The organism is Streptomyces sp. NPDC002104 (assembly GCF_053593795.1).
The window spans coordinates 1-56363 of sequence record NZ_JBSFDF010000031.1; the positions used below are offsets into that span (position 1 = coordinate 1).

A 56363-nucleotide genomic window follows, 5' to 3' on the forward strand; every position below is an offset into this window, starting at 1 on the left:
GCCCCATCAGCGCCGCCGCCTGGATGTTGTGGCCCTGGACGTCGCCGATGATGCAGGCGACCCCGCCGTCCGGCAGGGCGATCACGTCGTACCAGTCACCGCCCACCTCCAGGCCCTCGTTGGCCGGCAGGTAGCGGGCAGCGATCTCGAAGCCCTTGATGGCGGGCAGCTCGGCGGGGAGCATGTCCCGCTGGAGCGCCCCGGCCAGCTCCAGGCGGGCCGTGCTCAGACGGATCCGCTCCCACGCCTGGCCCGCCAGCTCGGCGATCACCCCCAGGAGGGTGCTCTCCTGCTCCGTGGTGCGGTGGGGTGCGTCGTACGTGATGACCCAGCCGCCCAGGGGCCTGCCGCGTTCGGCGGCGAACGGCACCATCAGGAAGGACTGCGCGGTCGTCGCGTCCAGCAGACCGTGGGCCTTCGGCCAGGCGGCGCGGTAGGCCTCCCTGGAGGCGATGACCTCGGTCCGGCCGGTACGGATGGCATGGGCCAGGGGTTTCGGGGAGTCCAGGGTCATGCCGTGCAGGGAACGGGCCATGGCGGGGTCGATGCCCTCGCCGAACGTGACCCGGAGCCGCTCGTTCTCGACGAAGGCGAGCAGGGTGCCGGTTCCGGCGAAGGCGGGCGCCACCTTGTGCAGGATGGCGTCGGTGAGCTCTTCCTCCGTCTTGGCCCCCACGAACGCCGCGGCGAGTTCGCGCACCAGCCGGCTCTGCCGGGTGTGCTCACGGGCCACGGCCCGTTCGTGCTCGTCGGCGTCCGTACGGTCGGCGGTGGAACCGACGATCCGGCGCGTCCCGTCGAAGCCGATGCGCATGATGCGCGAGACCGAGTGCAGCGCGCGGTAGCCGCCTTCCCCGTCGGGATGGCGGAAGCAGATGTTCACCACCTCGCGCTCGCCGCGGCGCAGCGCCCAGAAGGCGTCCGCGACATGAGCCGCGTCATCGGGGTGCAGCTGGTCGAGGACGTCCTGCAGCGGAAGTTCCCCGGCACCGTGGTGCCCGTTGTACCGCAGCGAGTTCTCCACCCACCAGAACCGGTCGTGTTCCTCGTCGTAGGCCCAGACGGACTCGCCCCGGAGCGCGGCCATCGCGTGCAGCATCGCCCAGCTGTCGGAGTCGGCGCAGGAGGACCGCTCCAGCTCGACCACGGCGGCCGGGCGGCCGTCGGGACGCTCGGCCGGCCAGGCGGACACCAGGCACAGCACGGCCTCGTCCCCGCTGCGCAGCAGCATCGGGCTCCGGGTCACCGGAGGCGGACCCTGCGGGTCCGCCTCCGGTGACCGGGCGACGTCGAGCAGGAGCCGGGACACCGACCCCGCATGGCCGGAGGGGGCGAGCGCGGTGAGGGGGAGACCGACCAGCTCGGAAGGGTCCATGGCGAGAAGGGCGGTGGCCCGGGGATCGGCGTCGAGGATCAGCCCGGTCTCCCGGGAGCCGCTTTCGAGGGCCACCAGAAGGCGGCCGGATCCGTTGGCGGCCGGCCGCGCGGGGGTGGGAGGAGCAGGAGGAGCAGGTACTGCGGGCCGCAGGTTCATCTCGGGCGGTCCCCTCCAAGTAGATGGCACGACTTTCCAGCCAAGCGGAAGGGAGGGGACACGGCCACGGGCCGGACGTCCGCTCCGCGCGGGCCGAAGGGCCCGTGCAGCACGGTCCACGGACCCGTGTACGGGAGCCGGCCCGGGGCCCTACCTGGCCCGTACCCGGCCCGTACCCGGCTTTTACCCGGCCGCGACGGGTCGTGACCTGCTGAGCGCGGGGTCGCCGCGCCCGGCGGGGTCGGCCGACACCACGATCACCTCGTCCTCGGCGCTCCAACGGTGGACGGCGGCCTTGTGCGGGTTCAGCCGGAGGCCGTGATCCGGAGCCAGGGCGCGCCGCTCGTGCAGCCGGTACCCGATGGCGCATTCCCCCCGTGCGCGGGCCGCGGCGACGACGGTGGCGAAGCTCGCCTCGCTGCCCGGGCGTACGTACGTCCCCGCGGGGCACAGCCGCACCGTGCTGCCGTCGGCGGAGAACAGCTCGTCGAACACGGGGGCGAGGTGCCGGTTCTGGGCGATCTGCGCCATGAGCAGTCCGGAGAGGTTGCCGCTGACGATGACGTCGGAGCCGGGATCGACGGGCGCCAGGGGCCGGTTGCGGTCGTCCGTGAGCTCGGTGACCACGCGCAGCTTCCGGTCGGTGCTCTCTTCCAGGAGGCGCAGTCCCAGCAGCGTGACGAGCGTCCAGTCGTCGGGACGGTCGGGGCCCTCGCCCGGATCGGGGCCGAGGACGACCAGCCCGTCGTACCGGGAGAGGTCGAGACCCAGCAGGGTCTCCGGGCGGGACAGGGACGCGGACCGGACGTGCACGGTGAGCGGGGGCGGAGCCGGCGCATCCCCCGCCGGATCGTGGTGCGGCGCCGGCCCCGGCCCCGGATCCGTGGCCGGGATCGGCTCCGGCGCCCGGGGGCCGGGCACGGCGAGGTCCGTGATCACGTCCAGCACGGAACCGGGCCGGGCCATCCGGCGGAGCTGTCCGACCACGAGGGGCGCACGCCGGTTCCACCCGAGCAGGAGCAGCCGCGAGGCCTCCTCGGGCGGGGCCGGGGCCGTGCTGACCGCCGACGGATCCACGAGGTGCTCGCAGGGCTCCGGGCGCGCGGAGACCTCGTCGAGGGCGAGCACGATCAAGCGACTGCCCGGTTCCACGAGGGTGTCGGCCGGTGGGCTCAGCAGCGTACGGGCGTCCGCGGTGAGCAGCCCGACCACGCAGGAGTCCGGGTAGCCCAGCAGTGCGGCACCGAAGGGACCGCCGTGGAAGGGGGTCGCGTCGACGACGTGGAACTCGGATCCGGCGAAGTCGAGCAGGTCCCGCAGGACGAGGGAGAGGCCGGGACGGCCCACGCACTGAGCGATCAGCCGGGCCGTGACGGTGTCGGTCCTCAGGACCGTTCCGTGCGGGCCGGCGGCGAGCCGCGCCGGTGCGAGGTACCGGTCCTCCCGTACGGAGGCCAGCACCGGCGGCCCGTCCGCGGCCGTACCGAGGACCGCTCGCAGCGCCAGCAGGATCCGCAGGACCTCCGCGTCGGCGCCCGGTTCGTCCGAGGACAGGACCAGGACCGTGCTCGCCGTCTGAGGTCTGACCAGGCCGAGCACACCGGGGTCACTCGCGGGCCCGCTCCGGCAGATCACCCGCGGCCGTCCGCGGCCCGGGCCCATGCGCGCGGCGAGCGCCCGCTCCATCTCGGCCTTGTCCCGGTCGGCGAGCAGCACGATGGCCCTCGGCCGTCCCGGGGCCTGAGCGGCGGCCAGCTCGCTCACCACCGTGCCCGCCTGGTCCGACCAGCCGAGCACCACGATGTGGTCCTCTTCCAGAACGGTCGACCGCCCCCGGCTCAGCTCGGCCATCCGGTCGGCCAGCCCCGTGGTGATCACACCGACCAGCGTGGACACGCACAGCAGGGCCACCAGCCCGAGCAGCGCCGCGAGCAGCATCCGCAGCGGTGTTCCGGTCACGGCGCCCAGACGCAGCGTCTCGGCGCTGGTCCGCCAGGCAGCGGTCAGCCGGCCCGAGAGCGAGCGCGGGGACCCGGGGTCCGTCCACACGAGCAGGGTGCTCACGGGGACGACGACGGCCAGGCAGGTGATGACCAGCCAGCCCATCAGGGTCCCGGTGCTGCGGGCCAGCGTCCGGTCGAACCGGTAGCCGGCCCGTTCCCGTAACGAAGCCCGCCGCCGCCCCTCAGTTCGTCCCACGTCCATCCGGCGCCCCCGTTTCCGGCCCCGACCGCATCTCCCCGCGCGGTCTCCCTCTCCCTGAACAGTGGGGTGCGCGGTGCCGGTCCACGCACAATTCCGGGGCCAATCCACCCTTTCGGGCGGCCCGGGCTCACGGGCCGGGCGGCCGGCGCGGCCCGGGCCGCCCGAAAGGGGTCGTGGCGGACGGGGCCTACGGAGCGTCCAACTGCGCCTTGCTGTGGGCGTAGAGAACGCGCTCGCACACGAGGCCCAGGCACGGCGCCGACTTGCCGTCGTCGAGGGCGTCGGCGTTCACCGCCGGACCGTAGTGCTCGGAGACCGACCACAGGCGCTGCGCGCCGCGTTCGTAGTAGAGGTCCTCGGCGCCCGTAGCGGTCTTGATGGCGCTGCCGTTGGAGACGAGTACGCCGTTGCTCCACTTGTACCGCCACAGGTTGCCGGGGTCGTTGTGGCCGGCGCTCTGGTTGACGTACAGGTTGTCGCCGATCGCCAGGGCGCCCTGGGCGCCGCCGTTGGCCATCGGCAGGTAGTTGGCCCAGCCCTGGGCCGGTACCTCGCCGGAACGCTTCTCCAGGTCCTTGACGGGGAACGAGGCGATGCGGCCGGGCGAAGGGTAGCCGCTCTCAGGACGGCAGTACTCGCCCATGATCAGCCGGTCCGGGGTCCTGCTGCGGTCGAGCGACACGTAGGACGCCTTCGGAGCGCCGGTGCTGACGCACTTGAAGGAGCCCGCGGGATTGGACTGGTCGGCCTTGAACTTCCAGGCCGCCACCTGCGGCATGACGTAGCGGTAGCCGAAGCTGTACCAGACGTTGTTCTGGCGTCCGATCTTCGTCTTGTCCTGGACGTTGGACGTGGTCTTCACCCCGTCGGTGTCCGCGCCCATTTCGTCGCCGGCCTTGCCGTCCCCGTTGGGATCGAGGTCCATGATCTTCTCCAGGTCGAAGATCCGGATGCCGTTGCGGGTGTCGGCGACGTAGAGGTAGTGGCCGTACCAGACCATGCCGCCGGCGTGCAGGCCGTTCTGCATGCCGACGTTCGGGTCCGGCTTCGTCGAGCCCTCGGCGGAATGCACCCCGTCGAAGGAGATGTGGTGGGAGTTGTTCTCGTACGCCCAACCCAGCAGCACATGGCGGTACTTCACCGTGCCGTCGGCCCGGCGCTGCACGAAGGAGACGCGCACACCCTTCTGGTTGCAGGCGTCGTTGGCCTCCAGCTCGTCGGGGTTGCAGTCGCCGACCTCGTTCCCGTTGCTGTCGCGGCCCGGGTCCCAGTTGTCATAGGACGCGTAGAGCTGGATGTTCGTGTCGTTGCCGGCGCCGTACTGCTCGCTGTCCGCGGCGTCGGAGACGCCGGTCATGGCCTGTGGGATCCACTCGCGCGAGGTCGAGTCGTCGTTCTCCAGGCACCACTTGAGGGCCGGAGCGGGTGCGGTTCCGAACGGGTCGCGGCTGCACGAGGTGGTGTTGACGGTGCGGTTGGCATCGGCGAGCAGCTTCGAGACGCCCGACTTGGGCAGTACGCCGTCGAGGCGTGCGACCCGGTCGGCGGTCGTCCCGTTCATCGAGCCGGCCTGCAGCGTGAAGTCCGCGGGGTCGGCCTTGCCGCCGGGGCTGGTCCATGCCCGGGTCCCAACAGGGGCTGCGATGGCGTCCGTTGTCTGCGGATCCTGGTGCCACGATTCGGGGAGCGGAGGAGGTGTGTCCTCTGCCTGGGCCGGGACCGACAGGCCGGTCAGGGCCAGCGCGACCGCGGCGGTGGCCGTCAGCCACGTCCGGCGTATTCGGGTGGGGGAGTTGCGCCGGGACATGCGTGGGGACATGCGTATTGCCTCCGTTGTTACTGCTGTTGCGACAGCTGGCTCCAACGAAGGCTTGCAGGGCACGCGGAGGGAAATCAAGAGCGATCGGTGGGTCAACCACGTATGTCCGCACGAGATATGCACCGTTGTCCCGGAACCTCCGGTTCCGGGACGACGCTCCAGGTCACGCGGGTCGTGTCGCGTAGCAGAAGAAGTGCTCCTCGGGCCCCGCGAGGGGATCCGCGGGGACGAAGGACGAGGTGTGGTGGTGCAGCACTTCGAGGCCGGCCGCCGCCAGCCGCCGCAGGTGCTGGTCGGCGGACAGGCTGCTGACGGTCACCGGATGGCCCATCCACTCGATGTCCAGCCCCCGGATGTCACCCGGGACGGTGGCCAGCACGAGGTAGCCGCCCGGCGCGATCCAGGACGCCATCCGGTCGAGGGCGGCCGCGATGTCCGCCTGGTCCATGACCAGGAGCGGGAAGAAGGAGCACACGGCGTCGAATCCGGCCACCTGCGGGACGTACGTGCGTACGTCGGCCTGCTCGAAACGCGCCCCCGGAACCCGGGCACGGGCCGCCTCGACCATGGCCGCCGACACGTCGATCCCGGTCACGGCGTGCCCGGCCCGGGCGAGCACCTCCGCGGTGGGCCTGCCGGTGCCACTGCCCACGTCCAGCACCCGGGCTCCGGCGGGCAGCCGTCCCACGAGCCAGTCCAGGGCCTCCACCTGCTCGGGTACGGACCCGAACAGGTCCTCGTACCGCTCGCCCAGTGCGTCGAACACCTCGGCCGCGCTCTTGCGTCGGGTCATGTCCCCTCCTCGTATCGGCTGTTGCCACGCTACCGGCCCTTTCGTCCCGGCACCCCGGCTCTTCCCTTGACGTTCCTCACCGTGCGGTTCGCCGTCCGGTTCACGCGGCGGTCCGCGGTGTGAAGCGTGCCTGGACGATTTCGGCGGCCAGCTCGCGCAGCCAGCTGTGGGCGCGGTCGTTGTCGTAGCGCTGATGCCACTGCAGATACAGGGGTACGTCGGGCAGGGGGAGCGGTGGCTGCAGCGTGGCCAGGCCGAGTTGGTCCCGGGCCGCGCGGGTGACCGCTTCGGGGAGGGTGACGACCAGGTCGGATTCGAGGGCGAGTTGCAGCGCGAAGGCGGCCGTGGGCCCCGCGGCGACGACGTTCCGTTGCAGTCCGTGCCCGGTCAGGGCGTCGTCGATCGGATCGCGCAGGCTTCCGCGCCGCGAAACGGTGACGTGCTCGGCCGCCGCGTAGCGTTCGAGGTCCAGCCGGCCGGTGGTGAGCGGGTGGCCCTGCCGGACGGCGACGACCAACTGGTCGCTGCCGACGAGGCGGTGGCGGACATCGGGGAACGCCGGGAGGCCGGAGCTCGATGCGAGGTCGACCTCACCCCGGCGCAACTCGGCGTCGTCCGTGCCGGGTTCGGCGGACAGGCGCAGCCGGACGCCCGGGGCCCGATCGCGTACGGCGGTGATCAGGGCGGTGCCGCACGCGGCGGTCAGGGCGTCGTGCCAGCGCACGGTGAACACCCGGTCCAGAGCCGCCAGATCGAGTTCCCGCTGCGCGGAAAGGAGCTGGTGCGCCTGCTGCACGAGGGCGTGCACCTCGGCGCGCATGGCCAGCGCGCGAGTGGTGGGGACCATGCTGCGGCCGGTGCGGACCAGGATCTGGTCCCCGGTGACTTTGCGGATGCGTCCCAGGGAGCGGCTCATCGCCGGTGAAGTGACGTGGAGACGTGCTGCCGCACCGGCGACGCTCCCCTCTTCCAGCAGGGCGTCCAAGGCCGTGAGCAGGTTCAAATCCAATTGCATGGCAGTAACTCTACAAGTGAAAAGCATGCACTTGTTGTTAATGCCCGAGCGTCCTACCTTCGAAGTGCGGGGCGGGACACGCACCCCGACTTCCACCGATTCCCCAGGGAGCCCATCATGAGCACAGCCATGCCGTTCGCCGCCGGTACGACGCTCCTGTCGGACGTGACCTCAGCGGTACGGGCCGCGGGCGTCGTACTGCGCGACCGCCACACCCCGTACGCCCGGGGCGTGAGTCTGGACGCGATCGTGGGCGAGATCCACGCCAACGACGACGCGGTGCTGGACGTCCTGCGGGAACCGCTGCTGGCGGCCCGGCCGGGGTCGCGGTGGGCGGAGGACGAGCTGGCCGGCGGCGCGCTCCCGCCCGGCGAGTGGTGGGTCGTCGACCCCGCCGAGGGCAACATCAACCATGTCCACGGCATGGACGAGTGGGCCGTCACGGCCACTCTGGTCCGCGACAACCAGCCGGTACTCACCGTCGTCCACCTGCCGCTGACCGGCGACACCTACACCGCCGTCGCCGGCGGCGGAGCCCACCTCAACGGCCTTCCCCTGACCGTGTCGGCCAAGACCGACCTGGGCGCCGCACTCATCGGCACCGGTCAGGCCAAGCCCGGCGAGGACGAGCGCACGTTCCGCCGGATCGGTGACTCCGTCACCGCGATGCTCATCAACGGTCTGGTCGTACGGGTGTCCGTGCCCGCCACGATGCAGCTCATTCACGTCGCCGCCGGACGCATGGACGGGTTCTGGCAGTTCTCCGACGTCCGTTCCGGCCTGGTCGCCGGCGCCCTGCTGGTCTCCGAAGCCGGAGGCACCGTCACCGACCTGGCGGGCGAACCCTGGAACACCACCAGCCGCGACTTCCTGGCCACCGCCCCCGGCATCCACGGCGCCACCCTCAAGATCCTCTCGCCGATCGCCTGAGGGGGCAGCACCCCTCCTCCCCACCCCCGACACCGCACGCAAGGAGCATCACCCCATGACCACCATCGGCATCCTGGGCACCGGCCGCGTCGGCACCACCCTCGCCGGCAAACTCTCCGCGGCCGGGCACCACGTCATCCTCGGCGGCAGGAACCCCGAAAACCCCGAAGAGACAGCCGCCCGCACCGGCGGGCCGGCCTCGCCGGTCACCGTCACCGACCAGCGCACCACGGCCCGCACCGCGGACGTCGTGATCAACGCGACGCCCGGCGACAGCTCCCTGGACCGCCTCGCCGGCCTGCGCGCCGAACTCGCCGGCAAAATCCTCATCGACGTCTCCAACGCCACCCGCGACGACGACGACGGCCTGCCCGGCGCCCTGTGCTACCCCGGCAGCAGCCTCGCCGAGAAGCTCCAGGCCGCGCTCCCCGGCACCCGCGTGGTCAAGACCCTCAACACCATGCTCTTCACGGTCATGACCGCCCCCGAATCCCTGGCCACCCCGCCGACCGCGTACCTCTCGGGCGACGACGAACAGGCGAAGCGGACCGTCACCGGCCTCCTCGGCGACCTGGGCTGGCAACCCGAACGGATCGAGGATCTCGGCGGCATCACCACAGCCCGTGCCACCGAGGCCATGATCCTGGTCGTACCCCACATCCTGCGCCGCCACGGCTTCAAGCCCTTCGCCGTCTCCCTCGCCCGCTGACCCGCCGAGCCCGGCGCTGCGCACTTCGCGCCGGGCCGGTCGGCCCGGCGGTGTGGCCGGCCCGATGGGGCACGACGGGAAGCGCTCCCTCGACCCCGGCCGGGTGGTGCCCCTGCGGCTCTTCCGGTCGCTGCGCGACTGCGGCAGGATGCGTTCCATGATCTTGGAAAGCGCCCTGCTGGACGTCCTCCCCGGCCAGGAGGACGCCTTTCTCGCGGCGTTCGCCCGGGCCAAGCCGCTGATCGCGGTGCAGAAGGGGTTCAGGTCGCTGGAACTACGGCGCTGCGTGGACCCGGGACGGGAGTCGCGGTTCCTGCTCCAGGTCGAGTGGGAGACGCTGGCGGACCACACCGAGGGCTTCCGCGGCTCGGCCGAGTACGAGGAGTGGCGGTCCCTGCTGCACCGCTTCTACTCGCCCTTCCCCGAGGTCGAGCACTACGGGCGGGCCCTGCACAGCGCGTGAGGCCTCGCCGTGCTCTGCACGTCTGCCGGCTCTCGTGGACGGCCGTCGTGCGTTCGGACGCTGCCCGCCGAGGCCGAGGCCGAGGCCGAGGTCGAGGCCGGGCGAGGTCGAGGCCGAGTCGCTGAGGTCAGCGACGCACCCGATAGCGCACGTGCAGCACCCGGTTGCCCTGAATCACCACGTCAGGATCCTCCAGCAGGTGCTGCGCGTGGACCGACCCGAAGTAGCGCTTGCCGGATCCGAACACGACGGGTACGACGTCCATGCGGACCTCGTCGATCAGGCCCGCGGCGAGCACCTGGCCGCCGACGTCGCCGGCGGCGACCTCGACCACGCGGTCACCCGCGAGCTCCTGCGCCTTGGCCATGGCCGCGTCGATGCCGTCGATGAAGTGAAACGGGGCCTCGGGATCCCAGCCCTCGGGCGCCGGCCGGTGCGTCACGACGACCACGTGGTCGATCCCGCCCGGAGGCTTCCCGTCCCAGCCGTCCGTCATGTCGAAGACGTGGCGGCCGACGAGTGTCACCCCGATCCGGTCCCAGTACGGCCGGGTGTAGTCGTAGGACGTCTGCGACACCTTCAGCACGCCGCTCTCGTCCAGCGGGACGTCACCGCTGGACAACCAGTCGAACAGCGGTCCGGGCTGGTCGTTCTCGTCCGCGACGAAGCCGTCCACCGACACCGAGCCGTACATGACGACCTTGCCCACGATGCTCTCCCCGTGATCCCAAGTGACTGACGAAGCTCGCGCCGAGGCGTCCGCGCGGCGCCGGGTGTGGTGGGAGCTACCGGGTGCAGCCCGTGACACCGGGGTTCGAGAGGGTGCAGTTGCCGGGGTTGTTGTTGGCGACGCTGGTGTGGTTCAGGGTGACGCTTCCGCCCTGATTGTGGAGGCCGGCGGGGGCGTACGCCGCGGTATTGCGCGTGATGCGCGAGTCGTTGAGCGTCGCGTCGCCCTGGTTGTGCAGGCCGGCGCCGGTCCCCTGGGCGACCGCGTTGCCGTCGATGGTGGTGTTGCGGGTATTGAGCGTTCCGAAGTTGTAGATGCCACCGCCGGAGAAGCTCGCGGTGTTGCCGCGGATGGCGGTTTGGACGTTGATGGTGAGCGCGCCGAAGTTGGCGATGCCCCCGCCCGTCCTGGCGTTGTTGCTCTGGAGCTGGCTGCCGGCGATGGTCGCGGAGGAGCTGCTGTTGAACACGGCGCCGCCCAGGCCTTGCGCGTCGTTGCCGGTGAGGATGCTCCCGGTCAGGGCGAAGGGTGACGAGATGCTGCTGTGCGAGATGGCTCCGCCGTTGCCGCCGGTGACGGGGCCGGTGGAGTTGCTGGTGAAGACACTGAGGTCCACGCGCGTGGTGCCGGTGCTCAGGATGGCGCCGCCGTGGCCGGATTCGGTGCTGTTGCCGTTGAAGTAGGAACTCACCACGCGGAGGGTTCCGTTGTTGTTGTTCACGGCGCCGCCGCCATTTCCGGAGGTGTTGCCGGTGAGGCGGGTGTTGGAAAGGGAAACGACGGTGCCGAACCCCAGCTGGATGGCCCCTCCCTGGGCGCTTCCTCCGGCTTTCGCATCGGTGAGGGAAAGGTCCCGGAGCGCCAGGTTCCCGCCGGTGGTGGGAGGCAGGGTGAAGAAGCGGAATTCCTTGTCGGTGTCGTCGTCGCGGGTGAGGGTGGCATTGCGCCCGTTGATGGTGATCGGGCTGGTGATCTGGGGGAGCGCGGCCTGGCCGGGACCGGCGAACTGCTCGGTGTACGTGTAGGTGCAGTCGCGCGCGAGGTTCAGGGTGTCGGCGGTGCCGGGGGTGCTGTTGGCGGTGGTGATGGCCTTGACGAGGGCGGCGGGGGAGCAGATGACGTCCGTGGTGGCGGCATGAGCGGGGGTGGCCACCAGGCCGGCGAAAGTGAGTGCGAATGCCGGCGTGACGAGCAAGGTGGCGGCCTGGCGGGGGCGGCGCGGTGGCCTCATTGTCTGATCTCCTTTTGTGGGGAGTCGCCGGGGCGATTCGATCATTGTTTACATCAGATCAACATCTATTCATTTCGGGACACGCCGGGCGTATGGCTCTCTCGGCTTCGTGACGGTGGTGTGGAAGACCCAGGCGCTCGCGCGGCCGCGGGGCCGGTATTCGTGCAGGTGGCGTACCGACGCGAAACCGAGGGATCGCACCCGTCATCCCCCGGGGCCCAATCATGGGGAGCGCTCGACTTTCCCGTCCGGAGGAAGGGACCGGCCTGATCACAGCCTCGCTGGGTGGTGTCAGACCCTTGCTGCATGATCTGACCATGCTGATTGCGACCAACGAGCGCGGCCTCGTGGTGAAACGCCCTTCCAAGCCCGCCATCGGGACGATGCTGGCCAATCTGCGGCGGGGGAGTGCTCACCTGATCCTGGAGCGGATTGACGATGAGCGGCCCGGCAGTTGGTACATCCAGGTCCTGCTGCGTGAGAACAGCACCTACCAGCTTGAGTACCGGGACGGCGTGGCCGAGCTGCACTATCAGACCCAGACGATCTCCCAGGAGAAGGTACTCGCGGCGCTGCTCGGCTGGGCCAGCATGAAGCCGGGCTGGCGGGACGGCTTCATGTGGAACAACATCGCGGAGGAGTTCAGCCACAGTGACCGCGGAGGAGTTCAGCCACAGTGACCGCGGCGCCCTTGCACAGGCCTCGAGGCCGAACCCGCCCGGGGCGCCGCGCGCGGCCTTTTCGGCTGAGCGCGACGTGTTGTCGTTCCCGCTTGCCGGGCGCCCGTGACGGCTGATCGGTGGGTTGGGGCGCCGCGCGCGGTCCTTTCGGCCGTGCGCGGCGTGGGGTGGGGGTGTCAGCCCTGGCAGAGGCCGCGGGTGTGGTCGTACGTCGCGGTGGCCTGGGAGTAGCGCCACTGGGGGTCCAGCAGGTCGCTCTTCAGCTGGGCGGCCGCGGCCGGGCTCTCGATGACGTAGCCGAAGTCCTGCAGCCAGGAGGGGTAGAGGTTCTTGGAGCCGATGTAGAAGGCCGCGCCGTCGACCGAGACGAGCTTGTGGTGCTGGGCGTACGGCTTGCCGTCGGCCCAGGTCGGAGCGTCGGAGGCCCGGAACGTGGCCAGCTGGAGGTTCTCGCACAGGGCTGTCCGGGTCCGGGCGCCGTCACCGGTCAGGGCGGTGACCCGGCCGCGCAGGACGTCGCTCACCTCGGAGAGCGACTTGATCTGCGAGTAGCCGCCGCTGCCGATCGTGCCGCGGTTGGCCGGATCGCTCACGACGATGCGGACCTTCACCCCGGAGACGAGCTTCGCGGCGAGCGTGTCGTAGAGGCGTACGTCGTAACGGGGCAGCGGCGGGCAGGTGGCGTGCATGTCCTGCTGGGAGATCTCGATGTGCGAGGTCGCGCTGGAGACGAGGGCGCGCAGGGCGCTCTCCTCCGGGTTGACCGTGTCGTAGTCCCGGTCGGCGTTGGTGTAGTCGTGCAGGCCGATTCCGCACGTGGTGTCGCCGGCCGTCGGCAGGACCGGGCGGAACGAGGAGGCGGGGTCGCTCCGGCGGATGCCCACCCCCAGTCCGCCGACGGCGAGCGCGGGCACGTCGCCGCCGCCCTGCGGCGAGGCGGGACGGGGCAGGGCGGGCATGCAGTCCGCGCCGGGTGAGGCGGCGAACCAGACCGCGCTCCAACTGCTCTTGTTCCGGCAGGTCCAGTCCCACAGGGTGTCGAGGTAGCGGCCGGCCGAGCCCGCCGCGGGCCCGGAGAGCGCGAGGTCGACGTCGTTCACCGGGTGGGTGGTGTCCAGGTAGTCGTCCTTCCAGCTGTTGATGCCGCCCGTGATGACCGAACTGCCGTCCACCACCACGAGCTTGGAGTGGTTCCAGGAGAAAGCGGTCTTCGACGTGGTCATCGAGGCCACGTTGAGCGTGATGCTGCCCGCGGCGGCCGGGCCGAGCCGCGTGAGCAGCTCGTCCCGGTAGGACGACGGGATCACCGTGGAGTGGTAGAGGGGTGCGGCGCCCACCAGGATGCGCACCTTCAGCCGGTTGCCCTTACGGGTCGCCTCCCGGAGGCCGGCGACGATCGCCTCCTGGTAGCCGCCGTTGGGGAACGGCGCCAGCGTCGAGATGTCCACCGACTGGCGTGCCTCGGCTATGTCCTGGCGCATCTTCTCCAGAAGCCGGCGCGATCCGGGCCGGTCGGCGCACGCGCCGTCGCCCCAGCAGCCGGGCGTCTGGAGCAGCCAGTCGGCGCCCCCGGGCTCGGACGAGCCGAGCCGGTTGCCGGACGTGCGTTCCCACACCGAGCCCTCCAGGCCCGGCGAGACCTGACGCAGGGTCTGCTCGACCGCGTCCAGGCGCGGTGTGGGCGCGTCCGCGGCGGACGCGGGGGCGGCGGCGCCGAGGAGGGAGGCGGCGAGGGAGAGCGCGAGGGCGGACGTGGAGACGAGGGAGGTCGTCCGGGCGGTGCGTGCCAATGTGGTTCCTTGACAGAGGGGTGGGGCGGCGTGGCCGGGAGCATGGCCGGCCGGGACCGCGGTCATGATCAACTCGGGCAAGTTACCAGTTGGTACGGACCCGGTCGGCGGCCTCGGTCGAGTTCCGGCCATCCGCCATCCGCCATCCGCCATCCGCCATCCGCCGACCGTCAGCCGGCGTCGACCACGAGGTCGGCGCGGTGGCGGCCGCGTGCGACGAGGAGGGCGTTGGGGGCGTCCGAGCGGGCGACCCAGGCGCGGGCCGACTCGGGGTCCTTGCCGTGGCGGACGTGACGGTCGACGAGGCGGCTCACGCGCAGGCTCTCGTCGGGTGCCACGTACCAGGCCTGGTCCAGGAGCGTCCTTACGGGCGCCCAGTCCGGTGCATCGTGGAGCAGGTAGTTCCCCTCGGTGATCACCAGGGGCACGCCCGGGTCGACGGCGATGCTGCCCGCGATCGGCTCTTCGAGGGAGCGGTCGAAGGCCGGTGCGTAGACCGTGCGGTCGCCGGGTGCGCGCAGCCTGCGGAGCAGGCAGAGGTATCCGGCGCTGTCGAACGTGTCCGGGGCGCCCTTGCGGTCGGCCCGCCCGAGTCTGTCCAGCTCGCGCTGCGCGAGATGGAACCCGTCCATGGGCACCACCACCGCACGCTCCGGCCCGAGCGCGTCCGCGACGAGCGCCGCCAGGGTCGACTTCCCCGCACCGGGAGGCCCCGCGATGCCAAGGATCCTCCGGCCGCCCTGATCGGCCAGTGCGGCCGCCCGCGCGATCACATCCGATGTCTGCACCCGGCCATCCTGCCCGAATCCTGGCGGGCATCCCCCGTTGGCCCGGCCCTCGCCGGCCCGGGTGGGTTCGGGGCAGCCGGCGCGACGAACCCGGAGGTGAGGGCCGCCGGGTTCGTCGCGCCGTACGAGGACGGGTCAGTCGGTCAGGTACGCGCGCAGGACCGTGACCTCGGACTTGTTGCCCGCGGTGTCGACCACCGTGCCGCGCAGGGAGGCGTGGCCGCCCGGCGGCGGGGTCTGCGTGGTGACCGCCCCGTCCTGGACCGGCAGGGTCTGCCAGGTGTAACCGTCGTCGTAGGAGGCCGACACGGTCAGGGACTTGAGCCCCTTGCCGGCTGCCGGGCCCTGCACGGTGACGGGGACGCGGAGCGGGTGGCCCCCGTTGACGGTTCCGTCCAGACGGGTCGGAGGGGCGAACCGGACGACGGAGGCGGGCAGCCCGGCCGGAGTCCCGGTCGCTGTGGTGCCGGAGCGGAACCACCAGGTCGCGGTCACCTTGGACGAGGTGCGGCTGACGGCCTCCGACTGGGTGGAGGAGGCCACCAACTTGTAGGAGGCCTCACCGGCCGCGACGGCGAACGGCTTGGCGTCGCGGAGTTCGGCCGCCTGGTTGCCGGCGACGACCCCGTTGCGGTAGAGCACGGTCCTGCCCGTGGCGTGGAAGCCGGTGCCGTCGTGCCCGGCGCCGTCCGCGAGCAGCGGCAGCGTGCCCCAGATCCGGTCGCCCTCGCGGTAGAGGCCGAGTCCCGCCGCGGTGTCGACCCGGGGCCCGGCGGCCGCGGTGTTGAAGCGTTCCCGGTACGTACGACCGCCCGTGTAGCCGCGTTCGGTGGCGTACGAGGTTTCCGTGACCTGATAGCCGTTCCCGTCCACGCCGAACTGGGAGGCGGACAGGCCCCACTTGACGCCGTCGAGCGAGGAGAGGTGCAGGGTCACCGTGTTGGTCAGGGGCCTCGGCTGCCACATGGAGCTGGGGCCGTCGTTGCCCGGAAGCCGGCCGACCGCTCGTACGACGCCTTCCTTGCCGGGGACGGAGGCGCCGTGATCGACGGTGACGGTGGCGAGGTCGGAGGCCTTCAGGTGGCGGGTGTAACCGGTGGCCAGTGTGCGTACCGGACCGCCGAGCGTGGCGTGGTACTCCTCGGTCTCGGACACCGCGTGCTTGTCCCACCGCTGGGTCAGACTCGTTCCGGCGGCCGGCGCGGGCCCCTGGCCGTGGGTGCGCAGGGGGATTCCGGAGAACAGCCACCATCCGAAGGTGTAGCCGACCGCGCCGATGCGCAGCTCGTAGCTGGGGGTGAGGAACGATTCGGCCGGCGTGCCCGAGGGCAGGGTGATGTCCACCGGCTTGGCGGTGCGGGCGTCGACCGTGACCGTGGTGGCGCGGGTGACGTCGAGGCGGGGCTGGGAGATCCAGTCGAGGCCCTCCTCGCTGTTCTGCGGGTCGGCCCACAGGTGCGAGTCGAGCATGTAACTGCCCCTGGGGACACGGACGGTCTGGGAGTCGGAGCCCTCGTGGTTGCTGAAGTGCTGGCCGGTGGCCGGGCCGCTCACGCCCTGGAGGTCGCTGGCATAGGCGGCCGGCCGCTTGCCGTCGCGGCCGATGTGGCGGATGGTCAGCGCGTACGACTCGACCTCGCGGTCGGCGACGATCGCCGTACGGACGCTCTGCCCGGCCGCGGTCGCCACCGCGTGCCCGGTGTACCGGCCGTTGACGGAGCCGCCGAGCCGGGTGTTCAGGGTGAGGTCCACCGACGCGGTCCTGCCGGCGGGGACGGTGACGCTCGGCCGGGCGAAGGCCAGGAAGCCGGCCGGGGCGGGCTTGCCGTCGGGGCCGGTGGCGGTGACGGACAGGTTCAGGGTGACCGGCGCGGTGCCCAGGTTGCGGTAGGTGACCTTGCGGGTGACGGGCGCGTCGTCCTCGTGCGGCCATTGCTGTTCGGCGAAGGCCAGCGCGAGGGGTTCGGCGATCACCGACTGGCCGAGCGCCTGGTCGACCGCGATGCGGCCGCTGCCCTGCTGGAAGGCGTCGTAGGGGCCGGGCTTGGCGGAACCGGTGAGGACGCCCTTGATCTGCGCACCGGTCCACGTCGGGTGCTGCTGCTTGAGCAGGGCGGCGGCGCCCGCCGCGTGCGGCGCGGCCATGGAGGTGCCGGAGAGGGTGAGGTAGCCCGCCGGGTTCTGGCCGACCTGCCGCTCGATGGCGCTGCCCACGGCCGCGGCCGCGGTGATGCTCACGCCCGGGGCCGTGACGTCGGGTTTGACGGCGCCGTCGCCGGTGCGGGGGCCGGTGCCGGAGAAGTCGGCGAGCACGTCGGACTTGTCGACGGCGCCCACGGTGAGGGCGGCGTCGGCGCTGCCGGGGGAGTCGATCGTGCCCGGCCCGGTCCTCCCTCCGTTGCCCGCGGCGATGGCGAAGAGGACGCCCTTGTCATCGGAGAGCTGGTTCACCGCGGCTTCGACCGGATCGATCTCGGGCCCGTCGGGCCCGCCGAGGCTGAGGTTGACGACCTGGGCGCCCTGGGCGACGGCCCACTCGATGCCGGCCAGGATCCCGGAGTCGCTGCCGTGGCCGTCGTCGCCGAGCACCTTGCCGTTGAGCAGCTTGGCTCCCGGCGCGACGCCCTTGTACTTCCCGCCCGACTTGGCTCCCGTACCGGCGGCGATGGAGGCGACGTGGGTGCCGTGGCCGAAGTGGTCCGCGGTGCTGCCGGATTCGGAGAAGTCCGCCGCGGCGACGACCCGGCCGGCGAGGTCGGGGTGGCCCGTGTCGATGCCGGTGTCGAGGACGGCGATCTTCACGCCCGTGCCGTCGTAGCCGGCGGCCCAGGCCTTGTCGGCGCCGATCTGGCGCGTGCTCTTGTCCAGGCTCGCGGTGCGGATGCCGTCGAGCCAGACGGAGGCGATGCCGGAAGGGGCGGCCGGCCGGGCGCCGCCGCCCTGCCGGCCGGTGAGCCCGTTCCAGAGCGCGGCGGCACTCGCCGGAGTGGCGGTCACGGCCTCGGCGTTGAGCAGGCCGTACGTACGGTCCACGCGCGGGCCGCCCGCGGAACGCAGGGCGGACCTGGCGGCCGCTGCGGCACCGTCGTAGCGGACGATCAGCTTGAGCCGGTCGCCGCGGGCCTTGCGGTACTCGGGGCGGGAGAGCTCGGTGAGGTTGAAGAGGCGGGGATCGATCCGTCCGGACTCGATCAGCTTCCGGGCGTCGAGCGGGACGAGACTGCTGCCGCTCGCGTCCCGGCGGACCGACACCGGTATCTTCTCCCGGCCCCTGGCCGGGGCGAAGCCGACCGGACGGCCTTCGGAGTCCACGGTGACCTGGTCCCCCGTGACCAGGGTCAGCTGGGTGAACCCCTCTCCGGCGGGCTGCCGGCCCGCTCCGGCGTCGGAGCTGCTGGTCATGGGCGCGGCGGCGACGGGTGTGGTGAGACCCGCCGCGAGCGCGATGGCGACGACGGCTGCCGAGGCGGCCGCCCCCGATCTCCGCATACGAGGTGTGCGCACGTCAATTCCCCCTGAAAGACAAGCGATCACCGACGGGAGGACGGCACCGTGGTGTCCTCGCAGTATTGCCCGCGGGCCGATGGCCGATCCATGACCGTTTCGCAACGGTTGGCGGAGGCCGGCAGTCCGTCAGGGCGGGCTCCGGTGGGGCCACTTGGTGGCGCCGTTCCGTGCGATCTTCAGCTCGCCGCCGGAATGCCTTGACAGGTCAAGTAGTTAGCCGCCATATTATCTGCATGGCGAGCGACAGCATCGACGGTGAGGCGCCCACGCTGGACCAGGCCAGGAGGCAGGTCGAGCACTACGGCCTGGAGGTCGATCCGCAGGCGGTCCTGGTCGCGGTGCGACTGATCTCGGCGGGTGCGCGGGTCGGCAGGATGGCCGAGGCGCACTTCGCCCGGTTCGGCCTGTCGACGGGGCGCTACCGCGTGCTGGCCGACCTCGAAGATCATGGCGGGGAGAAGTCCCCCTCGCGCCTTGCCGCCGACCTGGATGTCTCCCGGGCCACGGTCACCGGCCTGCTGGACGGCCTGGAGCGTGAAGGTCTGATCGCGCGCCGGCCCTCCCTGGAGGACGGCCGGGGCACGGTGGCCATCCTGACCGCGCGTGGCGCGCAGCTCCTGCGCGACATGGCGCCCGAGCACTTCGGGCGGCTCGAGACGATGGTGGGCGGGCTTTCCGTCGAGGAGCGCGCTGTCTTCCTGGACCTGCTCGCCCGAGTCGTCCGGGGGAGTGCGGCTCTGGTCGCCGACTGACCGCGCTCGCCGCTGTTTTCTGGTCCCGTCCTTGGGGCGGGCCCTTTTTCCGCCCATGTAGTTAGCCGCCTAATTATTTAGAGGGCGGGGTGGGCCTGATGCCCCGCCCCACCCCGCCGCCGCGACCCTTCGCTTCCCTCGCACGTACGAGAAAGAGGCCACCATGCCCGCAACGAAGGACAGACCCAGCCGCAACCGAGCAGCCGGCCGGCCGCCCGGGCCGCCCCGGTCATCCCGCCCATCCCGCCCATCCCGGCCGTTCACCCTGTGGCGCGAGGTGCTGACCGCCTACGCCGCCCCCGCGCTGATGGCCGGTACCGCCGGACTCGTCAACGGGCAGCGGGACCTCGCCGTGGCCGCCTGCACCTCCATCGCCGGCACCTCCGCCGTCGTGGCGTTCCTGGTCGGTGTCTGGCTGCGGCGCGGCGGGCGCCCCCGACGCTGGACCCTCGCCGTCCCGCGCCCCGTCCTGACCGCCGCGCTCGTCCTCACCGCCACCGGTGCGGCGGCCCTGCTGGGGTGGTTCACGGCCCAGTGGATACCCGCCCACACCCCGGTCCCCGCCACCCCCTGGCTGCGGCGCCTGCGCATCGACCTGCCCGTCTCCGCGGCCCTCGCCACCACCATCGTGACCCTCCGCTGGCGGGCCACCGCCCCGGCACTGCAGGGCACCCCGGCCTGACCCGCCCCACCAAGGAACGAGCAAAGGAATGAGCAAAGGAATGAGTACGCGATGATCGTCGTCATGGGAGCCACCGGAGCCACCGGGAACGCCCTGCTCCACAGTCTCCTCGCCCTCGGCGCGCCCGTCCGCGCGCTGACCCGCACTCCGCACGTCCCGATCCCCGGCGCAACCGGCGCCCACCAAGGGTCCGCCCAGGTCCAGTACGCCGACGCCGCCGACCCCGGGTCCCTGCGCACGGCGTTCGAAGGTGCCGACCAGCTCTTCCTCGCCATGGCCAACGGCCCCGGACAGGTCGCGCTCGAAACCCGCGCCATCGACATCGCCGCCCGAGCCGGCATCGGACACATCGTCAAGATCTCCGCACCCGCCGCCGAACCCGACTCCCCGGTCGCCGTCTCGCGCGGACACCACGCCGTCGAGGAACACCTGCGCTCCAGCGGCCCCACCCACACCGTCCTGCGCCCCTACGCGTTCATGCAGAACCTCCTGCGCCTGGCTCCCGCCGTCGCCCAGGGCGTCATCCTCGGCACGATGGGCGAAGCGCCCTGCAACTACGTCGACTGCCGCGACATAGGCGACGTCGCGGCGGCCGCGCTCACCACGCCCTCGATCGCCGGCGGCACCTACACCCTGACCGGCCCCGAAGCCGTCTCGTACCCCGAACTCGCCGCACGACTGACCACGCTGACGGGCCGTACGGTCCGCTACGTCGACCTCGCTCCGGACGAACTGCGCGACAGCCTCATCCGCAACGCCCACATGCCCGACTGGCTCGCCGACCACGTGACCGAGATCCAGCGCCTCGCCGTCACCCGGCCCGAGCGTCCGACCACCACGGTCGCCGACCTCCTCGGCCGCCCGCCCCGTACCCTCGACGCCTTCCTGCGGGAACACCACGCGCACTTCCAGCCCGCCGAGCCTTCCGCGGAGCGGCAGCCTCGGCCTTCCTCGGGCGTCCTCCCCGGATGAGTGCACACGAGCGCAGGAGCATCCGGGCGTAGGAGCGCGCGAGCGCACGAGGCACGGCCCGGCCGCGGGGGAGGGGCCGGCCCGCGGACGGCATCCCGCGGGCCGGCCCCCTCGACCCACGTCAGCCGGCGGGAGGGCCGGGCAGCCGGCGGAGTTCGAGCAGGGCCACCGAGATCTTCACCGCGGTCGAGATGGTCAGCGCCTGGAGGAACGGCATGCCCATCAGCCACAGGGCCACCATCATGACCGTGAGCACCAGGAAGGCCGGGAGCAGATTGGTCCTCCTGAGTACGGTCCGCAGATGTCCGGCGGCCCCTCCCGGGCGCGGGTCCACCGTGCCGATGGGGCGGGCGGCGACGTCTTCCTCCTCGGCTCGCGGCATGGGCTGCTGTCCTTCCTCGCGCTCGTCGTCTCTGGCGACGAGTCTCGGGTGAGACCCGCCCGGCTGCCACCGCTGCCGCCGGCCCCTGCGTCCATCCGGGCGAAAACCACCGCAGAGGCTGCTCCCCGGGCCCGAAGGCACGCCATGGTCTCTCCGAGACGTCGGGCTCCGAGAAGAGGACGGAACATTGCACCTGAGGCGTACCGGAACGATCCTGGGCGCGGCCGCGATGGCCCTGCTGACGCTGCCGGCCCACGCGCACGCCGCGGCCGTCGCGTGCGGGGGAGGAGTGTCGACCGGCCGGGTGGCGGTCAACGGCTGCATCAGCGCCGAGCGGGGGTCCGCCGGCAGGTTCCCCACGCGGGACATCACGGCGTACATCAAGGCACGCAACACGGGAAAGAAGGGCCTGAACCTCACCTACGAGGCGTTCTTCCGCGTGGTCGACGGCGGCCACTGGGAGAAGGTGGGCAGCGGCCGCACCTACCTCGCCCCGGGCGCTGCCATCGACCCCACCGCCGTGGGAAGCACGACCCGGGTGTGCGGCCCGGTGAGGGTGGAGATCCGCGTCCACGCCCGGGCCGACGGCGCCGCCTGGAGCGGCTGGTCCCCGGCGGCCACGAAGCAGTGCCAGACCTGACCCACCGGAAGCGGCCGGACCGGACCTGAGGCCGACCACCGGCGGAACGGGAGCGGGCACAAGGGCCGACCGCACCGGACGGTGCGGATCAGCTCCACCGGGCACCGCCGCGGGACCGTCGGCGGCGCTGCGCGGACCGGGCCCTCCGGACCGGGCCCTCCGGACCGGGCCCTCCGGACCGGGCCCTCCGGACCGGGCCCTCCGGGCCGGGTGCGCCGGGTACGGGGCCCTGCCCCGTTCGGAGTCACGCGCGGCGATCGGCGGCCCGACCTGCCGGGCGCACGTCCGGACGATGCCTAGAGTGCCCGATATGTCCACTACCCCCACCGCACGCACGACCGCCGAGCGCTACCCCGAGCGGGTCACCTACGACCGCGACGCCGTCTACGCCATCCTCGATGAAGCCCTTGCCGTCCATGTCGGCTTCGCCACCGAGGAAGGGCCGGTCGTCATCCCGACCCTGCACATGCGCGAGGGGGACCAGCTCCTCCTGCACGGCTCCGCGTTCGGCCGCTTCATCACCACCGCCGCCGCCGGTGCGCCGCTGTGCGTCACGGCGACCCTGATCGACGGCGTCATCCTGGGCCGGGCCTCCTCCCACCACTCGGCCGCCTACCGCTCCGTCATGATCTTCGGCAAGGCCACCCCCATCGAGGACCCCGCCGAACGCGCCGACGCCCTGGCCCGGGTCGTCGAAAGCGTCGTCCCCGGCCGCCTGGACGGGCCCTACGCCGCCCGCCGCCCCAGCGTCGAGGAAGCCCACTACACCGCGTGCCTCACCCTGCCCATCGAGGAGTTCTCGATGAAGGTCCGCGCCGGCTTCGCCCGCGACGAACCCAAGGACGACGCCGTCGAGGCCTGGGCCGGATGGATCCCCCTGACCACCACCCCCGGCACCCCCGTCCCGGACGGCATCACCGGCACCCGCTTCCCCGCCCCCGCCTACGACCCCGCCGTCCACCGCTTCCGCCAGGACCGCTGACCCACCGGGGCAGCCCCGCGCACCGCCGGTCAGACGCGGAAGACCGATCCCACGAACTCCGCCAGGAGGCGTTCCTTCAGGGGCCCCGGCAGCGCGTCCAGCAGCATGAGGACGGGAGCCGTCCGGGAGGGCAGCTTCCCGTCGCCGCCGAGGCCCGCGAAGGCCAGGAAACCGGCGATCTCGTCGGGCCCGAGGGTCTCGGGGTCGAGCCCGACGGCCAGTTCCACGAGACCCGGGTCCACGGTCACCGCAGGGAGCGCGCGGGCCGCGGCCAGGGCGGCGCCTAGGTCCGTGACCAGGGCGTCCACCTGGCCGACGGTGGCCGGGGTCAGGGTGAGGTGGAGGTTGGGCGGCAGGCCGTCGAAGGAGAGCTGGGGCTGCAGGTACCAGCCGCGCTCGCGCATCTCGTCGGCGAGGTGCAGCAGGAGACTCAGGTCGGGTGCCACCTCGGACTCGAGCCGGCCGGCCTGAGCACCGACGGCCTGCGCACCGACGCCCTGCGCGCCACCGCCCTGCACACCGCCGCCCCCGCCGCCGGGAGCTCCGGCCGTGAACGCCACCAGCCCCGCCGCCGGTTCACCCAGGACGCGCAGGCCGTCGATCCCGCGCAGCCCCGCGAGCAGCCGGTCCGACGCCTCGGCCACCCGGGCGGCCAGCGCGGTGTAGCCGTCCTCGCCGACGTACTGCAGCACCGCCCACGCCTGGGCCAGCAGGCCGCCGGACTTCGTGCCCTGGACCGTCGGGTTGACCACCGGGTAGCCGGGCCAGCCCGCGTGGGCGAAGTACTGGTACCGGCGCAACTCGGCATCCCGGTACAGGACGACGGAGGCACCCTTGTCCGCGTACCCGTACTTGTGCAGGTCCACGGAGAGCGAGGTGACCCCGGGCACGGACAGGTCGAACGGCGGGACCTCGCGTCCGGCCCGCCGCAGGTGGGGCAGCAGCCAGCCGCCGATGCAGGCGTCGACATGGCAGAGCACACCGCGCGGGGCGGCGGCCGCGGCGATCCCGGGCACCGGGTCGATCACCCCGTGGGCGTACGAGGGCGTCGAGGCGACCACGAGCGCCGTACGGTCCGTGAGCGCGGCGGCCATGGCGTCGGCGTCGGCGCGGAAGGTGACCGGATCGACGGGGACGACGACGGTTTCCAGGCCCAGGTAGTGGGCGGCCTTGTGGAAGGCGGCGTGGGCGGTGGACGGGAGCACGAGCTGCGGCGCGGTGATCCCCCGCACGGCCCGCGCGTGGTCCCGTGCGGTCTTCACCGCCAGCAGGATGCTCTCCGTCCCGCCGCTGGTGAAGGTCCCCTGCGCGCCGGGCGCGCCGAGGACCGCCGCGACGGCGCCCACCAGATCGTTCTCCAGCCGGGCCACGCTCGGGAAGACGGTCGGGTCGAGCCCGTTGACGGTGGCGTACGCGCTGTACGCGGCGGCGGCCAGCTCGTCGAGGCCGTCGAGGCCGGCGTCGTAGACGTAGGCGAAGGTCCGGCCGCCCCGGGTGGGCGCGTCGCACTCCCGCAGGGAGCGCAGTTCGGCGAGCACGTCGTCCGGGGTACGGCCGCCCGGCAGGGCGCGGGTGGGTTCAGTCGACACGGGTGTGGTTCTCTTCCTGCCGGGGCGGTTCGGACGGCGGTACGGGTACGGGTACGGGCTCGTGCGCGGTGGCCCCGGCGGGGTCCTCGCGGTAACGGTGCAGCAGCCACAGGCTGGCCGCGGTGAGGACGGCGGGGAGCACGCTCATGCCCACCGTGATGCCGGTGAGGGCCGCCTCGGGCTGGGCCACCCGGTGGTCCGCGTCGGAGGAGCGGAACCCGGTCACCGCGAGGACCAGGGCGAAGACGCCCGCGCCGAGCGCGAACGCCAGGGTTTCGGCGGCCGTCCACAGCCCGGTGAACGTCGCGGCGCGGCGCTTGCCGGTGCGGGCCGCGTCCGCGGCGAGGGTGTCCGCCAGCATGGTCAGCGGGAGCAACTGCAGGCCGGCGTAGGCCACTCCGACGACCGCGACCGCCGCGTAGCCGAGACCGGCGCCGGCCGCCGGGGTGAGGGCGAGCAGCAGGGCTCCGGCGAGGAACAGCAGTGAGGCGGTCCACTGCGCGTTCTTCACGCCCCACCGCCGGGACAGCCCGCTCCACAGCGGCATGACGAGGACGAGGGGGCCGATCAGGCAGGCGAAGAGCGGGGTGACGGCGGTGGGCGAGCCGAGGGTGTACGTGGCGAAGTACTGCACACCGGCGAGCATCACGCCGACGGCGAGGGCCTGGAGCGTCCACATGCCGGCCAGGTACAGGAACGGCCGGTGGGACCGGGCGGTCGCCAACTGGGCGCGCAGCGAAGGCTCGGACTCGCTGCGGACGGCCCGCGGCGCCCACCGCGTCGTGAACCAGGCGCCGAACATGCCGAGGGCCAGCAGCACGGCGACGGCGGCCCCCATCAGCCGGTAGCTCGCCGGGCTGCCGCCGCCGGCCTGCGCGAGGGCCGGGGCGAGCGCTCCGGACAGCAGGATCGCGACACCCAGGAAGCCCACCCGCCAGCCGAGGATGCGGCCGCGTTCGGCGGGGTCCTCGGTCATCTCCGCGGGCATCGTCACGTACGGCACCTGGAAGACGGCGTACGCGGTCGCGGCGAGCAGGAAGACCACGGCCACGTATCCCGCGGCGGCCGCACCGCGCAGCGGCGGCGCCGCGAACAGCAGGACGAACAGCGGGGGGAGGGTGCAGGCACCGGCGAGCAGGAAGGGCCGCCGGGGGCCGCCGCGCAGCCGGCTGCGGTCGGACACCACGCCGACCAGCGGGTTGATCAGTACGTCCCACGCCTTCGGCAGGAAGACCGCCGCCCCGGCGACGGCCGCCGGGACCGCGAGGATGTTGGTCAGGTAGTAGAGCAGGATCAGCCCCGGCACGGTGGCGAACGTACCGGTGCACAGGGAGCCGAGCCCGTACCCGATCCGCACGCGACGCGGCAGGGGCGGAGCCGGCGCGCGGTGGGCACGGAGGTCTGCTGGCATGCGCAGATCATCAGCGAGCGGGGGAGGGGGTGACAAGGGGTGAGTATGACGGCGGCATGAACTCCACGCCGCCCACCTCGACTGCACTCCGGCCCGCTACATCCGCCGGACCCGGGACCACTAGGGGGCGACCAGCGCCGCGACCGAGGACGTCACCAGGGCGCGCCGTTCGGGTTCGGGAACCAGGCCTGCCACGTCCTCCCCGGGCAGGTGCCACATGTTCGCCAAGGTCAGCACCAGGGCGAGGATCTGGGCGGCGGGCCGCTGCGCCGTCACCGTGCCACGCCGCTGCGCCTCGGTGATCGCCGCGACCTTCTCGGACATCGAGGCGGCCACGACGGCGCGTTGCGGGGACTCGCCGACTTCGAGGTAGTACCACCTGAGAAACCGCATGATCTCGGGGTGCGCCCTGCCGGCGTCGTGCAGATCGCCCGCGTACTCCGGCAGGTGGTCGGCGTCGATCGGTACGGACGCCAGGATCATGTCGACGATCTGGTCGAAGACCGCGTCGAACAGTTCGGCCTTGCCCTCGTGGAAGGAGTACACCAGCCCCGGGCTGATGCCCGCACGTTTGGCCATCCGGTCGATCCGCGCTCCCGCGCGGCCGAACTCGGCGAACTCCGCCAGTGCGGCCTCGTAGAGCAGCTGCTTCTTGGCTTCGGGATCCCGGGTGCGCATCCGCCCAGATTACTTAGTGAACGTTCATTTGACAAAGCTTCCGCCGGTCCGCAGCATTGCTAATGAAGGTTCATTCAATAAGGGACGTGGTAACGATGGGTGACTGGACGCCGGATTCGATCCCCGACCAGGCAGGACGTACGGCCCTGATCACGGGCGGCAGCAGCGGCATCGGGCTGCAGACCGCACGCGTGCTCGCGGCGCGCGGCGCACGGATCATCCTGGCCGGCCGCAACCGGGCCAACCTCGACGCGGCGGTGCGCCAGGTGCTCGCCGTCGCGCCGAAGGCCGAGACCGGCACGCTGGTGGTGGACCTCGCGGACCTCGCCTCCGTCCGGGAGGCGGCCTCGCGCATCGCCGAGGCCGAGACGATCGACCTGCTGTTCAACAACGCCGGGGTGATGAACCTGCCCACCCGGCAGAGCACCCGCGACGGCTTCGAGACCACCTTCGGAACCAACCACCTCGGCCACTTCGCCTTCGACGCGCAGCTGTGGCCGGCCGTTCTGCGCTCCCCGGCCCCACGCGTGGTCACCGTCAGCGCGATCGCCGCGCGCTGGCCCATGGGCCGGCTCGAGGACCTGATGAGCGAGAAGCGCTATCGGGGCATGGGCGCCTACGCCAAGTCCAAGCGCGCCAACGTCGTCTACACCCTCGAACTCGCCCGGCGCACCGCCGGCACGCCCCTCAAAGCGCTGGTGGTCCACCCGGGGGCCGCGATGACCAACCTCCAGCAGCACGGCGACGGAGCCCTGGTCAGGATGTTCACCCCGATCGCCGAGCGCCTGCTCATGGGCTCCGCCGAGGGTGCGGCCTGGCCGTCGCTGTACGCCGCCACCGCCACGGCCAGCGACGTGGTGAGCGGGCAGTTCATCGGCCCGGCAGGACGCGACCAGACCTCCGGCACGCCGAAGCGGGCCAAGCTCCCTCGCGGCGCGGCCGACCCGCGGCAGGGCGCACGCCTGTGGGCGGAGAGCGAACGGCTGACCGGAGTCACCTTCCAGCCCTGAAGCACGACCGGGTGCGCACTTCGTACCCGAACCCGAACCCGGAAGCTTCGCGTTCCACCCGAGCGCATCTCGTCCTGGTCCAACGCCCGTCTCTCCGCCTGACCCCTCCCCACGTACCTACGCGCCCACCCACCCAGCCACTGCAAGGAGCACCACCATGAGCACGCAGGACAACATCGCCGTCGTCCAGGGATTCATCGACAACGTCCTGAACGCGGGGGACCTCTCCGCCCTGGAGCGGTACTGGACCGAGGACATGGTCTGGCGCGGGGGCAGCCTCGGCGAGTACCACGGCCTGGCGGACTTCCGGAAGTTCGCCGAGGCCAACGCCGCCGGAGCGTTCACCGGCATGCACCTGGAACCCCAACGGTTCCTGGCCGACGGCGACACCGTCGTCGCGCTGTTCACCAACAGCGGTACGAACACCGGTCCGTTCATGGGCATGCCCGCCACCGACAAGGCGGCCACGTGGAACGGCGTGGGGGTCTACCGCATCCACGAAGGCAAGATCGCCGAGGCGACCTTCGTCGAGGACATCCTCGCCATGCTCCTGCAACTCGGCATCACCAGCCTGCCGGCCTCTGCCTGACCCGGCCTGATCGGCAAGACACCACCGGACGCCGCGGGCTCGGCCGACACGATCCGAAAAAGACGGCCTAGTGCTGTGACCGGAAAGGTTCACCGGGTCACGCCGCCCGGCACGGCACCTCGCCGCGTTGTCGGACCACGCTAGTACGTCCAGTACGAGGCGTGGTCCTCCGCCTTGCGATGCGCCGCACCGGACGACGCGACCCGGCAAACCTTTCCGGCCACAGCACTAGATGACCGGCGGCCGGCCCAGCCTGGTCAGTCGCCAGACCGTGCGCCAGCGCATCGGCTGCCGGGGGCCGCCGGACCTCCGGACGCCCTCGGCGAACCCGGCGAACCAGGCGCGCAGCCCCTCCACGGACCGGGTGCGGGCCACGGTCAGCGCCATCCACACGCCGAGGTAGACCGGTACCAGAAGGGCGGGCAGGTGCCGTCTGGCCAGCCAGACGCGGTTGCGGGCCGTCATCCGGTAGTAGACCGCGTGCCGTGCCGGGGACGTCTTCGGATGCTGGAGCACCAGCTGCGGTTCGTAGAGGATGTCCCAGCCGCGGTCGACCGCCCGCCAGGCCAGGTCGGTCTCCTCGTGGGTGAAGAAGAAGGCGTCCGGCCAGGGACCGGTCTCCTCCAGCATCGGCATCGACAGGGCGTGCCCACCGCCGAGAAAGGTCGTCGTCAGACCCCGCCTCATCGGGTCACCGGCCCGCAGCCGGGGTACGTGCCGCCGCTGCGTGGCCCCGGTCTCGTCCGCGATCCGGAAGGAGACGATGCCCAGCCGCCGGTCCGCCTCGTACAGGTCGGCGATCCGCCGGAAGACGTCCGTCTGGATCAACAGGCCGTCGTCGTCCAGGTCCACCAGGACGTCGACGTCCCCGGACTCCCGCAGGTGGCGCCAGGCGACGTTCCGCCCGCCGGCCACCCCGAGGTTCTCCTCCAGCTCCACCACGGTCACACCTTCGGGCAGCCCCTCCAGAGCCGCCCCGTTCCCGACCACCACGACCCGGGCCGCCGGTTCGTCCTGCGTGGCCACCGAGGCGAGCAGGGCCAGCAGGTCGGGCATCCTGTCGCCCATCGTCAGCACGGCGACACCTATACGCGGCCGGGTCACGAGCACCACCACTTCCTTCCGGGGACGGATGAACGGCGAGCGTACCTCCGCCGAACTCCGGTTCCTGACGGTCACCCGTCACCCGCCGCGCACGGGTACGACCGGACCGGGGCGCCCTCGGCAACGGTGGCGCGCGCCGGACAGCCCGCACGTCAGCCGGGTCCGGCGCCCATGGAGTCGAAGGTCTCCCGCATCATCCGGTCGATGGCTCCGGGCTGTTCGATCAGGGCGTCGAAGAGGTCGGCGAGCAGCCACAGGACGAAGCCGTGCACCAGCGCCTCCTGCGGCGGGATCGGCCCGAACCGGTCGCGCCACGCCACGGTGTCCATGCCCATCGCGGCGGCCATGAGGACACCGGTGGCCATCGGCACCTGTGCCGGGTCGGCCATCTCGAAGGTGGGGAGCCGGCGGATCACCGCGGGGATCAGATCGCCGAGCGGATCGAGCCGATTCTCGCCACCGGACTGTTCGGCGATCAGGTAGCCGGTCAGCACGCCCACCAGGAAGACCGTGCCCCGGGACACCTCCTCACGCCCGTGGGCGTCGACCGCGGCTCCGATCCGCTGCTGCGCCTCTTGGCGCTCCTTGGTGGAAGTCCGCTTCTCCAGGACCCGGTAGGAGTCCCACGCCGCCCGGATCGCCTCGTCCACGACTACGCCGTCACTGGTCATGGACCGACCGTAGGCGACACGACGCGCCGGACGGGAATCCCCCGAGGAAACGGCGGGCCTCGCAGGTGCTGCCGCGTCGACGCGCTCGCTCCACCCGGCCCACCGGGTGTCCTACCGCCCCGGGGGCGAAGGTTGCGCAGGCGGCTGGGCGGCGCCGGCTTCCGGGTCGCCGGCCGGGCCGATACGGATCTCGAAGTCGCCGCCGTACTCCTCGTGGCCGGCGGCGACGGCGACGGCCATGGCCTCCTCGCCCTGTTCGCCCTGGATGATGGGCGGGTCCTGGCGCAGGTCCCGTACGAGCGCCACGCACATGCCGATCATGACCAGGGTGAACGGGGCCGCCACGAGGATCGTCAGGTTCTGCGGTCCGGCGAGCGCGTCGCCCTTGCCGTTGCCGATGAGCAGCATGACGGCCGCGACGGCGCCGGACACGAGCCGATCTGGAGGGCCCCGAGGCCCAGCGAGGCCGCGGAGCCGAAGAGGGTGGCGAAGACGGCCACGATGTCGATGACACGGCCGATGCCCCCGTGCGCGTGCCGGGCGCCGATCAGCGGCTCGAACACCGCACTGATCGTCTGGCGGCGGTCGCGGCGGAACGTGCTGTAGGCGATCGCCAGCCCGACGACCGCGTAGATCGCCCAGATCGCCCACGGGTGGAGCGTCTAGTGGAACAGCGTGGTGGCCATCGAGGTCTGCATCTGCTCGGCGGAGTCGACGGGGTGCGTTCCGGGCGGCGGATTCTCGTAGTGCGCCAGAGGCTCGCTCACGCCGTAGAACATGAGCCCGATGCCCATGGCGGCGCTGAACATCATGGCGACCCAGGAACCGGTGCGGAACTCCGGCGGCTCGTCCTCGCGACCCAGGCGGATCCGGCCGTAGCGGCTGATCGCCAGCCAGAGGGCGAACGCGACGAAGGCGCTGGCGGCGAGCATGAACGCCCAGCCGCCGTGGTGTCGCATTCAATCCCACATCGGCTCATGAGGCCCGCTGGACGCCCCGCGGCGGCCTCCTGAGGTCAGGAGGCGCGCTTCACGTGGCGGACCAGCCACACCAGCAGGGGGTCCAGGTCGGCTGCGGCCGCCAGGACCCGGTCGACCGCCTCGGGGGTGCGCAGCCACGCCTCGCAGCCGAGGGGACGTGAGGCGATCAGGGAACGGTGGCGCAGCAATTCCGTGCGGGGGTGGGTCGTCGGATAGCCGCGCGGGGGACGCTTCATCACGTCCCCGGAGATGTCGTAGCCCTTCTTCCGCACCTCCTCGACGATGGAGGACAGTGCGCGGCCGCTCCCCTCGGCGGCCACGGCCTTGCGGAACCCCTCCACCTGTCCGGGATCGGGATACCACCAGGCTCCCTGGATGCGCAGGCCGTCCAGGGAGAACCGGAGACCGATCTCGACCTTGCGATCGAGCCGGATCACCGCGCTCTGGTTCTGCCACCACCAGGAGTTGGTGCGGTAGTGCCAGACGGAGAAGTCCTCGTACCGGGGGTCGGCGTCCGCGACATCGTTGAGCAGGGCGATCATCGGCTGCCGGACCAGCCGCTCGCGGTCCGCGCGACAGCGCTCGCGCGTCGCGTGGGCCGGTTCGCCCTGAAGCTGCCCCAGGACGTCCATCGCCTGCTCGGACCAGCCGGTGAACTGTCCACACATACGGGCAGATTAACTCACCTTCCGCGGACCCCCGTAACCCGTGTGATCGAGGGTAGAGGCCTTGCATGATTGCTACCGATTTCCTCGCGGCCGAGGCCGCCGGCTCACTGCTCCTGATCGTCGTCGGAGTGGTCGTGGCCCTCCTCCTGATCGGCGCCTTCTGGTACGGCAGTCGACGCAGCGCGCGCCGCCGGGCTCCTGCGCAACCGGCTCAGCAGAACGCCGAGGCCCGCGCCCGGCAGGATTCCTGGCAGACCCCCGACGACGAAGGGCCCGGTCAGCCGCCCCGCACGTGACGGAGCTGTCCTCCGCCCTCCCCAGCTGATTCGTCCTTCGACCGTGCGGCTGCTGCGGTCCGCAGTTCAGCCGGCCATCGCTTCCGCGGCGGTCCGGAAGGTCGACTCGACCGTCTCGGCGTCGTACGGGGCGAATCCGGAGAACAGCGCAGAGTCCTTCTTCTCCGGTCGGTAACTCAGCAGGAATTCCAGAAGGGCCGAGCGCAGCCGGGGCGGAGCTTCTCTGCTGACGATGAACAGGGGCGTAGGGAGGTGATCCCGCCGGGCGATCACGCGAGTCCTTTCGGCGTTGGTCGGATTCTTCAGCCACACGTCCTCCTGAATGAAGGTCGCGTCCGCCGAGCCGGCTACCACCGCCTCCACCTGCCCCTCGTAGGGTGGCGTGACGACGAGTTCACCGAAGAATTCATCGATGCGGCCCCCCAGGTCATGAACCAGCAGCATCGGTGCGAGGAAGCTCGTCGTGCAGAAGCGATGCGCTATGGCGAGCCTCTTGCCGCGGAGGTGGCCGGCCGTGGTGACCTCGCTGCCCGCGGCGACGACGAGCACGCTCGGGATGCCGGTGGTGCCGTCCGCCGCGTAGACGGCACTGGCGATCGGCACGTACGCGGGGTCTTTGCGGAGGAAGAAATAGTTGAGCACGGGAAGGTACGAGAACGTCGCCACGTGTCTTTCGAGCTGCTTGGTCAGCGGAGCCATGTCGCCGTGATATCCGGTGACGCGAATGCTCTGTGCCCCGATGAATGCGGACCATTCCGGCGAGTCGACTTCGAGCCGGAGGTTCGCGTCGTGCAGGAAAATTGCATTCATCGGTCCTCCCGTGAAGTGCGAGTGAGAGACGCACCCTCCAGTCTTGCCCCTGGGGAGAAGGCGTGCACGTATGCGGCCGGGGGCGTTCCGCAGGGCAGGCGCGTCAGGTCGCTCATGGCGCACGGCGCGGCGAGCGCGACGTCGGTAATCCGCTGGCGTGCTCGCGGTCGCCAGGGTGAGAATCCGCGCATGATCGCTGAAGCGCAGGGAATCCGTATCCGGCACCGCGGGCACGAACCGCAGGTCCATCCCACCGCCTACATAGCCCCGACGGCCACGCTCGTCGGCGATGTCCGCGTGGGGCCGAGGGCGCGGGTGATGTACGGCGCGGTGCTCGATGCCGAGGGATCCCGGATCGAGGTCGGGGAGGCGACGGTGATCTGCGAGAACGCGGTGTTGCGCGGGTCTGCGGTCGCCGGCGATCAGCCCGTGCTCGTGGCCGATCACGTCTTCGTGGGGCCGCATGCCACGCTCCTGGGCTGCGAGGTCGGCAGGTGCGTGTATGTGGCGACCTCGGCGACGGTCCTGCAGCGCGCACGGTTGGGGGCCGGATCGGTCGTCGCTGTCGGCGGGCTCGTCCACGCGCGCACCGTTGTGCCGGACGAGTACTTCGTGCCGCCGCACACCGTGGCGCTCGACGCGCCGGTGCGGCTGCTGGCCCCCGGCGATCCGGGCCTGGCCGAGGCGGTCCGACAGGTGGGATTCGCGCAGGTGGCGTTCGGCGTCGACGCGGAGTGGACCGACCGGATCAGCCGGTACGAGCACATCGCGGAGGTGCGCGTCGCCGAGTTCGGCACGCACGCGGACGACGAGGTTCTGAACCCCGGCTAGGCGCCGTCCCGATGCGATTTCGCGATACCGGCCCTGCCGGCGGCCCGGCTGCGGGATCGTCGTGTGCGGGCGGCCCCGGAACGAGGGCCGTCCGGAGCGCGGTGTGGGGAGGGCGTTGTGAGTAGGCGCGAGACGTGGACGACGGAGGAGTTCGGCACATCCCACGAGGGCGCGGTCGAGGTGCTCCTCGCCGACGGTACGGTCCCGGGCCCGGTGTACTTCGACAGTTCCTCGGGTGGGGGAGGGGAGGCCGTTTCGCAGTGGCACGTCTACGACGGCCGATGGTCCCGCGTTCCGCGCGCGGCCGCACTGCGTGCGGTGTGCTCCTGCAGTTGGGCGGGCCCGGCCCACACGCTCGACTGGGAGGCGATCGGCGCCCAGGACCTCGTGGACGGCGGGGACGAGCAGGCGGACGCCAGCGAGCGGGATTGGTGCGGGCACACCGCCCAGGTCGAGGCGACCACGATTCCGCTGCCGGAGACGGTCACCACGCTCCTGGAACGGCTGGAGGAGGAGATCGAGCGCCTGACGAAGACTTCCCCGGTCGCGGCGGTGCGGGCGGCCCGCCGTCTGGAGGTGGTCGCCGGGCGAGTCGGCTACTGGGCCGCCCGCGGCACCGCCGCCGACCTCGACACCGCGCAGGCCGCCGCCCACCTCGGCCTCAACGAGGACGCGGCACGCAAGCTGATGGCCCGCTTCGGAGGCTGGAGCCCGTACCGCTGACCGGACGATCCCGGCGCGTGCGCGGCCGCCTCGGCCGATGTGCGGAGGGGACCCGGGCGAGCGCCCACCAGCCCTCCTGACAGGGCGAGTTGGCGGTGCCCCTGATCGCTCGCTCAGGGCAGTCGCCGCTACGGTGTGATGTCCAGGGATCGAACGAGTTGCGCGAGTTCTTCGTGAAAGAGCTTCTCGGGGCTGAGCGCCTGGGCCTGCAGGTGGCCGTAGACCTCCAGTGACACCAGGCCGTGCAGGTGGCTCCAGATGCGCAGGGCGAGGGCCACGCCGGCCGGGGGCAGCTCGGGGAAGGCCGGGCGGACCTTCGCCAGCAGGCCCGGGTCGAAGTCGGACCACTCGAAGTCGCTGTCGCGGTAACGGGCTTCGGCGTGCGGCCAGGCTGCGGCCGCGAGCGCGGTGATGCCGGTGCAGACGCGGTGGGCGGCCTCCGGGGCGGCGCCGCCCTCGGGGGGCCGGTAGCCGGGGACGGGGTCGCCGTACACGAGGCGGAAGCCCTCGGGGTTGGCCAGCGCCCAGTTCCTGAAGGCGCGGGCCCATGCCTGGATCCGCGCGGCCGGGTCCTGGGCGGGGGCGGCGTCCCAGGCGGCGTCCACGGTGTCGGCCAGCGCGGTGTAGACGGTGTTGATCAGCGTGGTGACGAGGTCGTCGCGGGTGGCGAAGTAGCCGTAGATGGCGTTGGCCGTCATGCCCATCTCGCGCGCGATGGCCCGCAGGGTGATCGCGTCGGGCCCGCCCGCTGCCATCAACTCCAGCGCGACCTTCTTGATCTCGGCGGTCGTCTCGGCCCTCAGCCGCTCGCGGCGCCCCTTGGTGTTTCCCACGCTTCCCATGGCGGCTCACTCTACAGCGTCACAATACCGTGGCCCGTATCAATACTGCACGGCGTATAGTCTCTGCGAGCCGTGAAGTCCGACGGCGATGCGTACACCTACCCAGGGAGAGCCATGCACATCGGAGTCATCGGTGCCACGGGCGGCATCGGCAGTCGGGTCGTCACCGAAGCCCTCGGCCGCGGGCATCACGTCACGGCCTTCAGCCGCGACGCCACACGGATCGACGAGGACCGTAAGAACGTCGTCTGGAAGAGCGTCGACGTCCTCGACGCGGACGGCATCGCCGCCGCGATACCGGGCCTCGACGTATTGATCAGCGGATTCCAGCCCGGAAACGCCGCCAAGGACATCGCCGACACCGTGGCCCGCTCGATCGCCGATCCCACGGTGTACGCCACCGCCGCGCGAGCGCTCCTGAAGGCGCTGGAGAGCCATCCCAGGACACGGCTCATCGTCGTCGGCGGCGCGGGCAGTCTGGAGATCGAGCCCGGAGTCGTGCGGGCCGACTCCGATGAACTCCTGTACCAGGCCCTAGACGAGATCGGCCTGCCGAGGGAGTACGCCGCCGCGGTGCGCGGGCACCGCGACGCCCTGAACGTCCTGCGCACCTCCAACCGGTTGTGGACCTACTTCAGCCCGGCGGAGGACATCGCACCCGGTGAACGTACGGGCCGGTTCCGGATCGGCGGCGACCAGCCGGTCCTCGACGCGGACGGGCGCAGCCGCATCTCCATGGAGGACGCCGCGGTCGCCCTCGTCGACGAGGCGGAACTGCCGCACTTCGTCCAACGCCGCTTCACCATCGGCTACTGACCGAAACCACCTGCGCGGCGCCGCCTGGCGGACTCGACAGCAGCTCAAGGACTTCGAGCCCGGACCCGAGCCCGCCCAGCGACACCCCGGCGCCGGTCTCGATGTGCAAGGCCCCGGGGTCCGCTCCCGCAACTGGCTTCCCCCCGGATGCTTGCCGGGATCGCGGAGCCGGCCCGCTCGGCGGGCCGAAGGTCGGCCCCCGTCCCCGTGACACGGGGGCACCTCCGGCGCGGAGCGCGGGGGCCCGCCGGCCGGGCGTGCTCCGTCGGGAGCAGGCGGCAGTGCGGGGCCGGCTGCCCCGGGGCGTGCGGCGTCCCGATGCCCCGGTGCGTGCGGCGTCCCGATGCCGGCCTTACTCCCGGGGGAGTAGTCCGCCCGCCCGGGTCACCCCCGGCAGTACCCGCGAACTCGGTCTCAGGCGCGACGATCCGGCCTTCGCCCGCCAGGAGTCTTGGAAGCACACCAAGACATCCGAACCGGAGGGAGGCCCGGACATGGGGGCCGGACTTGCACAGAGACGGCGACGAGCAGTGCCCTGGCTGGTGCTCGCGCTGTGGGTCGCCGTGCTCGCGGTCGTCGCGCCGTTCGCCGGGAAGCTCGCCGACGTCACGCGGGACCGCGTGACCGACTACCTGCCCGCGAACGCCGACTCCACCCAGGTCGCCAAGCTCCAGGAGCGGCTGCCCGGTGGCGAGAGCACCCAGCTCGTCCTCGTCTACCAGCGCGACGGGGCCCTCACCGCCGCCGACCGCGCGACCGCCGAGCGCCAGATCGGGCAGATCGCCGACGAGCACGAGCTGACCGACACCCCGCAGGGCGTGCCCTCCCAGGACGGCACGACGCTCATGTACCCGGTCAGCAGCAACGAACCCGGTGACGACGACGAGCTGCGCAACGCGTTCGTCGACGACATCCGCGAGACCGCCCGCTCCGCCGACGGCCTCACCGTCGAGGTCGGCGGCCCCGGCGCGGTCACCCGCGACTCCAAGAAGGTCTACGACTCCCTCGCCGGCCCCCTGCTCTACACCACCGTCGCCGTCGTCGCCCTCCTGCTGATCCTCATCTACCGCAGCCCCGTCCTGTGGCTGATCCCGCTGGCCGCCGCCGGCATCGCCGACTACCTGTCCATGGGCGTCGCCTACGGCCTCAACCAGGCCTTCGGCACCTCCATCTCGGGCGCCGGCACCAGCATCATGACCATCCTGGCCTTCGGAGCAGGCACCGACTACGCCCTGCTCATCGTCTCCCGCTACCGCGAGGAACTGCGCCGCATCGAGCATCCGTACGATGCGATGAAGGCCGCCCTGCGCGGCTGCGGGCCCGCCGTGATCGCCTCCTCCGGGACCGTCGCCGTCGGCCTGCTGTGCCTGCTCGCCGCGGACCTCAACTCCAACCGCGCCATGGGCCCCCTCGGCACCGTCGGCGTGCTGTGCGCGCTGATCGCCATGCTCAGCCTGCTGCCCGCCATGCTCGTCCTGCTCGGCCGCCGCGTGTTCTGGCCGCTCATCCCGGCCTTCGGCAGCGTCCCCAAGGAGCGCCGCTCGCTGTTCTCCGCGATGGGCGGCTCCGCCGGACGCCGCCCGGTGACCGTCCTCGTCACCGGCGCCCTCGCGCTGGGGGCGCTCGCCCTCGGCGTCCTGAACCTGCCCGGCGACCTCAAGCAGGAGGACGCCTTCGTCGACCGGCCCGAGTCCGTCTCCGCCATGCTGACCCTCGCCGACGCCTACCCGGACAGCTCCAGCCAGCCCATCACCGTCATGACTCCGGCCGCCCGTGCCGAAGCCACCCTCAAGGCGGCCAACTCCACCGAGGGCGTGGCCTCCGCCCGCATCGGCCGGACGGGACACGGCTGGACCGAGGTGTCCGTGACCGCCTCCGCACTGCCGCAGACCGACGCCGAGACCCGTACGATCGAGAGCCTGCGCGAGAAACTGGACGGCTCGTTCGTCGGCGGACCCAGCGCCCAGCAGTTCGACCTGGAGAAGACCAACGCCCGCGACCAGAAGGTCGTCGTACCGATCGTCCTCCTCTCGGTCCTGCTCATCCTGATCGTCCTGCTGCGCTCGCTGGTCGCCCCGCTGATGCTGGTCGCCGCCGTGGTCGCCGTCTGGGCGGCCTCCCTCGGCATCGGCGGCCTGGTGTTCGAGCCGCTGTTCGGCTTCCAGGGCACCGACCCCGCCCTCGGCCTGCTGTCCTTCGTGTTCCTCGTAGCACTGGGAGTCGACTACGGCATCTTCCTGATGCACCGCATGCGGGAGGAATCCCTCGGCGGCGCCGAACCGGCCGCGGCCGCACTCACCGCCCTGCGCACCACCGGCGGTGTCATCGCCTCCGCGGGCCTCGTACTCGCCGCCACCTTCGCGGTGCTGATGAACATGGGCCTCGTCTCACTGGTCCAGCTCGGCTTCGTCATCGCGATCGGCGTCCTCCTCGACACCTTCCTCGTCCGCACCTACCTCGTCACCAGCGCCAGCGTCGCCCTCGGCCGGAAGGTGTGGTGGCCCGGCCCCATGTCGAAGGCGGCACCGGAGCCCGAAGCCCTGCTCCGGGAGCCGGAGCGCGTCTGACACCTTCCCGACCCCGCGCGATGCCCATGGGCGCCCCTCCCTTGCGGGAGGGGCGCCCATGTGACGGAGGATGAGCCCGTGCCCGAAGCAGAATGCAAACCCCGTCCCGGCGAGCGGATCATGGCGGTGATCAACCGCGACCCGCGCACCGCCCCGCACGCCACCCGCAAGGACGTGCTGCTCGCCGTCGCCGTCACGGCCCTGGCGGTGGTCCTCGCCCTCGTCACCGACCAGGCCCGGCGACCGGACGCCCTGGGCTGGCTCCTGCTGCTCGCGGGGCAGTTGCCGATCGTGTGGCGCCGGCGCCACCCGCTGGCGGGGCTGGCGGCGGAGGCCGCCCTGCTCCTGCCGTACCACGCCCTCGACAACAACCACACCGCTCCGCTCCCGGTCTCCGTCGTCGTGCTGTACAGCCTCGCCGTCACCTGCCGGCCCCTGTACACCCTGCTCACCACCAGCACGGCCATGGCCGTGGCGCTGAGCGTCATGATGATCATCAACAGGAAGCAGGCCGCCGAGGCGCTGCGGATCTCCGGCTGGGTGCTCGCCGTGGTCTTCATCGGCATCGCCCTGCGCGTCTACCGGCAGTACGTCGCCGCCGTCGTCGAGCGCGCCGAACGCGCCGAACGCACACGTGAGCAGGAGGTACGCCGCCGGGTCGCCGAGGAACGGCTGCGCATCGCCCGCGACCTGCACGACCTGCTCGCGCACAGCATCACCCTGATCGGCGTGCAGACCTCCGTCGCCGCGCACATCCTGAACGCGGACCCCGAGCGCCTGGACCGTCAGGCCGTCGCCAAATCCCTCGACGACATAGCCGAGACCTGCCGCGCCGCCCGCGGCGAACTGCGCACCACCCTGGAGGTGCTGCGCGACCACGGCACCCGTGACGCCCGCGACCCCCTGCCCGACCTGCACGGGCTGGAAGGCCTCGTGGAGGCCGCCCGGGTCTCCGGTGCCGAGGTGGACCTGAAGGTCACCACCGAAGAGGCGACACCCGCCGCCGTCGGCGCGGCCGCCTACCGCATCGTGCAAGAGGCCCTCACCAATGCCGTACGGCACGGCGGCCGTCAGAACCTCGGCATCCGGGTCGGCGTGCACGCCGGGGAAGGCGCCCTGCGGGTCACCGTCACCGACGACGGGGCCGGTACGGGCGGGGACACGCCCGGGTTCGGACTCGTCGGCATGCGCGAGCGGGCGCGCAGTGTGGGCGGAACGCTGGACGCCGGGCCACTTCCCGGCAAGGGTTTCGAGGTCAGTGCCGTACTGCCGCTGGGAGGCAACCCGTGACCATCCGCGTTCTGCTCGCCGACGACCAGGCGCTCGTACGGGCCGCGTTCGCGATGCTCCTCGAGTCGTCCCAGGACATGACGGTCGTCGGACAGGCCGGCACCGGCCGGGAGGCCGTCGAGATGGCCCGCACGGAACGCGCCGACCTGGTGGTGATGGACATCCGCATGCCTGACCTCGACGGCATCGAGGCCACCCGGCTGATCGCCGCGGACGAGGATCTCGCCGGGGTGAAGGTGCTCGTGCTCACCACCTACGACACGGACGAGAACATCGTCGAGGCCCTGCGGGCCGGGGCCTCCGGCTTCCTGGTCAAGGACACGCGTCCGGCCGAACTCCTGGAGGCCATCCGCACGGTGGCCGGCGGGGAGGCCCTGCTCTCTCCCGGCCCGACCTCCCGGCTCATCGCCCGCTTCCTGCGCAGCCCCGCGGCGGCGCTGCCCGAAACCGGCCCCGAATGCCTCACCGACCGCGAACGCGAGGTCCTCACCCTCGTCGCGTGCGGCCTCAACAACACCGAGATCGGCGAGGCCCTCGGCCTGAGCCCACTGACCGCGAAAACCCATGTCAGCCGCATCATGGGCAAACTGGGGGCCCGGGACAGGGCGCAACTGGTCATCGTGGCCTACGAGTCGGGGCTGGTCAGTCCAGGGGCGTGAAAGGGTGGTGGGGCGGGTGGCACGAGGATGCCGCGCCGGCGCGAAGTGCCGCTGTCCCGGCCCGCCTCTGCTCTGCCTCCCGGACCCATCGCCCAGTAACAGGACCCCCTTATGCCCAACGCCCTTGAGCGTCTTCGTGAAATAGCCCCGGCCCCGACCGCGCCCCGCCAGAAGGTCTGGGAGGAAGTCGAACGCACCCTCGGTTTGGAACTTCCCGCCGATTACAAGGAGTTGATCCGCACCTACGGGGGAGGCAACTGGGACGACTACCTGTACGTCCTCGAGCCCGATTGCCTGAATGTGAACTACGACTTGGTCGAATGGGCGCGGGACCAGGCCGAAGACCTCGAAGGTCTTTGGGAGTTCGAGCGCAAGCCGGCAGAGCTCGCAGCGGAGGGTGCCCGAGTCGTCCCCTGGGCAACCACGGACAACGGGGAGTGCCTCTACTGGCTCGTCCAGCCGGGCCTGGAACCCGACCAGTGGACCGTCATGGTCAACGAGGCGCGCGGTGGGCGCTGGGAGCATTTCGGCGTCCCCTGTACCCGATTCCTCGCGGCATCGCTCGACGGGGAACTGCAGTCGAGCATCCTCTCGTCCTCGTACCCCCTGGCCACCCACGAGTTCCGCCGACTCGGCGCGGTGTGACGGCACGACAGGGCACGGCACGGCCCGACACGGCCCGGCCCGGCACGGCGCGCTCGACCAGACCAGCTGCGGCTCACTCCGCTCCCGCGCGCGGCACGACCAGTACCTCCGTGCCCATGCCGCGGATGGCCCGTACCTCACGGTCCGGCAGGCCGTCGTCCACCACCAGCAGATCGAAGTCGCGCAGCGAGGTCAGGGCGTACATTCCGTCGCGGGTGAACTTCGTGTGGTCGGCGAGGAGTACGGTGCGGGCCGCTGCCGCCATCATCGCCCGCTTGACCTGAACCGTCTCGGGCGAGGTGTGGTAGCAGCGGCCCCGGGTGACCGCCGTGGTCGACATGAACAGCAGGTCCGCCCGGAGCGCCGCCGCGCCGTCGGCCGTGAGCAGCCCCATGAAGGCGTCGTACGCCGGGAAGTAGCTGCCGCCCAGCGAGATCAGCGAGATCCCGCGCTCCTTGGCGAGGGCCGTGATGGCGGGCAGTGAGTTGGTGATCACGGTGATCGGGGTCCGGGCGGCGAACTCCCGTGTCAGCGGCAGGCAGGTGGTGCTGTCGTCGAGCAGCACCGTCTGGCCCGGAGTCACCAGCGTCGCGGCGGCTCGGGCCAGTTGGCGTTTGGTTCCGCTCATCGTCGACATCCGGGTGGAGACGCTTCCGTGGAAGTGCGTCGAGTGCAGGCCCGTCGCGCCGCCCCGCACCTTGCGCAGCCAGCCCTGGGACTGCAGGAAGTCCAGGTCCCGGTGGATGGTCATGAGGCTGACGCCGTACTCGTCGGCGAGGTCCGAGGCGCGCAGGAAACCATCGGTGGCGACCGAGTCCCTGATGTGGCGGCGGCGTTTCTCCCGCACCTCGGATCGATCGGTGGCCGACATCGATTCCGTCCTTTCCCGCAGATTTTCCGGATTCCGTCCCGAGTGAAGTTCGCACGTGTTTCACACGGTCGGACGCTGCCCATCCTGGAGTACCGCACGGAATGCGATGCCGGGCCCAAAGTCCTTGTCGCATGGCGAAAGGCCTCGGCCGCGTGAGGTTTTCCACCGTGGTTGACGGGCGAATCGACGGGCTTGTTGTCTCGTGTTCACCCAGGCCGTCCGGTCTGGCGCACGGGACGCGAACAAGGGCGTCCCGGTCCGTTCATTGCAAGAAGGGGAGCTTCAATGGCGAACACCCCGGACACCCCGAACGTCCCGAACGTCCCGAACGTCCCGAACACCCAGAACACCCCGGACACCCCGAACATCCCGAACACCGCGTCCGCTCCACCGGGGACGATCCTCTCGCGTCTCGGCATTCCGCACTCCATCTCGTGGGGCTATCTGGGCCTCCTGGTCTTCATGTCGGGCGTCGGCATCGAAGCCGGATATCTCTCGCCCTATCTCGAAAGCCTCGGCATAGCCGCGTCGAGCGTGGCGATGGTCTTCACCGTCTACGGAGTCACCGGCGCCGTCGCCGCCTGGTTCGCCGGCGCGCTGTCGGACCTGTGGGGGCCGCGCAGGGTGATGTGGCTCGGCCTGCTCACCTTCGCCGTCACCCACATCTTCTTCCTGGCCGTGGCGATCCCGAGCACGTCGTACCCCCTGCTGCTGCTCGCCTACGCGCTGCGCGGCCTGGCCTTCCCGCTGTTCGCGTACTCCTTCCTCGTCTGGATCGCGGCCGTCGCCCCGGCGCGCCAGATGGGCAGCGCCATGGGCTGGTTCTGGTCGGCCTTCTCCGCGGGCCTGCCCACCATCGGCTCGCTCGGCGCGAGCCTGCTGATCCCGCACATCGGCGAGTACGCCACCCTGTGGGTCGCCCTGGGCGTGGTGGGGGCGGGCGGGCTGGTCGCGCTGCTGATGGTCAAGGAGCCCACCGGCCGGGCACGGCTCGCGCCGGCCGGTGAGAGCCCGATGGCCGGCCTGGTCGGCAGCCTCACGATCCTCTACCGCAACCCCAAGGTCGGCGCGGGCGCGGCGGTGCGCATGTTCAACACCGCCTCGCAGTTCGGATTCATGGTCATGCTGCCCGTGTGGTTCGTGAACACGATCGGCCTCACCAACGAGCAGTGGCTGCGGCTGGTGGCCGTCATGTTCGGCACCAACATCTTCACCAACCTGATGTTCGGCGTCATCGGCGACCGCATCGGCTGGCGCACCACGGTCGCCTGGTGCGGGGGCCTCGGCTGCACCCTCTCCACCCTCGTCCTCTACTACGTACCGACCGCCGTCGGCTCCCAGTACCTGCTCTGCCTCCTGGTCGCCGTCTTCTACGGCGCCACGCTCTCGGGGTACGTACCCCTCTCCGCCCTGATGACGGCCATCGCCCCGAGCCACAAGGGTCAGGCCATGGCCGCCCTGAACCTCGGAGCGGGCGCGTCCGCCTTCCTCGGCCCGCTCACCGTGAGCGTGTTCCTCGGCCCGCTCGGAGTCGGCGGCGTCACCTGGATCTTCGCCGGATACCACGCGGTGAGCGCCCTCCTCACGCTCCTGCTGAAGACCACCCCCACCGAGGGGACGCCGCCCGCCCCCGACGCGCGGACCGAACCCCGCTCCACGACCGGCGACGCCCCGCTGCCCGCCGGCCTCGCCCTCGCCCCGGCACCCGCCGCCCCCGCTCCGAAGGGACTGTGACCGCTCATGTCGGTACTCGCCATCGACGTCGGCACGACGATGATCAAGTCCGTGGTCTTCGACGACCAGGGCAACGAGCTCGCCGTCTCCCGCCTCGCCACCGAAGTGCGCCGTCCGCACCCCGGCTGGGCCGAGCAGGACATGGACACCGTGTGGAACACGGTCGTCTACACCGTCCGCAACGCCCTCGCCGACATCGACGACCCCGTCTGGCTCGTGACGTTCACCGCCCAGGGCGACGGCGCCTGGCTCGTCGACACCGCGGGCCGCCCCACCGGACCGGCCGTCCTGTGGTCCGACGGGCGCGCCGGCGACATCCTCACCCGCTGGCAGAACGAAGGCGTCCTCGACGCCGCCTTCCGCCGCAACGGCTCCCTCACCTGCAGCGGAATGCCCAACGCGGTCTTCAGCTGGCTGGACGCGAACGACCCGGACCGGCTCGCCCGCTCCAGCGCCTCGCTGACCGCCGCCGGCTGGCTGTTCCTGCGCCTCACCGGCGAGGTCGCCATGGACGAGTCCGACGCGTCGGCCCCGTTCCTCGACCACGCCACCGGCGACTACGACCCGCAGATCATCGAGATGTTCGGGCTCACCGCGCACACGCGACTCCTCCCCAAGGTCCTCGGCGAGGAGCAGCGCATCGCCGAGATCACCACCACCGCGGCCGGTCAGCTGGGCCTGCCCACCGGACTCCCCGTCGTGATGGCCCCGTACGACATCGCCTCCACCGCGCGCGGCGTGGGCGTCGTCAACCCCGGCCAGGCCTGCTCCATCCTGGGCACCACCCTGTGCACCGAGATCGTCCGCAAGGAGATCGACACCAGCGGGGAGCCCTCCGGCATCAACATCGCCTACCGGGGCCGCGAACGCGTGCTGCGCGCCTTTCCCACCCTCAACGGGGCCGAAGTCCTCGGCTGGGCCGCGGGACTGCTCGACCTCGACGGCCCGCCCGAACTGTCCGCACTCGCCTTCAGCGGCTCGCCGGGCGCCCAGGGCCTGATGTTCCTGCCCTACCTGTCACCCGCCGGCGAGCGGGCACCGTTCCTGGACCCGCACGCCCGGGGCCTCTTCTCCGGGCTGTCCCTGGAACACACCCGCGCCGACATCGCCCGCTCCGTCCTCGACGGGCTCTCCCTCGTGCTGCGCGACTCCCTGGAGGCCGCCCGGACCACGGTCACGGAGCTGCGGCTGTGCGGCGGCGGGGCCAACAGCGAGGACTGGTGCCAGCTGATCGCCGACGTCACCGGAGTGCCGACGGCCCGCTCGGGCGACACAGAGCTCGGAGCCAAGGGCGCCTTCCTCACCGGACTCGTCCTCAGCGGAGCCGAGAGCAGCATGCACGGCGCCGCCGCGAAGTACGTGCGCATGCGCTCCGTCTGGGAGCCCGACCCGGTCCGGTCCGCCCAGTACGACGAGACGTACGCGGCCTTCCTCAACTGGCGCGGCCTGGCCCGCGGCGCCGGCTGGTCCGCCCCCGTACCGGCGCCCGCATCCCCCTCCGCCCCCGCGGCCGCCCCCACCGCACGGCCGCGCACGGCGTACGAGACCACCCCCACCCCGCGAACCGGAGCGCACCATGCCTGACCAGCCCCTGCCCGCACGGCCACGGCCCGATGGGGTCCTGCCCGACGGGACCTCGTCCGAGGAGACCACCCTCGCGTTGTTCATGACCGGCCCGCCGGCGGCCGCGCACCTCCCCGCCGACTCCGTCTGGCTCGGACTCGACCTCGGCACCCAGTCCGCCCGCTGCGTCGCCGTCGACGCCACGGGCGAGGTCCTGGCCGCCGCCTCCCGCCCCCTGACCAGCCACCGCCAGGGCACGCACCACGAGCAGGACCCCGAGCAGTGGTGGAGCGCGCTGGCCGGCGCCTGCCGCGAAGCCCTCACGGGCATCGACCCGCGCCGGGTCCGCGGCCTCGCCATCGACGCCACCTCCGGCACGGTCCTGCTCGCCGACGCGGACGGTACGCCGCTCACCCCGGGCCTCATGTACGACGACGGGCGCGCCGCCGCCCAGGCCGAACGGGTCAACGCGGTGGGCGGTCAGGTCTGGGAGGAGCTCGGCTACCGCTCGATGCAGCCCTCCTGGGCCCTGCCCAAACTCCTCTGGCTCCTCGACCACCCGACCCCCGCCGTCCACCGGGCGGGGGCGGGGCTCCGGCTCCTGCACCAGCCCGACCTGATCACCTGGCGGCTCGCCGGCCACCAGGTTCCCGCCGATGCCAGCCACGCCCTCAAGACCGGTTACCACCTCGTCGAGGAGCACTGGCCGGACCGGGAGTTCGACGAACTCGGCGTCACCGCCGCTCTGCTGCCCGCCGTGGTGCGCCCCGGCACGGTGCTCGGCGCAGTCTGCGCGGCCGCCGCCGAGGCGACCGGCATCCCCGAAGGCACTGCCATCGTGGCCGGGATGACCGACGGCTGCGCCGCCCAGATCGGTGCGGGCGCCCTGACCCCCGGCGCCTGGAACTCGGTACTCGGCACCACCCTGGTCCTCAAGGGAACGAGCCCGCACCTGATCCGGGACCCCGACGGCGTCGTCTACTGCCACCGGGGCCCGGGTGACAGCTGGCTCCCCGGCGGAGCCTCCAGCAGCGGCGCCGGAGCTCTCTCCCGCGCATTCCCGGGCGCCGACCTCGACGACCTCACCCGCAGGGCCGCCGCGGCCCCCACCAGCGCCGTCGCGTACCCCCTGGTCTCCACCGGAGGGGAGCGCTTCCCCTTCCGCGCACCCGGCGCGGAGCCCTTCGTCCTCGGCGACCCGGCGGACGAGGCCGAGCGTTTCCACGCGCACCTCCTGGGTGTCGCCTGCGTGGAGCGGCTCTGCTTCGACTACCTCGACCTGCTCGGCGCTCCCGTCGACGGGCCGCTCACCCTCACCGGCGGCGGCGCGAAGAACCCGTACTGGAACCGGCTGCGCGCCGACGTGCTCGGCCGCCCCGTCCAGGTGCCCGCGCAGGCGGAGGGAGCGGTCGGCATGGCCGTACTCGCCGCCACGTCCAGCGGCGTCGGCGTGGTGCAGGCCGCCGCACAGCTGGTCCGCGCGGGCGAGCGCATCGAACCGGACCCCGCGCGCACCGCCCACTGGACTCCGGTCTACCTCGGCTTCCTCGACGAACTCGTCCGCCGCGGCTGGCTGCGCCCCGCGGTCGCCGACCACGCCCGGGAAAGGGCCGCCCAGCGATGAACCCGCCGACCCCGCACACGCCGCCCCCGAACACGCCCACCCCGAACACGCCGGCCGCGAAGGCCCCGAAGACCCCTGCCGCCGGCACCCCGACCGAGTTCGTCCTCGTCCGCCACGGCGAGACCGTCTGGCACACCGAGAACCGCTACGCCGGCCGCGCCGACATCGCCCTCACCGAACGCGGCCTGCGCCAGGCCGAGGAACTCGCCGACTGGGCGCGCACCCGCTCCTTCGACGCGGTGCTGCACTCGCCGCTCTCCCGGGCCCGGCTCACCGCGGCGCCCGCCGCCCGCGCAATCGGCGCGACCCCCCGGGAGGATCCACGGCTCTACGAGATCGACTTCGGCCGGGGTGAGGGCCTGAACCTGGCGGAGATGGCGGAACGGTTCCCCGAGGAGCACGCGGCGTTCCTCCGCGACCCCGTCACCCACCACCTGCCCGGAGGGGAGGACCCGAGGGCCGCCGCCGACCGGGCCCGGGCCTGCCTGGAAGAGGTCCACCGGGAGTTCCCCGGCGGCCGGATCCTCGTGGTCGCCCACAACGCCCTCTTCCGGGTCCTGCTGTGCGAGCTGCTGGGCATCGACCTGTCCGCCTACCGCCAGGTGTTCCCCGTACTCGACAACGGCACCCTCACCGAGATCCGCCTCGGCGCCGGCCGGCCGGCGCTCCTGCGCTTCAACGCCGCACCGGTGCCCACCCCGCCGCCCGCGGACCGGTAGCACCAGCGGCCCCGACCTCCCCCTCCCCCCACCGCACACACCACCACCAGGAGAACCCACCCCATGCACACCAAGGTCCTCGCAGCCGGCGACCACTTCGTCCTTCCCCGCCTCCTCACCCAGGAGGTCGTGGCCGCCACGGGCGGAGCGGTGGACGTGTCCGAGATCCAGCTGCCCTGGCCGCACACCCCCTTCGGCCCCGTGGCCGAGGTCATCGAGGCGTCCGGCACCGAGGACGAGCTCATCGAAGCGCTCCAGGGCGCGGAGGTCTGCGTCACCCAGCTCGCCCCGCTCACCGAGCGCATCCTCGCGAACTGCCCCGACCTCAAGCTGATGTGCATCAGCCGCGGCGGCCCGGTGAACGCCAACCTCGCGGCGGCCACGGCCCACGGAGTCGCCGTCTGCTTCGCCCCCGGCCGCAACGCCGTCGCCACCGCCGAGCACACCCTCACCCTGCTGCTCGCCGCGGCCCGCGGCGTGGGCGACACCCATGCCGACCTGCGCCAGGGCGCCTGGCGCGGCGACTACTACGACTACGACACCTGCGGCATCGAGATCGACGGCGCCACCGTGGGCCTGATCGGCTACGGAGCCATCGGCTCCCGCGTCGCGAAGGTCCTCCTCGCCATGGGAGCCCGGGTCCTGGTCCACGATCCGTACGTGGACCCCGCGGCGCTCGCGGAAGGCGTCGAGCAGGCCTCCCTCGAGGCACTGCTGACCCGCTCCCGCATCGTCTCGCTCCACGCCCGGGTGACCGAGGAGACCAAGGGCATGCTCGGCGCCGAGCAGATCGCCATGATGCCGCGCGGCTCCGTCCTCGTGAACTGCGCCCGCGGCGCGCTCCTGGACTACCCGGCGGTGTGCGACGCGCTGGATTCCGGGCAGCTCGCCGGCGCCGGCTTCGACGTGTACGACGAGGAGCCCGTCCCGGCCGGCTCCCGGCTGCTGACCACGCCCGGCATCGTCATGACCCCGCACATCGCGGGCGGAAGCCAGGAGGTCGCGCACAAGGCGGCCCGCATCGTCGCCGGTGAGGTGGGCCGCTTCCTGCGCGGCGAGCCGCTCGCCCACTGCGCGAACCCCGAAGTCCTGGACTCCCCGACGTCCTGACCGACGGCACCCGCCCCCAACCACCCCCCCCCGTACCGAGAACCAGCAGGAGAGATCATGGACCAGTCGAGCCGCTACGCGCATCTCGCCCTCACGGAAGAAGCCCTCATCGAGGGCGGCCGCCACGTGCTGTGCGCGTACAGCATGAAGCCCAAGGCGGGCCACGGCGACTACCTCTCCACCGCCGCCCACTTCGCCGCGGAGTCCTCGACCGGCACCAACGTCGAGGTGTGCACCACGGACGACTTCACCAAGGGGGTCGACGCCCTCGTTTACGAGATCGACGAGGCCCGGGAACTCATGAAGATCGCCTACCCGGTGGAGCTCTTCGACCGCAACATCATCGACGGCCGCGCGATGATCGCTTCCTTCCTCACCCTGACCATCGGCAACAACCAGGGCATGGGCGACGTCGAGTACGCGAAGATGCTCGACTTCCACGTCCCGCCGGCCTACCTCCGCCTGTTCGACGGCCCGACCATGAACATCCGGGACATGTGGCGCGTCCTCGACCGCCCGGTCGAGAACGGCGGCATGGTCGTCGGCACCATCATCAAGCCCAAACTGGGCCTGCGGCCCCAGCCGTTCGCGGACGCCTGTCATCAGTTCTGGCTGGGCGGGGACTTCATCAAGAACGACGAGCCCCAGGGCAACCAGGTCTTCGCACCGCTCAAGGAGACGATGAAGGCGGTCGCCGACGCGATGCGCCGCGCGCAGGACGCCACGGGCGAGGCCAAGCTCTTCTCCGCCAACATCACCGCCGACGACCCGGCCGAGATGATCGCGCGCGGTGAGTACATCCTGGAGACGTTCGCGGAGAACGCCGACCACGTGGCCTTCCTCGTCGACGGGTACGTCGCCGGCCCGACGGCCGTGACCACCGCGCGGCGCAACTTCCCCGGTCAGTTCCTCCACTTCCACCGGGCCGGCCACGGGGCCGTGACCAGCCCCCAGTCCCAGCGGGGCTACACGTCCTTCGTGCACTGCAAGATGACCCGCCTGCAGGGCGCCTCCGGCATGCACACCGGCACCATGGGCTTCGGCAAGATGGAGGGCGACACCGCCGACAAGGCCATCGCCTTCATGCTGGAGCAGGACGCCGCCGACGGCCCCTTCTACCGGCAGGAGTGGCTCGGCATGAAGGCCACGACCCCGATCATCTCCGGCGGCATGAACGCCCTGCGCCTCCCGGGCTTCTTCGACAACCTGGGGCACTCCAACGTCATCCAGACCTCCGGCGGCGGCGCCTTCGGCCACCGCGACGGCGGCACGGCGGGCGCCAAGTCCCTGCGCCAGGCCCAGGACGCCTGGCAGCAGGGCATCGACCTGGTGGACTACGCCCAGGAACACCCGGAACTGAAGGGCGCCTTCGCCTCCTTCACCGCCGACGCCGACACCCTCTACCCGGGCTGGCGCGACGTGCTCAAGGGCGACGCGTAGCACCGCCGAGCGCGTCGGGCAGCGCGGAATCCGCCCGGCTGACGCGGGCTACGGGCCCCCTCCGGGGTGGCCGTACGAGACGGCGCCGATCGCGGTGTGCCCAGGCCCGTGCCCGTGTCAGACGTTGGCGTGGCCGGGAACGGCGGCCGTGATCCGTTCCGCGCGCTGCCCCCCTACACGCCGCTCCCTACGCGCCGCCCCCCGACAAGCCGTCCGCACCCACCCGCCGGCCCTGCCGGCCGCGCGAGATGCCCCATGCCACCAGCGCCGCCGCCAGGACCATGAGGGCGAGTGCGGCCCAGGTGACCGCCTCCCGGAACTCCGCGCTCTGGTGCGCGGTCCAGCCCGACGCGGTGAGGTCGCCGGTGAAGAGCGCGGCCAGCGCCGTCCCGGTGACCGCGATGCCGATTGCGGCGGTGACTTCGCCGGCGGTGTCCACCAGCGCGGCTCCGATGGTGGTGCGGCCCGCCGGGAGGCCGCGCATCACGTTGGTCCCGGCGACGACCCCCACCACGCGCATGCCCGCGGCGACGAGCACCAGCGCGAGTGCGACCCACGCGTAGCCGAAACGCCCCAGCAGCCCGTAGACGGCGAGCCCGCACACGACCGCTCCGGCGCCGAGCCGGGCGGCGTTGCCGAGACCGAAGCGCGCCACCAGCGGACCGATGACCGCGCCGCCGGCGATGAGGACGACGACCTGCGGCAGCATGCCCAGCGCCGCCCGGGCGGGCGTCCAGCCCCAGTCGAGCTGGAGCTGGAGGGTCACGAGGTAGCCGAGGCCGGCCGTCGCGAGGCCCGAGGCGGCCTTGAAGGCCAGGCCGCTCGACACGAGCGGTCGGGCGAGGAGCCGGAGGTCGAGCAGCGGATGACGGGCACCCCGCTCGCGTACGACGAACAGCACCGCCGTCACGACGGCCGCGGCGGTGGCCAGCCAGGGCAGCGCGGACGCGGCGCCGGCCCCGACGAACAAGGTCGGGGCGAGCAGGGCGAGTACGATCGCGGCCGTGCCGAGCAGCGCACCCGCGCCGTCGAACGGATCCCGGTGCAGTTCGTCCGCCCTGTCGGCGGGGATGCCGCGCCGGATGCCGAGGTACGCGAGCGCGGCGATCGGCACGTTCACCAGCAGCAGCACCTGCCACGGGGCCACGGCGAGGACCAAGCCGCCCACCGTGGGCCCGAGGGCGAGCCCGACCAGCCCCACGGTCGAGATCAGCGTCGTCGCACGGACCCGGAGCCCGTCCTCGTCGAACAGCCGGAACGCCAGGGCGAGGGAGCCCGGCGTCGTCATCGCGGCCGCGAGGCCCGTCACCGCCCGGACCGCGATGAGCTGTTCCGCGCTGGTCACGAAGGCGGTCGCCAGGCTCGCGCCACCGAGCAGCACCAGCCCGGCCAGCATGACTCCGCGGCGCCCCACCCGGTCGGCCAGCGCCCCGAGGGCCAGCATGAGCCCGCCGAACACGACGGAGTACACGCCCGTGATCCACTGCAGCAGGGCCGCCGACGCCGACAGCTCGCGGCCGATCGTCGGCAACGCGACGTTGAGGATCGAGTTGTCGAGCATCTCGAACAGGAACACCGCGGACAGCCCCGCGAGGGCCACCCGGGCTTCACGCAGGGACCTCGGCGGCCGAGAGGTTTCGGGGGGAGTTCCGACGGCTCCATCGCGACGAACACTCAACGCGCACTCCTTCGAGGTGAAGAAGTGGCGGATCGTTCGATGCCGCGTGTGCGCGTGCGGCCGGTGACCACACGTTTTTACTTCCGGTCATCCGATACTACATCCGGGGCGAGGGCGTATGCGGGGCGAAGCCACGTCCTGGCCCCGCGCGGACACGCCGACGCCCCGGCCCCCTCGGAGGGGAGCCGGGGCGATCCGGCGGGTTCGGATGCTCGTCGGGCGCCCTCGGCGGCGAGCATCCTCGGCCGCAGAGCAGTGCCTACGCGGGCGGGAGGCCGGGGCGGGTACGGATGAACCGCCGGAGGCGTCGCAACCGGCTTGCCGGGCCGGGGGCTGGTCGTACGCCCCGTGGCACGGGGAGGTCCCCCTCGTGCTGCGGTCGGGTGAAGTAGTCCGGGTCGCGGGGGCGCGGACCGTCGTGGCCGGCGGTACGGGCCGAGGGCTCCATGCGGGGGATGTACTTGGAACAGTGGATGTACGCCTCGTCGACGCTCAGGTGCACCCACATCTCGGGAGGGCGCCCGGGCGCGACCCCGGTGGGCAGTCCGGGGTGGAGGGAGCGCAGGGCGCCGTCCGTGTGGAGCCGGGCCACGCCGTTGACGTGGAGGCCTATGCGGTCGTGGGTGAAGTCCACGAAGAGCATGCCCAGATGGGGGTTGTCCGCGATGTTCCCGGCGCTGGCGAACACGCCGTTGCCGCGGAACTCGGGGTAGGCGAGCGTCCGGTCGTCGAGGACGTGGACGAATCCGGGTGGCCCGGCGCGGAAGCTGGCGTCGCATTCTCCGTGGGTGTCGGCCGTGGCGAGGAAGACCATGCTCTGGCGGCCGATGAAGTCCCGCATCTCGGGCGTGAGGTGGGGGTGCACCTGTTTCCCGTAGAAGCGGGCGGCGCGGTCCGCGGTGCCCAGCTGTTGCTGCAGCCGGTGCTCGCCTGCTGATCCGAAGGTCGGCGGGGGCAATGTCACAGGGTGTTCTCCTGGCGGTTCGGGCAGGTTCTCGGCTCAGGGGAGCGACAGGACGGGTGTTTCGAACGGGTCGTGATGGATGCGGTCGGACGCGGTGCCGGCCACGGTGAGTGCCTCCTTGGCCGAGACGACCATCCGTGCCGGGCCGCTGAGGAAGGCGTCGTGCTGGTACCACGGCCCGAACTCGGCCAGAACGTCCGGCAGGGCCCCCTGGAGCCCGGGGATCTGCCCGTGGGAGACCGCACCCCTGATGGTCAGCCAGTGGTGTCGCTGGGACATGCGGAGCATGTCGTCGACGCCGTACAGCTCGTCCCCGGTCCGGGCCCCGAGGAACAGGTCCACCTGGTGGTGCTCGCCGCGCCGGGCCACTTCTTCGACGAGCGCGCGGATCGGGGCGAGGCCGGTGCCCCCGGCGACGAGCAGGAGATCGCTGTACACGGCCGCGTCCAGAACCATGTCCCCCATCGGGGGCCCCAGCCGGATCACGTCGCCCACGACCGCACGATGGACCAGGGCGCCGCTGACCGCGCCTCCGGTCACCGCGCGTACGTGCAGGGTGAGGGTGCCGTCCTCGCGGGGCGCGTTGGCGGGGGAGTAGTAGCGCCAGAGCTTCGGCCACCAGGGAGTCTCGACGCTGACGTACTGTCCGGCGGCGTACGCGTAGGCCGTGTGGGGCCGTACGGTGATCTCGGCGATGCCGTGGCCGCGCGAGACGCGGTGCACGACCGTCGCGGGCCACACGGCGGGCCGTTGCGCCGCGTCCTGCTCGGCGGCGCCGATCATGACGTGGGCGACCAGGCCGTAGGCCTTGGTCCAGACGGCGGCGATGTCAGCGGTCCACGCGGGGCCGGCGTAGCGGGCCAACGAGGCGAGGAGGCACTCGCCCACGGCGGGAAAATGCACGCTGAGCGCGCCGAACTTGCGGTGATCGCGGCCGAGGTGTTCGCAGAAGCGGACCAGACTGCCCGGGTCGTCGACCAGGTCCACGATGCGCAGCAGCGCGCGCAGGAGGCGTCCGCGCTGGGCGTCCATCCCCGGCGGGAACATCGGGCGGACCTCGGGGTAGCGCGCGAAGAGGATCGCGTAGAAGTAGACCGTCATGTCCGCGGCGAGCGGCTCGACCACCGAGACGGACGCACGCAGGAGGTCGATCTCTTGCGGGGAGAGCGGTGCCGCGATGTCCGCGGGTTCCGGGGGTTCCATGGCCGGATCCGGTCCGGGTACCGGGTCCTTCGGGGACGTGTGGGGGGAGGCGTCATTCGAGCGGCTGAGCCGGAATCTCAAGGGCGCGCCCCCCTGTCGGCTGTTCGAGATGGCTTGTCGCGGGTGATTCGCCTCAGGAGTACGGCGATTGGTGCGTCGGCATGAGCGAACATGAATCCTCATCGAGCGGCAGGTCACGGAAGCGGATCAAGAGATTCCGGACGCTACATGATCGTATGAATACTCAGAAGTAGCCGAAGGAACCGGGCCGGAACGGACATGACGCCCGATGCGGACATCCGGCGCACGGTCCGGCACCGCACGGTTCGGCACCGCACGGTTCGGCACCGCACGGTCCGGCACCGCAGGGTGCGAGGTGTGCGGTGTGCGGTGTGCGTCGCGCGGTGCCGGGACCGTGCCTCTCAGCCGGTGAAGCCGTCCGGGTCGGGGCCGGTCCGTTCGTCACGGTTCAGCGCGGAGATCTCGCCCATGTCCCCCGCGGAGAGCTCGAAGTCGAAGAGGTCGAAGTTCTCCTCGATGCGCGCGCGGGTCACGGACTTGGGGAAGACGATGTCCCCGCGCTGCAGGTGCCAGCGCAGGGTCACCTGGGCGGCCGACTTGCCCACGCGCTCCGCTGCGCGCCGGATGGCCGGGGCGTCGAGCACCTTGCCCTGGGCGATGGGGGACCAGGCCTCGGTGGCGATGGCGTGCTCCGCGCCGTAGGCCCTGACGTCGTCCTGGGTGAGGTAGGGGTGCACCTCGATCTGGTTGACGGCGGGTACCACCAGGCTGCCCTCCATCAGCCGCCGCAGGTGGTGGGGCTGGAAGTTGGAGACGCCGATGGCCCTGGCCCGTCCGGATCGGTAGATCTCCTCCAGGGCCTTCCAGGTCTCCACGAAGTCGCGGCGGCCGGGCAGCGGCCAGTGGATGAGGAAGAGGTCGAGGTGGTCGAGGCCCATCACGTCCAGACTGCGGTCGTACGCCCGCAGGACGTCGTCGTGCGTGTGGACGTCGTTGGAGAGTTTGCTGGTCACGAAGACGTCGGCGCGGTCGAGCCCCGAACCGCGGACCGCCTGACCTACCTCCCTCTCGTTCCCGTACATCTGCGCCGTGTCGATGTGGCGGTAGCCGGCCTCCAGGGCGGCCAGCGTCGTGTCCCGGGTCTCCTCGGGCGGGATCTGGAAGGTGCCGAAGCCCAACTGGGGTATCTGAACGGCGTTGTTGAGGGTAATGGCGGGTACTGCGCTCACGTGTGCTCCTGACGTCGCCGGCGGCAGTGAAAGCCGTACCGGTGCTGGCTGGGAGGATGGGAAGGTGCGGGCTGCGGCCGGATCGCTCAGCCGGCGATCCCGCTGAGCGCCGCGCCGGGAGGAAGGATCCGGACGAGCTTGCGGTTCGCGAACTCGCGCATGCCGAGGTCGGAGAGCTCCCGGCCGTAGCCGGACCGCTTGATGCCGCCGAAGGGCAGGTCGGGCTGGGTCGAGGTCGGGTGGTTGACCCAGACCATGCCGGTCTCGATGCGCTCGGCCACCCGACGCCCCCGTTCCACGTCCGCGCAGAACACGGACCCGCCGAGGCCGTACTGGCTGTCGTTGGCCAGGGCGACGGCCTCGTCCTCGTCGGCGACCCGGTACACGACCGCGGCCGGCCCGAAGAGCTCCTCGGCGTAGGCCCGCATGCCGGGCTTGACGCCGGTGAGGATCGTGGGTTCGACGAAGGCGCCCGGTCGGTCGATCCGGTGGCCGCCGGTGACCAGCTCCGCACCCTGCTCCACCGTCTCGCGGATCTGGTCGACGAGGTCCGACGCGGCCCGTTCGGAGGAGAGGGGGCCGAGGGTCGTCTCCCCGTCGGCGGGGTCGCCCGGCCGCAGGGCCTCGAACGCGTGGCGCATGCCGGCCACGAAGTCCTCGTACACCTCGTCCAGGACGATGAACCGCTTCGCCGCCACGCAGCTCTGCCCGGTGTTCGCCATCCGGCCCGATACCGCGGCGGCGACGGTGCGCTCCAAGTGCTCACCGTCGAGGACGATGAAGGCGTCGCTGCCACCCAGTTCCAGAAGGCTGGGCTTCAGGTTCCGCCCGGCCCGTCCGGCGACCTCGGCCCCCGCCTTCTCGCTGCCGGTCAGGGAGGCTCCCCGGACGATCGGGCCGTCGATCATGCGTCCGACCTCCTCGTGACTCACGAAGAGGTTCGTGTAGACGCCCTCGGGGGCGCCCGCGTCCTGGAACAGCGACTCCAGGGCGAGCGCGGACTGCGGGCAGATGCCGGCGTGCTTGACGAGCACGGTGTTGCCCAGCACCAGGTTGGGCCCGGCGAAGCGGACCACCTGGTAGAGGGGGAAGTTCCACGGCATGACGCCCATCAGCACGCCGATCGGCTCGGTGACGAGATAGGCCTCGCCCTCGGCGACGTCGAGCGGTTCGGCGGCGGTGAACTCGGGCCCCCGGCGCGCGTAGTACTCGAGGATGGACGCGGCGAGGTCCACCTCCGCGCGTGCCTCGCCGATGAGCTTGCCCATCTCCAGGGTGATGAGCCGGGCCAGCTCCTCCTTGCGTTCCCGCATCAGGTCGGCCGCGCGTCCGACGACGGCCGCGCGCTGCGCGATCGGCCGTCCGCGCCAGGCCTCGTACGCCTCGGCGGCGAGGTCGAGCGCGGCGTCGGCCTCCTCACCCTC

Annotated in this window: 49 protein-coding genes and 2 pseudogenes (1 of these 51 running past the window's edge); 25 read left to right on the forward strand and 26 right to left on the reverse strand. The window is 71.9% G+C overall.

Annotated elements, in window-relative coordinates:
* The 5 genes from ACWCP2_RS24365 to ACWCP2_RS24385 all read right to left on the reverse strand — a co-directional run.
* A partial coding sequence (locus tag ACWCP2_RS24365; protein WP_450910693.1) for a GAF domain-containing protein occupies positions 1 to 1450 on the reverse strand: 1450 nt, incomplete at its 3' end.
* Positions 1451 to 1717: 267 nt separating this feature from the next.
* Positions 1718 to 3733: a CASTOR/POLLUX-related putative ion channel gene (locus tag ACWCP2_RS24370; protein WP_450910694.1), complete on the reverse strand. Its 2016-nt coding sequence runs from the start codon at positions 3731 to 3733 to the stop codon at positions 1718 to 1720.
* A 193-nt stretch (positions 3734 to 3926) separates the two neighbouring features.
* Positions 3927 to 5558 (reverse strand): hypothetical protein, encoded by a 1632-nt coding sequence (locus tag ACWCP2_RS24375; protein ID WP_450910695.1) that lies wholly within the window; start codon positions 5556 to 5558, stop codon positions 3927 to 3929.
* A gap of 163 nt (positions 5559 to 5721) precedes the next feature.
* The gene (locus ACWCP2_RS24380; RefSeq protein WP_450910696.1) at positions 5722 to 6351 is read right to left on the reverse strand and encodes a class I SAM-dependent methyltransferase; all 630 of its coding nucleotides are present in this window, start codon (positions 6349 to 6351) and stop codon (positions 5722 to 5724) included.
* A 100-nt stretch (positions 6352 to 6451) separates the two neighbouring features.
* A complete protein-coding gene (locus ACWCP2_RS24385; RefSeq protein WP_450910697.1) occupies positions 6452 to 7366 on the reverse strand; it encodes a LysR family transcriptional regulator in 915 nt (304 codons plus the stop codon).
* 117 nt (positions 7367 to 7483) lie between these two features.
* Here ACWCP2_RS24385 and ACWCP2_RS24390 point away from each other — a divergent pair, with 117 nt between their 5' ends.
* The 3 genes and pseudogenes from ACWCP2_RS24390 to ACWCP2_RS24400 all read left to right on the forward strand — a co-directional run bounded on the left by ACWCP2_RS24390 (position 7484) and on the right by ACWCP2_RS24400 (position 9468).
* Positions 7484 to 8296: an inositol monophosphatase family protein gene (locus ACWCP2_RS24390; RefSeq protein ID WP_450910698.1), complete on the forward strand. Its 813-nt coding sequence runs from the start codon at positions 7484 to 7486 to the stop codon at positions 8294 to 8296.
* Positions 8297 to 8333: 37 nt separating this feature from the next.
* Positions 8334 to 9005 (forward strand): annotated as a pseudogene (locus tag ACWCP2_RS24395) (NADPH-dependent F420 reductase); the annotation flags it as partial.
* Positions 9006 to 9162: 157 nt separating this feature from the next.
* Entirely contained in the window at positions 9163 to 9468 is a 306-nt protein-coding gene (locus ACWCP2_RS24400) for an antibiotic biosynthesis monooxygenase family protein (RefSeq protein ID WP_450910699.1), read from the forward strand.
* Between the two features lie 127 nt (positions 9469 to 9595).
* Here the strand turns inward: ACWCP2_RS24400 and ACWCP2_RS24405 are convergent, their stop codons facing one another.
* Positions 9596 to 10177 carry a dihydrofolate reductase family protein gene (locus tag ACWCP2_RS24405; protein ID WP_450910700.1) on the reverse strand — a complete coding sequence of 194 codons (582 nt, stop codon included), beginning with the start codon at positions 10175 to 10177 and terminating at the stop codon, positions 9596 to 9598.
* Positions 10178 to 10253: 76 nt separating this feature from the next.
* A complete protein-coding gene (locus ACWCP2_RS24410; RefSeq protein WP_450910701.1) occupies positions 10254 to 11429 on the reverse strand; it encodes a hypothetical protein in 1176 nt (391 codons plus the stop codon).
* 317 nt (positions 11430 to 11746) lie between these two features.
* On the opposite strand from ACWCP2_RS24410, the gene ACWCP2_RS24415 reads away from it, so the two are divergent.
* On the forward strand, positions 11747 to 12109 hold the full coding sequence (locus ACWCP2_RS24415; RefSeq protein WP_450910702.1) for a hypothetical protein: 363 nt from the start codon (positions 11747 to 11749) through the stop codon (positions 12107 to 12109).
* A gap of 176 nt (positions 12110 to 12285) precedes the next feature.
* Here ACWCP2_RS24415 and ACWCP2_RS24420 read toward each other — a convergent pair whose 3' ends face one another.
* The 3 genes from ACWCP2_RS24420 to ACWCP2_RS24430 form a co-directional block, all read right to left on the reverse strand.
* On the reverse strand, positions 12286 to 13899 hold the full coding sequence (locus ACWCP2_RS24420; protein ID WP_450910703.1) for a phospholipase D-like domain-containing protein: 1614 nt from the start codon (positions 13897 to 13899) through the stop codon (positions 12286 to 12288).
* A 170-nt stretch (positions 13900 to 14069) separates the two neighbouring features.
* Positions 14070 to 14687 carry a nucleoside/nucleotide kinase family protein gene (locus ACWCP2_RS24425; RefSeq protein ID WP_450910704.1) on the reverse strand — a complete coding sequence of 206 codons (618 nt, stop codon included), beginning with the start codon at positions 14685 to 14687 and terminating at the stop codon, positions 14070 to 14072.
* Between the two features lie 135 nt (positions 14688 to 14822).
* Positions 14823 to 18191, reverse strand: coding sequence for a S8 family serine peptidase (locus ACWCP2_RS24430; protein WP_450910705.1), 3369 nt, complete (start codon positions 18189 to 18191; stop codon positions 14823 to 14825).
* A gap of 236 nt (positions 18192 to 18427) precedes the next feature.
* Between ACWCP2_RS24430 and ACWCP2_RS24435 the strand changes: the two genes are divergently transcribed.
* From ACWCP2_RS24435 to ACWCP2_RS24445, 3 genes are all read left to right on the forward strand, one after another.
* Positions 18428 to 18946: a MarR family winged helix-turn-helix transcriptional regulator gene (locus ACWCP2_RS24435; protein ID WP_450910706.1), complete on the forward strand. Its 519-nt coding sequence runs from the start codon at positions 18428 to 18430 to the stop codon at positions 18944 to 18946.
* A gap of 277 nt (positions 18947 to 19223) precedes the next feature.
* Positions 19224 to 19628, forward strand: a complete 405-nt coding sequence (locus ACWCP2_RS24440; RefSeq protein WP_450910707.1) for a hypothetical protein — start codon at positions 19224 to 19226, stop codon at positions 19626 to 19628.
* A gap of 51 nt (positions 19629 to 19679) precedes the next feature.
* Positions 19680 to 20600, forward strand: a complete 921-nt coding sequence (locus ACWCP2_RS24445) for an SDR family oxidoreductase (protein WP_450910708.1) — start codon at positions 19680 to 19682, stop codon at positions 20598 to 20600.
* 121 nt (positions 20601 to 20721) lie between these two features.
* Here ACWCP2_RS24445 and ACWCP2_RS24450 read toward each other — a convergent pair whose 3' ends face one another.
* Entirely contained in the window at positions 20722 to 20982 is a 261-nt protein-coding gene (locus ACWCP2_RS24450; RefSeq protein ID WP_450910709.1) for a hypothetical protein, read from the reverse strand.
* A gap of 187 nt (positions 20983 to 21169) precedes the next feature.
* Between ACWCP2_RS24450 and ACWCP2_RS24455 the strand changes: the two genes are divergently transcribed.
* Together ACWCP2_RS24455 and ACWCP2_RS24460 are read left to right on the forward strand one after the other, a co-directional pair.
* Positions 21170 to 21622 (forward strand): hypothetical protein, encoded by a 453-nt coding sequence (locus ACWCP2_RS24455; protein ID WP_450910710.1) that lies wholly within the window; start codon positions 21170 to 21172, stop codon positions 21620 to 21622.
* Between the two features lie 310 nt (positions 21623 to 21932).
* Positions 21933 to 22604: a pyridoxamine 5'-phosphate oxidase family protein gene (locus tag ACWCP2_RS24460; RefSeq protein WP_450910711.1), complete on the forward strand. Its 672-nt coding sequence runs from the start codon at positions 21933 to 21935 to the stop codon at positions 22602 to 22604.
* A 29-nt stretch (positions 22605 to 22633) separates the two neighbouring features.
* On the opposite strand, the gene ACWCP2_RS24465 is transcribed toward ACWCP2_RS24460, so the two are convergent.
* From ACWCP2_RS24465 to ACWCP2_RS24475, 3 genes are all read right to left on the reverse strand, one after another.
* The gene (locus tag ACWCP2_RS24465; protein ID WP_450910712.1) at positions 22634 to 24193 is read right to left on the reverse strand and encodes a pyridoxal phosphate-dependent decarboxylase family protein; all 1560 of its coding nucleotides are present in this window, start codon (positions 24191 to 24193) and stop codon (positions 22634 to 22636) included.
* Complete coding sequence (locus ACWCP2_RS24470; RefSeq protein WP_450910713.1) at positions 24183 to 25604, reverse strand: MFS transporter; 1422 nt, start codon at positions 25602 to 25604, stop codon at positions 24183 to 24185. Before ACWCP2_RS24470 ends, ACWCP2_RS24465 begins: the two co-directional genes overlap by 11 nt.
* A gap of 120 nt (positions 25605 to 25724) precedes the next feature.
* Positions 25725 to 26282, reverse strand: a complete 558-nt coding sequence (locus ACWCP2_RS24475) for a TetR family transcriptional regulator (protein WP_450910714.1) — start codon at positions 26280 to 26282, stop codon at positions 25725 to 25727.
* A 95-nt stretch (positions 26283 to 26377) separates the two neighbouring features.
* On the opposite strand from ACWCP2_RS24475, the gene ACWCP2_RS24480 reads away from it, so the two are divergent.
* On the forward strand, positions 26378 to 27292 hold the full coding sequence (locus ACWCP2_RS24480) for an oxidoreductase (protein WP_450910715.1): 915 nt from the start codon (positions 26378 to 26380) through the stop codon (positions 27290 to 27292).
* 157 nt (positions 27293 to 27449) lie between these two features.
* Positions 27450 to 27881 carry an ester cyclase gene (locus ACWCP2_RS24485; protein WP_450910716.1) on the forward strand — a complete coding sequence of 144 codons (432 nt, stop codon included), beginning with the start codon at positions 27450 to 27452 and terminating at the stop codon, positions 27879 to 27881.
* Positions 27882 to 28109: 228 nt separating this feature from the next.
* Here the strand turns inward: ACWCP2_RS24485 and ACWCP2_RS24490 are convergent, their stop codons facing one another.
* From ACWCP2_RS24490 to ACWCP2_RS24505, 4 genes and pseudogenes are all read right to left on the reverse strand, one after another.
* Positions 28110 to 28985, reverse strand: coding sequence for a glycosyltransferase family 2 protein (locus ACWCP2_RS24490; RefSeq protein ID WP_450910717.1), 876 nt, complete (start codon positions 28983 to 28985; stop codon positions 28110 to 28112).
* 152 nt (positions 28986 to 29137) lie between these two features.
* Positions 29138 to 29656, reverse strand: coding sequence for a hypothetical protein (locus tag ACWCP2_RS24495; protein ID WP_450910718.1), 519 nt, complete (start codon positions 29654 to 29656; stop codon positions 29138 to 29140).
* 111 nt (positions 29657 to 29767) lie between these two features.
* Positions 29768 to 30609 (reverse strand): annotated as a pseudogene (locus tag ACWCP2_RS24500) (BCCT family transporter); the annotation flags it as partial.
* A gap of 62 nt (positions 30610 to 30671) precedes the next feature.
* On the reverse strand, positions 30672 to 31304 hold the full coding sequence (locus tag ACWCP2_RS24505) for a DUF2461 family protein (RefSeq protein ID WP_450910719.1): 633 nt from the start codon (positions 31302 to 31304) through the stop codon (positions 30672 to 30674).
* Between the two features lie 65 nt (positions 31305 to 31369).
* Between ACWCP2_RS24505 and ACWCP2_RS24510 the strand changes: the two genes are divergently transcribed.
* Positions 31370 to 31600 carry a DUF6479 family protein gene (locus ACWCP2_RS24510; RefSeq protein ID WP_450910720.1) on the forward strand — a complete coding sequence of 77 codons (231 nt, stop codon included), beginning with the start codon at positions 31370 to 31372 and terminating at the stop codon, positions 31598 to 31600.
* Positions 31601 to 31666: 66 nt separating this feature from the next.
* Here the strand turns inward: ACWCP2_RS24510 and ACWCP2_RS24515 are convergent, their stop codons facing one another.
* On the reverse strand, positions 31667 to 32410 hold the full coding sequence (locus tag ACWCP2_RS24515) for a phosphate/phosphite/phosphonate ABC transporter substrate-binding protein (RefSeq protein ID WP_450910721.1): 744 nt from the start codon (positions 32408 to 32410) through the stop codon (positions 31667 to 31669).
* 189 nt (positions 32411 to 32599) lie between these two features.
* Here ACWCP2_RS24515 and ACWCP2_RS24520 point away from each other — a divergent pair, with 189 nt between their 5' ends.
* Both ACWCP2_RS24520 and ACWCP2_RS24525 read left to right on the forward strand, forming a co-directional pair.
* On the forward strand, positions 32600 to 33241 hold the full coding sequence (locus ACWCP2_RS24520; RefSeq protein ID WP_450910722.1) for a gamma carbonic anhydrase family protein: 642 nt from the start codon (positions 32600 to 32602) through the stop codon (positions 33239 to 33241).
* 117 nt (positions 33242 to 33358) lie between these two features.
* Positions 33359 to 33964 carry a hypothetical protein gene (locus tag ACWCP2_RS24525; protein ID WP_450910723.1) on the forward strand — a complete coding sequence of 202 codons (606 nt, stop codon included), beginning with the start codon at positions 33359 to 33361 and terminating at the stop codon, positions 33962 to 33964.
* Positions 33965 to 34092: 128 nt separating this feature from the next.
* Here the strand turns inward: ACWCP2_RS24525 and ACWCP2_RS24530 are convergent, their stop codons facing one another.
* Positions 34093 to 34806, reverse strand: a complete 714-nt coding sequence (locus ACWCP2_RS24530; RefSeq protein WP_450910724.1) for a TetR/AcrR family transcriptional regulator — start codon at positions 34804 to 34806, stop codon at positions 34093 to 34095.
* 114 nt (positions 34807 to 34920) lie between these two features.
* Here ACWCP2_RS24530 and ACWCP2_RS24535 point away from each other — a divergent pair, with 114 nt between their 5' ends.
* From ACWCP2_RS24535 to ACWCP2_RS24555, 5 genes are all read left to right on the forward strand, one after another.
* On the forward strand, positions 34921 to 35622 hold the full coding sequence (locus tag ACWCP2_RS24535) for an NAD(P)-dependent oxidoreductase (RefSeq protein ID WP_450910725.1): 702 nt from the start codon (positions 34921 to 34923) through the stop codon (positions 35620 to 35622).
* Positions 35623 to 36116: 494 nt separating this feature from the next.
* Complete coding sequence (locus ACWCP2_RS24540; protein ID WP_450910726.1) at positions 36117 to 38189, forward strand: MMPL family transporter; 2073 nt, start codon at positions 36117 to 36119, stop codon at positions 38187 to 38189.
* A 120-nt stretch (positions 38190 to 38309) separates the two neighbouring features.
* Entirely contained in the window at positions 38310 to 39479 is a 1170-nt protein-coding gene (locus tag ACWCP2_RS24545) for a sensor histidine kinase (RefSeq protein ID WP_450910777.1), read from the forward strand.
* Positions 39476 to 40138, forward strand: a complete 663-nt coding sequence (locus ACWCP2_RS24550) for a response regulator (protein WP_450910727.1) — start codon at positions 39476 to 39478, stop codon at positions 40136 to 40138. The genes ACWCP2_RS24545 and ACWCP2_RS24550 overlap by 4 nt, the downstream gene beginning before the upstream one ends.
* A gap of 111 nt (positions 40139 to 40249) precedes the next feature.
* Entirely contained in the window at positions 40250 to 40783 is a 534-nt protein-coding gene (locus ACWCP2_RS24555; protein ID WP_450910728.1) for an SMI1/KNR4 family protein, read from the forward strand.
* Between the two features lie 73 nt (positions 40784 to 40856).
* Here ACWCP2_RS24555 and ACWCP2_RS24560 read toward each other — a convergent pair whose 3' ends face one another.
* Complete coding sequence (locus ACWCP2_RS24560) at positions 40857 to 41654, reverse strand: DeoR/GlpR family DNA-binding transcription regulator (RefSeq protein ID WP_450910729.1); 798 nt, start codon at positions 41652 to 41654, stop codon at positions 40857 to 40859.
* 285 nt (positions 41655 to 41939) lie between these two features.
* Between ACWCP2_RS24560 and ACWCP2_RS24565 the strand changes: the two genes are divergently transcribed.
* The 6 genes from ACWCP2_RS24565 (at position 41940) to ACWCP2_RS24590 (ending at position 49844) form a co-directional block, all read left to right on the forward strand.
* Positions 41940 to 43388: an MFS transporter gene (locus ACWCP2_RS24565; RefSeq protein WP_450910730.1), complete on the forward strand. Its 1449-nt coding sequence runs from the start codon at positions 41940 to 41942 to the stop codon at positions 43386 to 43388.
* A gap of 6 nt (positions 43389 to 43394) precedes the next feature.
* The gene (locus tag ACWCP2_RS24570) at positions 43395 to 44972 is read left to right on the forward strand and encodes an FGGY family carbohydrate kinase (protein WP_450910731.1); all 1578 of its coding nucleotides are present in this window, start codon (positions 43395 to 43397) and stop codon (positions 44970 to 44972) included.
* Positions 44973 to 45054: 82 nt separating this feature from the next.
* On the forward strand, positions 45055 to 46575 hold the full coding sequence (locus tag ACWCP2_RS24575; protein WP_450910778.1) for an FGGY-family carbohydrate kinase: 1521 nt from the start codon (positions 45055 to 45057) through the stop codon (positions 46573 to 46575).
* Complete coding sequence (locus tag ACWCP2_RS24580; RefSeq protein ID WP_450910732.1) at positions 46572 to 47294, forward strand: histidine phosphatase family protein; 723 nt, start codon at positions 46572 to 46574, stop codon at positions 47292 to 47294. Before ACWCP2_RS24575 ends, ACWCP2_RS24580 begins: the two co-directional genes overlap by 4 nt.
* A gap of 63 nt (positions 47295 to 47357) precedes the next feature.
* Positions 47358 to 48404 carry a 2-hydroxyacid dehydrogenase gene (locus ACWCP2_RS24585; RefSeq protein ID WP_450910733.1) on the forward strand — a complete coding sequence of 349 codons (1047 nt, stop codon included), beginning with the start codon at positions 47358 to 47360 and terminating at the stop codon, positions 48402 to 48404.
* A 57-nt stretch (positions 48405 to 48461) separates the two neighbouring features.
* Positions 48462 to 49844: a ribulose-bisphosphate carboxylase gene (locus tag ACWCP2_RS24590; RefSeq protein WP_450910734.1), complete on the forward strand. Its 1383-nt coding sequence runs from the start codon at positions 48462 to 48464 to the stop codon at positions 49842 to 49844.
* A 187-nt stretch (positions 49845 to 50031) separates the two neighbouring features.
* Here ACWCP2_RS24590 and ACWCP2_RS24595 read toward each other — a convergent pair whose 3' ends face one another.
* The 5 genes from ACWCP2_RS24595 to ACWCP2_RS24615 all read right to left on the reverse strand — a co-directional run.
* On the reverse strand, positions 50032 to 51444 hold the full coding sequence (locus tag ACWCP2_RS24595) for an MFS transporter (RefSeq protein WP_450910735.1): 1413 nt from the start codon (positions 51442 to 51444) through the stop codon (positions 50032 to 50034).
* A gap of 337 nt (positions 51445 to 51781) precedes the next feature.
* On the reverse strand, positions 51782 to 52486 hold the full coding sequence (locus ACWCP2_RS24600) for a pyridoxamine 5'-phosphate oxidase family protein (RefSeq protein WP_450910736.1): 705 nt from the start codon (positions 52484 to 52486) through the stop codon (positions 51782 to 51784).
* Positions 52487 to 52522: 36 nt separating this feature from the next.
* Positions 52523 to 53689: a globin domain-containing protein gene (locus ACWCP2_RS24605; RefSeq protein WP_450910737.1), complete on the reverse strand. Its 1167-nt coding sequence runs from the start codon at positions 53687 to 53689 to the stop codon at positions 52523 to 52525.
* Between the two features lie 422 nt (positions 53690 to 54111).
* Positions 54112 to 54939 carry an aldo/keto reductase gene (locus tag ACWCP2_RS24610; protein WP_450910738.1) on the reverse strand — a complete coding sequence of 276 codons (828 nt, stop codon included), beginning with the start codon at positions 54937 to 54939 and terminating at the stop codon, positions 54112 to 54114.
* Between the two features lie 86 nt (positions 54940 to 55025).
* Positions 55026 to 56363, reverse strand: partial view of an NAD-dependent succinate-semialdehyde dehydrogenase gene (locus ACWCP2_RS24615; RefSeq protein WP_450910739.1) — the 3' portion only. Its footprint extends 78 nt past the window's final position; the window shows 1338 of its 1416 coding nt (coding positions 79–1416); the start codon falls outside the window, past its right edge; its stop codon occupies positions 55026 to 55028.

What these genes read in the sequence shown, in the direction of transcription:
- ACWCP2_RS24375 (WP_450910695.1), bottom strand. Translation starts at nt 5,558, where the DNA reads ATGTCCCCACGCATGTCCCGGCGCAACTCCCCCACCCGAATACGCCGG.
- ACWCP2_RS24380 (WP_450910696.1), bottom strand. Translation starts at nt 6,351, where the DNA reads ATGACCCGACGCAAGAGCGCGGCCGAGGTGTTCGACGCACTGGGCGAG.
- ACWCP2_RS24385 (WP_450910697.1), bottom strand. Translation starts at nt 7,366, where the DNA reads ATGCAATTGGATTTGAACCTGCTCACGGCCTTGGACGCCCTGCTGGAA.
- ACWCP2_RS24390 (WP_450910698.1), top strand. Translation starts at nt 7,484, where the DNA reads ATGAGCACAGCCATGCCGTTCGCCGCCGGTACGACGCTCCTGTCGGAC.
- ACWCP2_RS24400 (WP_450910699.1), top strand. Translation starts at nt 9,163, where the DNA reads ATGATCTTGGAAAGCGCCCTGCTGGACGTCCTCCCCGGCCAGGAGGAC.
- ACWCP2_RS24410 (WP_450910701.1), bottom strand. Translation starts at nt 11,429, where the DNA reads ATGAGGCCACCGCGCCGCCCCCGCCAGGCCGCCACCTTGCTCGTCACG.
- ACWCP2_RS24415 (WP_450910702.1), top strand. Translation starts at nt 11,747, where the DNA reads ATGCTGATTGCGACCAACGAGCGCGGCCTCGTGGTGAAACGCCCTTCC.
- ACWCP2_RS24435 (WP_450910706.1), top strand. Translation starts at nt 18,428, where the DNA reads ATGGCGAGCGACAGCATCGACGGTGAGGCGCCCACGCTGGACCAGGCC.
- ACWCP2_RS24445 (WP_450910708.1), top strand. Translation starts at nt 19,680, where the DNA reads ATGATCGTCGTCATGGGAGCCACCGGAGCCACCGGGAACGCCCTGCTC.
- ACWCP2_RS24450 (WP_450910709.1), bottom strand. Translation starts at nt 20,982, where the DNA reads ATGCCGCGAGCCGAGGAGGAAGACGTCGCCGCCCGCCCCATCGGCACG.
- ACWCP2_RS24460 (WP_450910711.1), top strand. Translation starts at nt 21,933, where the DNA reads ATGTCCACTACCCCCACCGCACGCACGACCGCCGAGCGCTACCCCGAG.
- ACWCP2_RS24470 (WP_450910713.1), bottom strand. Translation starts at nt 25,604, where the DNA reads ATGCCAGCAGACCTCCGTGCCCACCGCGCGCCGGCTCCGCCCCTGCCG.
- ACWCP2_RS24475 (WP_450910714.1), bottom strand. Translation starts at nt 26,282, where the DNA reads ATGCGCACCCGGGATCCCGAAGCCAAGAAGCAGCTGCTCTACGAGGCC.
- ACWCP2_RS24480 (WP_450910715.1), top strand. Translation starts at nt 26,378, where the DNA reads ATGGGTGACTGGACGCCGGATTCGATCCCCGACCAGGCAGGACGTACG.
- ACWCP2_RS24485 (WP_450910716.1), top strand. Translation starts at nt 27,450, where the DNA reads ATGAGCACGCAGGACAACATCGCCGTCGTCCAGGGATTCATCGACAAC.
- ACWCP2_RS24495 (WP_450910718.1), bottom strand. Translation starts at nt 29,656, where the DNA reads ATGACCAGTGACGGCGTAGTCGTGGACGAGGCGATCCGGGCGGCGTGG.
- ACWCP2_RS24505 (WP_450910719.1), bottom strand. Translation starts at nt 31,304, where the DNA reads ATGTGTGGACAGTTCACCGGCTGGTCCGAGCAGGCGATGGACGTCCTG.
- ACWCP2_RS24510 (WP_450910720.1), top strand. Translation starts at nt 31,370, where the DNA reads ATGATTGCTACCGATTTCCTCGCGGCCGAGGCCGCCGGCTCACTGCTC.
- ACWCP2_RS24515 (WP_450910721.1), bottom strand. Translation starts at nt 32,410, where the DNA reads ATGAATGCAATTTTCCTGCACGACGCGAACCTCCGGCTCGAAGTCGAC.
- ACWCP2_RS24520 (WP_450910722.1), top strand. Translation starts at nt 32,600, where the DNA reads ATGATCGCTGAAGCGCAGGGAATCCGTATCCGGCACCGCGGGCACGAA.
- ACWCP2_RS24530 (WP_450910724.1), bottom strand. Translation starts at nt 34,806, where the DNA reads ATGGGAAGCGTGGGAAACACCAAGGGGCGCCGCGAGCGGCTGAGGGCC.
- ACWCP2_RS24535 (WP_450910725.1), top strand. Translation starts at nt 34,921, where the DNA reads ATGCACATCGGAGTCATCGGTGCCACGGGCGGCATCGGCAGTCGGGTC.
- ACWCP2_RS24540 (WP_450910726.1), top strand. Translation starts at nt 36,117, where the DNA reads ATGGGGGCCGGACTTGCACAGAGACGGCGACGAGCAGTGCCCTGGCTG.
- ACWCP2_RS24545 (WP_450910777.1), top strand. Translation starts at nt 38,310, where the DNA reads ATGGCGGTGATCAACCGCGACCCGCGCACCGCCCCGCACGCCACCCGC.
- ACWCP2_RS24555 (WP_450910728.1), top strand. Translation starts at nt 40,250, where the DNA reads ATGCCCAACGCCCTTGAGCGTCTTCGTGAAATAGCCCCGGCCCCGACC.
- ACWCP2_RS24560 (WP_450910729.1), bottom strand. Translation starts at nt 41,654, where the DNA reads ATGTCGGCCACCGATCGATCCGAGGTGCGGGAGAAACGCCGCCGCCAC.
- ACWCP2_RS24565 (WP_450910730.1), top strand. Translation starts at nt 41,940, where the DNA reads ATGGCGAACACCCCGGACACCCCGAACGTCCCGAACGTCCCGAACGTC.
- ACWCP2_RS24570 (WP_450910731.1), top strand. Translation starts at nt 43,395, where the DNA reads ATGTCGGTACTCGCCATCGACGTCGGCACGACGATGATCAAGTCCGTG.
- ACWCP2_RS24575 (WP_450910778.1), top strand. Translation starts at nt 45,055, where the DNA reads ATGACCGGCCCGCCGGCGGCCGCGCACCTCCCCGCCGACTCCGTCTGG.
- ACWCP2_RS24580 (WP_450910732.1), top strand. Translation starts at nt 46,572, where the DNA reads ATGAACCCGCCGACCCCGCACACGCCGCCCCCGAACACGCCCACCCCG.
- ACWCP2_RS24585 (WP_450910733.1), top strand. Translation starts at nt 47,358, where the DNA reads ATGCACACCAAGGTCCTCGCAGCCGGCGACCACTTCGTCCTTCCCCGC.
- ACWCP2_RS24590 (WP_450910734.1), top strand. Translation starts at nt 48,462, where the DNA reads ATGGACCAGTCGAGCCGCTACGCGCATCTCGCCCTCACGGAAGAAGCC.
- ACWCP2_RS24605 (WP_450910737.1), bottom strand. Translation starts at nt 53,689, where the DNA reads ATGGAACCCCCGGAACCCGCGGACATCGCGGCACCGCTCTCCCCGCAA.